General features: G+C 62.0%; 44 protein-coding genes and 1 pseudogene (1 of these 45 running past the window's edge). 17 read left to right on the forward strand and 28 right to left on the reverse strand.

Annotation, left to right across the window (positions count from 1 at the left end):
* The 5 genes from F4Z81_11840 to F4Z81_11860 form a co-directional block, all read left to right on the forward strand.
* On the forward strand, window positions 1–322 hold a 322-nt coding region (locus tag F4Z81_11840; GenBank protein MXW05747.1), incomplete at its 5' end, for a DM13 domain-containing protein.
* A 19-nt stretch (window positions 323–341) separates the two neighbouring features.
* Window positions 342–1,154, forward strand: coding sequence for a hypothetical protein (locus tag F4Z81_11845; protein ID MXW05748.1), 813 nt, complete (start codon window positions 342–344; stop codon window positions 1,152–1,154).
* A gap of 60 nt (window positions 1,155–1,214) precedes the next feature.
* On the forward strand, window positions 1,215–1,664 hold the full coding sequence (locus F4Z81_11850) for a DUF3830 family protein (protein ID MXW05749.1): 450 nt from the start codon (window positions 1,215–1,217) through the stop codon (window positions 1,662–1,664).
* Window positions 1,665–1,856: 192 nt separating this feature from the next.
* Window positions 1,857–2,993, forward strand: coding sequence for a c-type cytochrome (locus F4Z81_11855; GenBank protein MXW05750.1), 1,137 nt, complete (start codon window positions 1,857–1,859; stop codon window positions 2,991–2,993).
* A complete protein-coding gene (locus tag F4Z81_11860; protein MXW05751.1) occupies window positions 2,983–4,674 on the forward strand; it encodes a hypothetical protein in 1,692 nt (563 codons plus the stop codon). Before F4Z81_11855 ends, F4Z81_11860 begins: the two co-directional genes overlap by 11 nt.
* Window positions 4,675–4,677: 3 nt before the next feature.
* Here the strand turns inward: F4Z81_11860 and F4Z81_11865 are convergent, their stop codons facing one another.
* Complete coding sequence (locus F4Z81_11865) at window positions 4,678–5,631, reverse strand: hypothetical protein (protein MXW05752.1); 954 nt, start codon at window positions 5,629–5,631, stop codon at window positions 4,678–4,680.
* Window positions 5,632–5,722: 91 nt separating this feature from the next.
* Window positions 5,723–7,183, reverse strand: coding sequence for a hypothetical protein (locus F4Z81_11870; protein ID MXW05753.1), 1,461 nt, complete (start codon window positions 7,181–7,183; stop codon window positions 5,723–5,725).
* A 340-nt stretch (window positions 7,184–7,523) separates the two neighbouring features.
* Here F4Z81_11870 and F4Z81_11875 point away from each other — a divergent pair, with 340 nt between their 5' ends.
* Window positions 7,524–9,008 (forward strand): hypothetical protein, encoded by a 1,485-nt coding sequence (locus F4Z81_11875; protein MXW05754.1) that lies wholly within the window; start codon window positions 7,524–7,526, stop codon window positions 9,006–9,008.
* Window positions 9,009–9,039: 31 nt separating this feature from the next.
* Here the strand turns inward: F4Z81_11875 and F4Z81_11880 are convergent, their stop codons facing one another.
* On the reverse strand, window positions 9,040–9,246 hold the full coding sequence (locus F4Z81_11880) for a hypothetical protein (GenBank protein MXW05755.1): 207 nt from the start codon (window positions 9,244–9,246) through the stop codon (window positions 9,040–9,042).
* Window positions 9,247–9,507: 261 nt separating this feature from the next.
* Here F4Z81_11880 and F4Z81_11885 point away from each other — a divergent pair, with 261 nt between their 5' ends.
* The 5 genes from F4Z81_11885 to F4Z81_11905 all read left to right on the forward strand — a co-directional run bounded on the left by F4Z81_11885 (window position 9,508) and on the right by F4Z81_11905 (window position 15,525).
* Window positions 9,508–10,797, forward strand: coding sequence for a serine hydroxymethyltransferase (locus tag F4Z81_11885; GenBank protein ID MXW05756.1), 1,290 nt, complete (start codon window positions 9,508–9,510; stop codon window positions 10,795–10,797).
* A gap of 134 nt (window positions 10,798–10,931) precedes the next feature.
* Complete coding sequence (msrB, locus tag F4Z81_11890) at window positions 10,932–11,450, forward strand: peptide-methionine (R)-S-oxide reductase MsrB (protein MXW05757.1); 519 nt, start codon at window positions 10,932–10,934, stop codon at window positions 11,448–11,450.
* Between the two features lie 81 nt (window positions 11,451–11,531).
* Window positions 11,532–12,665: a galactonate dehydratase gene (dgoD, locus tag F4Z81_11895; protein MXW05758.1), complete on the forward strand. Its 1,134-nt coding sequence runs from the start codon at window positions 11,532–11,534 to the stop codon at window positions 12,663–12,665.
* 91 nt (window positions 12,666–12,756) lie between these two features.
* A complete protein-coding gene (locus tag F4Z81_11900; GenBank protein MXW05759.1) occupies window positions 12,757–14,070 on the forward strand; it encodes an N-acetylmuramoyl-L-alanine amidase in 1,314 nt (437 codons plus the stop codon).
* Window positions 14,071–14,157: 87 nt separating this feature from the next.
* On the forward strand, window positions 14,158–15,525 hold the full coding sequence (locus tag F4Z81_11905; GenBank protein MXW05760.1) for an alanine:cation symporter family protein: 1,368 nt from the start codon (window positions 14,158–14,160) through the stop codon (window positions 15,523–15,525).
* A gap of 384 nt (window positions 15,526–15,909) precedes the next feature.
* On the opposite strand, the gene F4Z81_11910 is transcribed toward F4Z81_11905, so the two are convergent.
* Entirely contained in the window at window positions 15,910–16,239 is a 330-nt protein-coding gene (locus F4Z81_11910; GenBank protein MXW05761.1) for a hypothetical protein, read from the reverse strand.
* 266 nt (window positions 16,240–16,505) lie between these two features.
* On the opposite strand from F4Z81_11910, the pseudogene F4Z81_11915 reads away from it, so the two are divergent.
* Window positions 16,506–18,220: pseudogene (locus F4Z81_11915) on the forward strand (hypothetical protein).
* A gap of 4 nt (window positions 18,221–18,224) precedes the next feature.
* Here F4Z81_11915 and F4Z81_11920 read toward each other — a convergent pair.
* From F4Z81_11920 to F4Z81_11945, 6 genes are all read right to left on the reverse strand, one after another.
* Window positions 18,225–20,678, reverse strand: coding sequence for a tetratricopeptide repeat protein (locus F4Z81_11920; GenBank protein MXW05762.1), 2,454 nt, complete (start codon window positions 20,676–20,678; stop codon window positions 18,225–18,227).
* A 149-nt stretch (window positions 20,679–20,827) separates the two neighbouring features.
* The gene (locus F4Z81_11925) at window positions 20,828–21,502 is read right to left on the reverse strand and encodes an ABC transporter ATP-binding protein (GenBank protein MXW05763.1); all 675 of its coding nucleotides are present in this window, start codon (window positions 21,500–21,502) and stop codon (window positions 20,828–20,830) included.
* 40 nt (window positions 21,503–21,542) lie between these two features.
* Window positions 21,543–23,924, reverse strand: coding sequence for an FtsX-like permease family protein (locus F4Z81_11930; GenBank protein MXW05764.1), 2,382 nt, complete (start codon window positions 23,922–23,924; stop codon window positions 21,543–21,545).
* A gap of 269 nt (window positions 23,925–24,193) precedes the next feature.
* Complete coding sequence (locus F4Z81_11935) at window positions 24,194–24,847, reverse strand: response regulator transcription factor (protein MXW05765.1); 654 nt, start codon at window positions 24,845–24,847, stop codon at window positions 24,194–24,196.
* A complete protein-coding gene (locus F4Z81_11940; GenBank protein MXW05766.1) occupies window positions 24,844–27,507 on the reverse strand; it encodes a PDZ domain-containing protein in 2,664 nt (887 codons plus the stop codon). The genes F4Z81_11935 and F4Z81_11940 overlap by 4 nt, the downstream gene beginning before the upstream one ends.
* 272 nt (window positions 27,508–27,779) lie before the next feature.
* A complete protein-coding gene (locus F4Z81_11945) occupies window positions 27,780–30,440 on the reverse strand; it encodes a hypothetical protein (GenBank protein ID MXW05767.1) in 2,661 nt (886 codons plus the stop codon).
* Between the two features lie 137 nt (window positions 30,441–30,577).
* Here F4Z81_11945 and F4Z81_11950 point away from each other — a divergent pair, with 137 nt between their 5' ends.
* Complete coding sequence (locus tag F4Z81_11950; protein ID MXW05768.1) at window positions 30,578–31,477, forward strand: succinylglutamate desuccinylase; 900 nt, start codon at window positions 30,578–30,580, stop codon at window positions 31,475–31,477.
* A gap of 53 nt (window positions 31,478–31,530) precedes the next feature.
* On the opposite strand, the gene F4Z81_11955 is transcribed toward F4Z81_11950, so the two are convergent.
* From F4Z81_11955 to F4Z81_11965, 3 genes are all read right to left on the reverse strand, one after another.
* Window positions 31,531–31,767 (reverse strand): hypothetical protein, encoded by a 237-nt coding sequence (locus F4Z81_11955; protein MXW05769.1) that lies wholly within the window; start codon window positions 31,765–31,767, stop codon window positions 31,531–31,533.
* 147 nt (window positions 31,768–31,914) lie between these two features.
* A complete protein-coding gene (locus tag F4Z81_11960) occupies window positions 31,915–32,202 on the reverse strand; it encodes a HigA family addiction module antidote protein (GenBank protein ID MXW05770.1) in 288 nt (95 codons plus the stop codon).
* A gap of 16 nt (window positions 32,203–32,218) precedes the next feature.
* Entirely contained in the window at window positions 32,219–32,497 is a 279-nt protein-coding gene (locus F4Z81_11965; GenBank protein MXW05771.1) for a hypothetical protein, read from the reverse strand.
* Window positions 32,498–32,718: 221 nt separating this feature from the next.
* Here F4Z81_11965 and F4Z81_11970 point away from each other — a divergent pair, with 221 nt between their 5' ends.
* Window positions 32,719–34,071 (forward strand): FAD-binding oxidoreductase, encoded by a 1,353-nt coding sequence (locus F4Z81_11970; GenBank protein ID MXW05772.1) that lies wholly within the window; start codon window positions 32,719–32,721, stop codon window positions 34,069–34,071.
* A 52-nt stretch (window positions 34,072–34,123) separates the two neighbouring features.
* Here the strand turns inward: F4Z81_11970 and F4Z81_11975 are convergent, their stop codons facing one another.
* The 13 genes from F4Z81_11975 to F4Z81_12035 all read right to left on the reverse strand — a co-directional run bounded on the left by F4Z81_11975 (window position 34,124) and on the right by F4Z81_12035 (window position 49,402).
* Entirely contained in the window at window positions 34,124–35,023 is a 900-nt protein-coding gene (locus tag F4Z81_11975; GenBank protein ID MXW05773.1) for an amino acid ABC transporter permease, read from the reverse strand.
* Complete coding sequence (locus F4Z81_11980; GenBank protein ID MXW05774.1) at window positions 35,023–35,727, reverse strand: amino acid ABC transporter permease; 705 nt, start codon at window positions 35,725–35,727, stop codon at window positions 35,023–35,025. The genes F4Z81_11975 and F4Z81_11980 overlap by 1 nt, the downstream gene beginning before the upstream one ends.
* Before the next feature lie 89 nt (window positions 35,728–35,816).
* Complete coding sequence (locus F4Z81_11985; GenBank protein MXW05775.1) at window positions 35,817–36,557, reverse strand: amino acid ABC transporter ATP-binding protein; 741 nt, start codon at window positions 36,555–36,557, stop codon at window positions 35,817–35,819.
* 24 nt (window positions 36,558–36,581) lie between these two features.
* Complete coding sequence (locus F4Z81_11990) at window positions 36,582–37,331, reverse strand: creatininase family protein (protein MXW05776.1); 750 nt, start codon at window positions 37,329–37,331, stop codon at window positions 36,582–36,584.
* 76 nt (window positions 37,332–37,407) lie between these two features.
* Window positions 37,408–37,731 (reverse strand): cupin domain-containing protein, encoded by a 324-nt coding sequence (locus tag F4Z81_11995; protein MXW05777.1) that lies wholly within the window; start codon window positions 37,729–37,731, stop codon window positions 37,408–37,410.
* Between the two features lie 74 nt (window positions 37,732–37,805).
* On the reverse strand, window positions 37,806–38,948 hold the full coding sequence (locus tag F4Z81_12000) for an alanine--glyoxylate aminotransferase family protein (protein MXW05778.1): 1,143 nt from the start codon (window positions 38,946–38,948) through the stop codon (window positions 37,806–37,808).
* A gap of 73 nt (window positions 38,949–39,021) precedes the next feature.
* Window positions 39,022–39,534 carry an SPOR domain-containing protein gene (locus F4Z81_12005; GenBank protein MXW05779.1) on the reverse strand — a complete coding sequence of 171 codons (513 nt, stop codon included), beginning with the start codon at window positions 39,532–39,534 and terminating at the stop codon, window positions 39,022–39,024.
* 149 nt (window positions 39,535–39,683) lie between these two features.
* Window positions 39,684–40,883 (reverse strand): tetratricopeptide repeat protein, encoded by a 1,200-nt coding sequence (locus tag F4Z81_12010; protein MXW05780.1) that lies wholly within the window; start codon window positions 40,881–40,883, stop codon window positions 39,684–39,686.
* Window positions 40,884–41,013: 130 nt separating this feature from the next.
* Window positions 41,014–42,351, reverse strand: a complete 1,338-nt coding sequence (locus tag F4Z81_12015; protein ID MXW05781.1) for a dihydroorotase — start codon at window positions 42,349–42,351, stop codon at window positions 41,014–41,016.
* Window positions 42,341–43,297, reverse strand: a complete 957-nt coding sequence (locus F4Z81_12020) for an aspartate carbamoyltransferase catalytic subunit (GenBank protein MXW05782.1) — start codon at window positions 43,295–43,297, stop codon at window positions 42,341–42,343. The genes F4Z81_12015 and F4Z81_12020 overlap by 11 nt, the downstream gene beginning before the upstream one ends.
* Window positions 43,297–43,830 (reverse strand): bifunctional pyr operon transcriptional regulator/uracil phosphoribosyltransferase PyrR, encoded by a 534-nt coding sequence (pyrR, locus tag F4Z81_12025; GenBank protein MXW05783.1) that lies wholly within the window; start codon window positions 43,828–43,830, stop codon window positions 43,297–43,299. Before pyrR ends, F4Z81_12020 begins: the two co-directional genes overlap by 1 nt.
* Window positions 43,827–44,960 carry a sugar phosphate isomerase/epimerase gene (locus F4Z81_12030; protein MXW05784.1) on the reverse strand — a complete coding sequence of 378 codons (1,134 nt, stop codon included), beginning with the start codon at window positions 44,958–44,960 and terminating at the stop codon, window positions 43,827–43,829. Before F4Z81_12030 ends, pyrR begins: the two co-directional genes overlap by 4 nt.
* Window positions 44,774–49,402, reverse strand: coding sequence for an FtsX-like permease family protein (locus F4Z81_12035; protein MXW05785.1), 4,629 nt, complete (start codon window positions 49,400–49,402; stop codon window positions 44,774–44,776). The genes F4Z81_12030 and F4Z81_12035 overlap by 187 nt, the downstream gene beginning before the upstream one ends.
* Before the next feature lie 496 nt (window positions 49,403–49,898).
* Between F4Z81_12035 and F4Z81_12040 the strand changes: the two genes are divergently transcribed.
* On the forward strand, window positions 49,899–51,887 hold the full coding sequence (locus F4Z81_12040) for a hypothetical protein (GenBank protein MXW05786.1): 1,989 nt from the start codon (window positions 49,899–49,901) through the stop codon (window positions 51,885–51,887).
* A gap of 72 nt (window positions 51,888–51,959) precedes the next feature.
* Here F4Z81_12040 and F4Z81_12045 read toward each other — a convergent pair whose 3' ends face one another.
* Window positions 51,960–52,871 carry a dihydrodipicolinate synthase family protein gene (locus F4Z81_12045; protein ID MXW05787.1) on the reverse strand — a complete coding sequence of 304 codons (912 nt, stop codon included), beginning with the start codon at window positions 52,869–52,871 and terminating at the stop codon, window positions 51,960–51,962.
* 280 nt (window positions 52,872–53,151) lie between these two features.
* Between F4Z81_12045 and aceE the strand changes: the two genes are divergently transcribed.
* Entirely contained in the window at window positions 53,152–55,824 is a 2,673-nt protein-coding gene (gene aceE, locus F4Z81_12050; protein ID MXW05788.1) for a pyruvate dehydrogenase (acetyl-transferring), homodimeric type, read from the forward strand.
* An 86-nt stretch (window positions 55,825–55,910) separates the two neighbouring features.
* Complete coding sequence (locus F4Z81_12055; GenBank protein ID MXW05789.1) at window positions 55,911–57,323, forward strand: branched-chain alpha-keto acid dehydrogenase subunit E2; 1,413 nt, start codon at window positions 55,911–55,913, stop codon at window positions 57,321–57,323.
* Window positions 57,324–57,508: 185 nt separating this feature from the next.
* On the opposite strand, the gene F4Z81_12060 is transcribed toward F4Z81_12055, so the two are convergent.
* On the reverse strand, window positions 57,509–57,671 hold the final stretch of the coding sequence (locus tag F4Z81_12060) for a hypothetical protein (GenBank protein MXW05790.1). The gene runs 179 nt beyond the window's last position; 163 of the gene's 342 nt are visible here — the last part of the coding sequence; the start codon falls outside the window, past its right edge; its stop codon occupies window positions 57,509–57,511.

The raw sequence follows: 57,671 nt of genomic DNA on the forward strand, positions 1-57,671 counted from the left end.
AAACGGGTACAGTTCTGGTGGATCGGTAACGCTAAGTGAAACCTCCGACGGCAAGCTCCGACTCAGCATTACAGGACTGTCAACGCCGGGCGGAGCGCCGGATGTTTATGTGGCCCTTTACACAAGTAGCAACATCAACTGGCCTAATGGTGGTTCTTTACCTTCCGGTGCCAAAGGATTTGGCGAAGTGTCACGGCAGTCGGGGAATAAATCCTGGACCTTTACTCCTGCCAGCGGAAAGAACATCAATTCATGGAGCCATCTGATCCTACACTGCAGACTGATCAACCGTGAAGTCGGAAGTGCATCTTTGGGCAACTGAATTGCGAAGGAGCAGTAGCGTGAACAGGTTCGTATCAGCCACATTGTTGGTTGCCGCTTTGATCTGCCATACTGCCACCGCCCACGCCGGTGGATGGACCCATCCCAGGGGGAAAGGCTACTTCAAGCTGAACGAGCAGTTGGTTAAGAGCGGTATGTATTTTCAGCCGTCCGGTCGCAAGGTAGACATCACGGACCTTAGCCGTTATACCACCAGCCTGTATGGTGAATACGGACTTGTAGACCGGTTGACGCTCGTTGGTTACATTCCCTTCTACCAGCGTATCAGCGAAGACCGGCACGGCTCCGAAACCAAGTCGGGAACGGGGGACTGGGAGCTTGGCGCCAGGATCGGGTTGCACGCCAACGGCCCAACGGTCCTGAGCATTCAAGTCATGGCCGGACTGCCGCTGGGAGATTCCTATACCGACCAGGAAGTCGGACTGTTTACGGGGGACGGTGAATTCAACCAATTGTTTATGCTCCAGGTCGGCCATTCCCTGTGGCCGACTCCGGGTTATCTTAAAGCCGAAATCGGCTTCAACAATCGTGAAAGCGATTACTCCGACGAATTGAGGTACGCCCTCGAAGCGGGTTTCATGGCCGGAGAGCGGGTCGGGTTCTCTGCCTGGGTTCGCGGAGTGAAAGCCCTCGGAAAAGCGGATGATGATGAATGGACCCGGAACGACCAGCAGTACGTGTCCTTCGGTCCTGAAATCAACTTATACATCACGGCCAACGCGGGGATCACCGCGGGCGTGACGAAATACACGAGCGCCCGCAATCTGCTGGACGCGCCTGCCTGGGACATCGGTGTTTTCTTCAAGTTGTAGTTCAGCTTGGAGTTTATAAGCCTTTGCCGTTACAGAACCAGCACAGGAAAGGACGTTACCGTGCCACGTACGATTCGCCTGACCTTTGTCGACGAAGACGTTTCCGTCGATGCCGAATTGCTCGAGGACGAAGCCCCGAGGACCTGCCAGGCGGTGTGGGACGCCCTGCCCCTGGAAGAGGAGGGCATCCACGCCGTGTATTCGGGCAGCGAGATCGCCTACTTCCTGTCCGAGGACATCGTCATCCCGCCCGAAAACCTGACGAGCCGTACATTGCCCGGTGATATCTGCTATTTCCGCCTGGAACCGGGCCTGATGCACGGTTGGATGGACGGCATCACCGAACTGTGCTGGTTCTACGGAAGGGACGGCCGCCCCAACATGCCGGGCGGCCCCGTCTCGGTAAACCTCTTTGCCCGGATGGTCGGGGACACCAGTGATTTCTACGCGGTGTGTTACCGGATTCGCCGGGAAGGGGCGAAACGCGTACGGATCGAACGTGTTGTTTGAATTCGAATCGCAAGAAACCGATCCCAAATCGGTCTAATATAACACACAGTCTGACATCATAAGCGTCTAACGGCTGGCGGAAATCCCTTCCGTCTGTCCGGCTCGCTGCGTGATTTGCGTCTTCCTGCCGGATCGGCAACTGCGGCCAGTCCGGCCAGCTCGTCCGACACTACCACGGAATCTTACACCGATATGCCAATACATTACAGATATCTGGCACTGCCGCTCTGTCTCATCGGTCTTATTCTGGCGCGTCCTGCCTTCGCCGACCAGGTAGACGGAACCACCCCTGTTGACGGGGCCGGATCATTAGACGGGGCCAAACTCTATGAACAGGCCTGCGCGGCCTGTCATGGATCGGATGGAAGGGGACGGCCGCTCGAGGAACGCGGTTTTGTCCTGGAGCTTCCGGACTTTACGGACTGTGAATTCGCTTCCCGCGAACCCGATCCCGACTGGCACGCCGTGATCCATGAAGGCGGGCCGGTGCGGGCCTTCGACCGCATGATGCCTGCCTTCGGGGATGCCCTGACGGACGAAGAGATCTATGCCATCCTCGGCCACGTCCGCACTTTTTGCACCAACGATAACTGGCCCCGCGGCGAATTCAACGTGCCTAAGCCCCTGTTTACCGAGAAGGCGTTTCCTGAAGACGAGACCGTATTCAACGTGAGGCTGGACACGGACGACAGCAAGGCCGTGGTCATCGAGCCCTTGTACGAGAAGCGATTCGGCCCCCGCGGCATGATCGAAGCGAAAGTGCCTTTCGGCCGGCGCCAGACCGGGGGAGACGACGGGGCGGAGATCGGCTTCGGCGACCTTACCGTGGGCTACCGGTATGCGCTCTACCACAATCTGGATCGTGGGAACGCCTTCAGCATCGGCGGCGAGGTCGTCCTGCCCACCGGCGATGAGGACGACGGTTTCGGTGCCGGCTCGACAAAGCTGGAGCCCCATGTTTCCTTCGTCCAGTTATTGCCCGGCGACGCATTTTTCCAGTCCCAGGTGCAGATGGACTTCGCCGTAACGGGGTCCGCACCGGACAAGGGTATTGTCCGCACCGCGATCGGCAGGACCTTCACGGAAGGCGAGTTCGGCCGGGCCTGGAGTCCCATGGTCGAGCTGCTCGCCTCACGCGAAACGGTTTCCGAAGCCGTCGTCACGCTCGACCTGGTACCTCAAATGCAGGTGGCTTTGAATACGCGTCAGCATATCCTCCTCAACGTAGGCGTGCGGGTACCGGTCGCCAACAGGCAGGACCGCAAGTCGCAGATCGTCATGTACCTGCTGTGGGACTGGTTCGACGGAGGATTCCGCGATGGCTGGTAGCACAGCGGGCAGGTTGTGGATGCGGCCGCGGGCGTACAGCGCGCAGATGCCACTCGGTCTCGCCTGGCTGGCGTTCGTCGGGTTGGCGTTCGTCGGGTTGGCGTGTGCATCCGTTGACGCACAATCAGTCGACACGCAATCGGTGGACCACAGCACCTTCGCCACTTCGGACCAGTGCATCGCCTGCCACAGCAATATCGTCGACGCGGACGGGCAGAACGTGTCCATCGGTCACGTCTGGCGCGGGTCCATGATGGCGCAATCCGCCCGGGACCCGTACTGGCAGGCATCCGTGCGGCGGGAGGTCACCGACCATCCGGGCGCGCGGGCCGAGATCGAGGACACCTGCTCGACCTGCCACATGCCCATGGCACGTGTGGTGGCGCGGGAGAACGGCGGACTCGGTGAGGTGTTCGCGCACCTCGAAGCCGCCCGGCGGGGCGAGGAAAGTGCGCTGCTCGCCATGGACGGGGTGTCCTGCACGACCTGCCACCAGATACGGCCCGATAATCTCGGCGAGGAATCGAGCTTCGACGGAAACTTCCTGATTCGGACGGAAGCCGGCGTCGACCCGCAGATATTTGGACCGTTTGAAGTGGACGACGGACTGACCCGGGTCATGCAGTCGGCCACGGGTTTCGTACCGGACAGTTCCACCCACGTCCAGCAGTCCGAGTTCTGCGCCACGTGCCACACCCTGTTTACGACGAGCCTGGACGCCGAGGGACGGGAAGTGGCCCGTTTCCCGGAACAGACGCCCTACCTGGAGTGGAGGCACAGCGCCTTCGCGGAGTCGGAAAGCTGCCAGTCCTGCCATATGCCGGAGTCCGCATCGGCTCCCATCTCGTCGGTACTTGGGGAGTACCGGGAGGGGGTCTCACAGCACGTGTTCCGTGGCGGCAACGCGTTCATGCTGCGTCTGCTGGACAAGTATCGCGATGAACTGCTCATAACCGCGCCGCCTGGCGATCTGCAGCGCGCCGCCGAGGCGACGCTGGAAAACCTGGAGACGGCGACCGCCCGGATGGAGGTGCTGGCCGTGTCCCGCGAAGAGGACCACGTCTCGATCGACATCGAAGTGACGAACCTGGCGGGCCACAAGCTGCCGACGGCCTACCCGTCGCGAAGGGCCTGGATCTACCTTACGGTACACAATGGGGCCGGCGAGCTGCTGTACGAATCCGGCGCCATGAATCCCGATGGGAGCATCGAGGGCAACGACAACGACGCGGACGCGTCCCGCTACGAACCGCACTACCAGGTGATCGACGATCCGGGCCAGGTACAGATCTATGAACCGATTATCGCGGATGGGTCGGGAAGGGTCACCACGGGCCTGCTTACGGCCGTCACCTACGCCAAGGACAACCGGTTGCTCCCCGAGGGTTTTGACCGGGAGACGGCCGACACCGCCATCATGGTGCACGGCCAGGCAGGGGAAGACACGGATTTCCGGGCCGGTAGCGACAGGATCCGGTACCGGGTCGAGGTCCCGGCCAGCGTACAACGCGTCGACGTCCGGGCGCGGCTCATGTTCCAGACGATCGGCTTCCGGTGGGCGCAGAACCTCGCCCCCTACGACGCCCATGAAACGAAGCGCTTCGTCTCCTACTACAACGAAAACGCCTCGACCTCGGCCGTCGTGCTCGCCGAGGCCATCCACCGCCAGGACCTGCCGTAGTTTCTACCGCCCTGCGTTCTCCAGATCCATCGGGTTCGACCACGCTTTCGTGCCGTCTGGCGCGATGATTTCAAATCTCACCCAGCGTGCGTTAGGCCGTAGGGTAAACGTGGCCTCTTCGAAGGTACTGCCGTCCTTTGGCCGGTGCTCCGTCCCGTAGGAATCGAACACGGCAATGATGCGCTGTGCCTCGGAGCAACGGATGCTCGCCTCAACGACGCGATTCCCGTCTCCCCGATCGTCGACCCGGCGAAGCCGGATATCCCGGATCTCGGGTCCCGAGCTTGCGTAGGCGCAGCCCCGTTCCAGCGCGTCGATGATGGCTTCCGCCGAACGTTCCCTGACCTTCACCATGTTCCAGCCCCCGTAGGTGTCCTTGTTATCCGATTCGAGGGCGTGGGAGTCGTCGTTGGACAGGGCCGGTATCGTGCGGCCGAGGAGGTCCATCCAGTCGTCCCAGTGCACGGAGGACTCCCCCCGTCCGGCGCAGCGGCAGGTGGTATTGAAAACTTCAATTCCGGCCAGGCCGTCCAGGGGAAGGGTATCCCGGAGGATGTTGACCGAGCTCCAGTGGGGGTGGGCGAGCCAGATCGAGCCGCCCTGCCGCCTGACTTCATTGATCACGTGCTGCGGCGGCATGCGCTTCGAGTCCATGTCTTCGTCGATGTTGTAGGCCAGGAAATGGTGGGTCTGGCCTCCGAAGGGGTTTTCCGGATGGATCTCAGCGCCCTGCACCAGCACGAAATCGTCCGGCGCGCTTACCGTATCGATCCGGGTGATCTTGTAGTGATCGGAGATACAGAGGAAGTCGTATCCCTGGTTGACGTAACCGTCCAGCCGCTCCTGGGGGGACGGTTTACCGTCGGAATTGGTGGTATGGGAATGGAGGTTGCCCTTGAGCCAGAAGTATCCGTCGTCATCGATGTCGAAGGGGCTGATCAGCCCGTCGCTCGCCATGGTGCTCTCCCGTGGTCTGGCGGTGATATGGTGTCGTTACGTCGTGAATGGAAACGCTGCTCATAACCTGGCCACGCGCGTCAGGCTGGCCTCAGCCCAGTTCTTCTGTGTACGTCCTGCCGAAGCGGTCCGTCGCCTCGACTACCACCTTCCCTGTGTCGGGTGACACGGGCGCGTAGAACAGGTGATTCGTGGGGACCGGATCCACCCAGGGACGGCGTTCGGGCAGGTCTGGCCCGCGGTGGATGGACTCCGACAGGGGATCGGTGCCCGGACGGCGGGCCATGGCGCCTCTCCGCATGCCGTCTTCGTACCATACGACCTGCCAATCAGGTTCCCAGTCCCAGATGTTCGCCACGATCTCGTCCGGCGCCCCCGGATCGGCGCCGCGGAGATAGACCCGCATCTGGTGGTCTTCACCCAGCCCCGTGGACTTGTATCGCCATCGGATATCCGAACCGTCGACCTCGTAGACGCCGTACCCGCTGGGCGTCCCGTCCCAGCAGATAGGCCCGCTCCACCAGGCGCCGCAGACCGTGCCCTGGACGATCTCGTGCACCCCGCCTTCGAAGATGTGCTCGTGTTCGTGCACGTGCCCGGAAAACACGTGGGCCCGGTAGGGCTCGAGCAGTTGGTACATGCGCTCGCGGTTCACGGTCGTGGACGAAATGGACGGACTGCTGTCGCCGGTCCGGATGTGGCGCGTGGTGTACTGGGGGATGTGGTTGAACACCGCCACGGTGCGGCCGGATTCCACCAGCGCAAGGTCCTGGGCGAGCCAGTTGAGCTGGTCGTCGGTCACGTAACCAATGTAGCCCTGGCCGTGCCAGAACACGTTGTCCAGCACGACGTAGTGGACTTCCCCCCGGTCGAAGGAATAGTAGTTGGGGCCGAAATGGCGGCAAAAGGTGCGGACGGATCCGTCGTCGGTCGGACCGAAGTCCAGGTCGTGGTTGCCGACAACCTGGAAGAAGGGCATGTCCATAAGGCCCACGCCCCGTTCATACTCGGGGTACAGGGTCAGGTCGTCGAACATGATATCCCCGCAACCCACGCCGAACAATCGGCGATCGGAGAGCGCGGCGGCGGTCTCCCGCACGTCGGGGACCGTCTCCGCGTGGAAGAGACCCATCTCGTAGGCGTCCTGGGTCTGGGGGTCGGAGAGGACCAGGAACCCGTGGCGTTCATCCGATCCGTCCAGGGCCGCGAGATCGAAGCGCGCGGCCATCTCCCCCGCCCCGTCCGCCGTGATCGGTCGGTAGAAGGAGGCCGTGCCGCTTGGGTTCTGCGCTATGGCGTATCCGTCGGGCGTGGAGATCGAAACGAAAGACTGTAGCGTATTGGAAACGAGTTCGAAGCGTCCGTCCGCGTCTGTTGACGTGACCGTCAACCCGTCCGTGACCGCGACCCCGGCCAGACTCGCGCGGCCGGCAGTGACCCGTCCGGAGACACGGACCGGGCGGACCGGACTGACTGGCTGCGTGCCGGCCGCCGCGTTGCTCCCGGTCTGCGGCGCGTAGGGGTCCGCCAGTACGGGAAAGGGCGCCGCCATCACCGCGGCCACGAAGGCCGCCTGCTTGAGGAAGGCGCGCCGGGTCAGGGCTTCCCGGTCTTTGGAACGGTTCGATGACTTGCCTGCTTCATCTAAAATTGCTTTAAGGCTGGGGTCCATCGGATAGCTTCCTTTCTGTCCGCAGGATCACAATCCATAAAACGCGCGGATGGCCGGTGGACCATCCACATCGTGAGTTAGGGAAGGTATGGGTTGATTATACAAAGTCGACACATGTTGAAACAGGATTTTGTGAACGAAATTCGCAGGTTGTGCCTGCGCTGCTGTTCCGGTATTAATGCTTGATGGGACGGCTTCGTGATCATATCATTTCAGTTCCATGAACGAAGCCGCGAAAGGTCCCGATTCCTCCGAATTCCTGTCCATCCCCGAACCTGCCGGAGTCTACGCGGAACCGTGGACCTGGAGGAAGTTCAGGCGCATGCTCGGTTTCTTCGGGCCCGCCGCGCTGGTGGCGTCCATGGCCGTGGGCGCGGGAGAGACCATTCTGGTCACGGGCGTAGGCGCCTGGGCGGAATACGGCCTGCTCTGGCTCATCCTGCTGAGCGTGCTGGTCAAGGGCGTCGCGGTGACGTACCTGCTGGGCCGTTTCACGGCGGTGAGCGGCCAGCCCTTCGGCCGGATGCTGGCCAAGTTGCCGGGTCCCCGCGGCTGGTTCATCATGACGCTGCTGACCATCGAGCTGCTCGCCTTGAGCATCGCCCTGACGGCGGTCGCCAAGCCCTGCGGCAATCTCGTCGTACACATTTTCTCGGATTCGCTGCCGGCCGGACCGACCGATACGTTCTGGGCGAACCTGGTCACGACCGGATTCCTGGGCCTGGCCATCGGGTTGAGCCTGCTGACGTCCTACGAGTTCCTGGAAAAACAGCAGATCATCATCTGCGGCGTCCTGGTCTCGGGTACCATCCTGGCCACGGTGATCGTCTGGCCCAGTCTGGGCGGTGTCCTCATCGGAACGCTGTCGATCGGAAACCTGCTCGCCGCCCCCGACTGGGCGCCAATCGCGGCCAGGAACGACTACTTCCTGAACCTGGTCACCGTTTTCGGCTACGTGGGAGGCACGTTGAGTACCTACCTGGCCTATTCCGGCTGGGTGGCGCAAAGGGGTTGGGGCCTGACGACTCATGCCGGGATGGAGCGGCTCGGCAGCCGGATCGACCACACACTGAAAATCAACTATCTGAAGGAGGACCCGTCGGAGACGCGGCGCATGCGCGTGCTGCTTACGCCGCTCAAGTGGGACGTGTCCATGGGCGCGATCGTACTCTTCATCGTCACCGCCGCCTTCATGATCGCCGGCGCGGTCGTGCTCTACCCGCGGCAGACGGTCCTCCCCGGCAACGCGTGGGACCTGCTCACGCGGCAGTCCTCCATCTGGGCGCAGATCCACGCCGCCCTCATCCCCGTGTACTACGTGGCCATCCTCGCGGCCCTGTGGGGAACCCTGGCCACCATACCGGAGGCCCTGACCCGGTTCGCCCATGAATTCCTGACGGCCGTCTGGCCCCGGTTCAAGTCCTATTCCTACCGCAGGCTGCAGACCTGGATCGTGATCTGGTTCTTCGTCTCTTCCGCCGCGGCGATCTGGAGCGACATCACCTTCGACCTGATCACGCAGATCGTGGCGCTTCTGGCGACCAACCTGGGAGTAGGTATCGTCTGCTGCGCGGCCGTCTACCTGAATTTCAAACTGCCCCCCGCATACCGCACCCGACCCGCCATGCTCGTCCTGGGCGTGCTCTCCACCGTGGTGCTCCTCTCGGCCTTCGTCGTCAGCGCCGCGGGCATGCTGCAGAAGTAGTGAGGCGCAAGACGATCGGCCTCCCGGACCATCAGGGCTTGAGGTAGTTCAGCAGATTGATGATCAATCCCGTCAGCACGACGATGGTCGTCAGTCCCGTACCGACCACCCACATTTTCGTTGCGACGTGTTTCTGGGCATCTTCGAGGGCGGACAGGCGATTGTCGATCTTGTTCAGGCGTTCTACGAGGAAATCCCAACGGGATGCCGGTACGTCAAATTGATCTTCCCCTGACATTTCAGCTCCTTCGCGGACTGCGTCTAGTGATCGTCGAAAGACTGGATGTAAAGGTTATAGTGCGGGATTACCTTAGACTCCTCGTAAAAACGTTGAAATACGGACAGAAATCCATGCCTCGATGTACCACGACATCGCGTCCCGACAGCGGTGCCGCACGGTGTTGGACGCATCCCTTTTCGCTTGCGACTCACGGCCGATTTGCTTAGTATAAACCCGTGAGTCGTGGGTTTTTTCGAAGGCCCGGGACAGGGAGTGAACATGCAGGACTTTACCGCGGTACAGCAACGAGACGAAGAACTGTACGGCCTGCTGGTGGCCGAGCGCGAACGCCAGCGGGACGGGATCGAACTCATCCCTTCGGAGAACTACGTCTCGCCGGCCATCCTGGAAGCCATGGGGTCCGTCCTGACCAACAAGTACTCTGAAGGATACCCGGGCAAGCGGTACTACGGCGGACAGCAGTACATCGACAAGATCGAGAACCTGGCGCGCCGGCGGGCGAAGGAACTCTTCGGCGCCGAGCACGTCAACGTCCAGTGTTACTCGGGCAGCCCGGCCAATACCGCGGTCATGTTCGGCCTGCTGGACTACGGCGACACGATCATGGGCATGAAGCTCGACCAGGGCGGCCACCTGACCCACGGGCTCCATGTCAACTACTCCGGCAAGTCCTATAACGTGGTCTCCTACGGGGTGCAACGGGAAACAGGCCGCATCGACATGGACGAGGTCCGCGACCTGGCCCTCGAGCACCGGCCGAAGCTGATCATCTCCGGGGCCACGGCCTACCCGCGGCAGTTCGACTTCGAGGCGTTCAAGGCCATCTCCGACGAGGTCGGGGCCGTGCCCATGGCCGATATCTCCCATATCTCCGGTCTCATCGTGGGGGGCGTCCATCCGAGTCCACTGCCCTTCACGGACGTCGTCACCACGACCACCCACAAGACGCTGCGGGGTCCGCGCAGCGCGATCATCATGTGTCACAAGAAATACGCGAAGGACATCGACCGGGCCGTGTTCCCCGGTCTGCAGGGCGGTCCCCACGATCACATCACGGCGGCCAAGGCGCTGACCTTCAAGGAGGCCATGAGGCCGGAGTTCAGGGACTATGCCCGACAGATCGTCGCCAACGCGAAGGCCCTGGCCGAGGCGCTGCTCGGGCACGGATTCGATCTCGTTTCCGGCGGGACCGACAACCACCTCGTATTGGTGGATCTGACCAACAAGGGCATCATCGGCAAAGACGCCGAAACCGCCCTCGACAAGGCCGGGCTGACCGTGAACAAGAACACGGTGCCCTTCGACACGCGGTCGCCCTTCAGCCCGAGCGGGATCCGCATCGGCACGCCCGCGGCCACGACGCGCGGGATGAAGGAACCTGAGATGAAGCAGCTCGCCGGATGGATCGACACGGCGATCGAGCACCACGGAGACGGCGAAAGACTCTCGTCGATCCATGACGAGGTCAGGGAACTCTGTGCCGGTTTCCCCGTCCCCGGGATTTCCACCTCCGGGGCGGCGCTCATGCAGGAGATCGGCACCGGCTAGCGCCCGGTTGGCAACAGCTGGCGCCCAGCTAGCCGAGGCCGACTGCAATCAGATCGTGACGGGGAGGTGGCGTCATGTACCGAATGATCGTAGCCGTAGCCGCTTTTGCCTTCGTAGCCGCATGCGATTCGGGCATGCCGAGACAGGACGAGGCGGTGGCCCAGGACAAGTCCGGCGACGTTGAGAAGGTGACCATTGTCGAGGTCGCTTCCGACGGAACGACGAAAGGAGCCGTTACGGTGGATAAAGTGGTCAGGACCAAAGAAGAATGGAAAGAGCGACTCACCGACGAGCAGTACTACGTCACCCGGGAGAAGGGCACGGAACGGGCCTTTACGGGCAAATACAACAAGCACTATGAAGACGGTGTCTACAAGTGCATCGGTTGCGGTACGCCGCTCTTCGCGTCCGGTACCAAGTACGAGTCCGGCACGGGCTGGCCCAGTTTCTACGAACCGGTCGCCGAAGAGAACATCGACGAGAAGATGGACCTCAGCTACGGCATGATCCGCACCGAGGTGTTGTGTAAGCGATGCGACGCCCACCTGGGCCACGTGTTTACCGACGGCCCGCAGCCAACAGGCCTGAGGTACTGCATGAACTCCGCTTCCCTGGACTTCGAGCCCGAGAAGAAGGCCCCGTCCGAGAAGTAGATCGCGGCCAGGAAACGAAATACAGGATCCCGGTCTCCCGGCCTCCGCTCTCACGGCAAGGAGCAGGAGCCTGCGTTACCCATGCGCATTTCCGATGTCAAAGTCTTCCCGGTCTGGGATGGCAACCGGAACTATCTCTTCGTCAAGGTAGAGACAGACGAGGGTATCTACGGGATCGGCGAAAGCGGCCTGACGTGGAGTGAACAGGCCGTCAAGGAGATCGTCCACGCCCTCCGCGACCGGATCGTCGGCCAGGATCCGGTGCGCAGGGAGCACCTCTGGCAGGTGATGTTCCGCGGCGGTTTCTTCCCCGGTGCCCACGCCCTTTCCGCCGCGGTCAGCGCCATCGATATCGCCCTCTGGGATATACACGGCAAATCACTCGGTGTGCCCGTCTACGAGTTGCTCGGCGGCCTGTGCCGGGACAAGGTAGTCTGCTATACCCACTGCGGCGGCGACGGTCCGTCCGGGGCACTGGTCGACCAGGCGCGGAGCAGGATGGAAGAGGGCTGGAAGTACATCCGGTGGGGGTTGCCCCACGAAGGCAGTGTACTGGAGCCCACCCGGGCGGTACGAACGGGCATCGCGCAGTTCCAGGCCCTCAGGGAAGCCCTGGGCGACGACGTCGAATTGATTTGCGATGTGCATACCCGTCTCGACCCGCCCGACGCGATCGCCTTCTGCCGCGCTGCCGAACCCTACCGTCCCTTTTTCATCGAAGATCCCCTGCGTTCCGAGAACAAGTCGTCCTACCGCATGCTCCGGCAGCACGTCGCCGTGCCCCTCGGCGTCGGCGAACACTTCACCAGTAAATGGGAATTCCGGGAACTGATCGAGGAAGATCTGATCAACTACGCCCGCACAGACCTCTGCCTGGTAGGCGGGCTGACCGAGGCGCGTAAAGTCGCGGGCTGGTGCGAGACCCACTACATCGACCTGGCGCCGCACAATCCCCTCGGCCCCGTGTCCACGGCGGCCTGCCTGCATCTGAGCCTGGCGACGTCGAACTTCGCCGTGCAGGAACTGCCCCGTCTGCCGGGCATGCTCCCGGAGGTCTTCCCCGTCCAGGTGGAGTGGAAAGAAGGCTACCTGCTGCCGCCTGTCCGGCCCGGCCTGGGGGTGGAGTTCGACGAAGAGGCCGCCGAACGACATCCGTATCGCCCGGCCCGGGGTCATATGCTGCAGCGCGAAGACGGATCTTTCACGAACTGGTAGTGTATTTCCTGAAAAAGCGGTACTAAACAAAACATATGTTTATTATCTTGCCTTCACGATGGCCCTGATCCCAAGGAAATACAGATCCCTCGTGCTGGTCCGCACGCCGGTCTGGCTCATCTGCCTGACCTTGCTCTGGTCCGTTTCTCCCGAATCGGAAGTCCTCGAGGCGGCCCCGGCGGCTTCAACGGGTCCAGCGTCCCCGGCGGTCCCGGCGAATCCGACGCCTTCGGCAGTCCTGACAGCCCCGCCTGCCCCGGTGACCCCGAAAATCGTCGACATTCAAAATCGCCTGCCCCGGTCCTTCAAGAAACGTCTCCGCAAATCCAGTCGTTTCATCGTAATTCACAGCACGGAATCGGGCTTGAGAAGTGCATTGAACACCGTTTCGCGCAGGGGGTATTCCAACTATCTCGTTGCCCGGAACGGGACTATTTACCGGATCCTGGACAAGAAGTACCGTTCGCACCACGCGGGCCTGAGCATGTGGAACGGGCTGAGGGACATCAGCAGCCATTCCATCGGCATCGAACTGGTGGGATACCACAACGACCCCTTTAGCGCGTCCCAGTACGATTCCCTGAAGTGGTTGATCGAAGTATTGCAGCGGGTGTACAAGATTCCCGACCACCACGTGCTGGAACACTACCGCGTCGCCTACGGCAGGCCGAACAGGTGGGTAAAACGGCTCCACCGCGGACGCAAGAAGGATCCCGGCGTTTTCAATTTCAGCCGGGACCGGGCCGGCCTGAACTCGAAAGATCCGCGCAACAGCATACTCTATGACCCGGACGTAAGGGCGGGCAGACTGATACCCGATCCTGACATCGATATTGCCAGAGTCCGCCTCGTAGACCGCGGGCGGTACGACATAGAAGTCGCCCAGTTGTCTGAAAACGTCATTACCCGGCACAACACGGCATGGCGCATCGCCCGCGGGCACTATGACGAGGCCTCGACGGTGTACCACTTCCCCAACGGGACCGTCATGCGGGGGAACCAGATCAGGAACTGGGACCGGATCCCGGTCGGGACGAAGGTCTATCTCAACCGTGATCGCACCGAAGATGTCCAGGCGGTCACCGCCGCCGTGCCCGTCATCGCCCAGGGAACCACGGCCTTCGACATCGCCGGCACCTCCTACCGGCGCACGGACACCTACTACATCTTTCCAACGGGCACGATAAAACACGGCAGGCAGGTCCGCCGATGGGACCGCATTCCGCCGGGGACGCGGGTGCTCGTCCGTTACAACGCGCCGGTCTCATTGACCAGTGCCGGCCGCCAGGCCGTACGACGGAACGATACCGTGTTCCTGGTGCCCCGCAGCGAAGTACTGGTCGCCGCCAACGTGCCGGATGCCTCCCGGCTTGCGGCCGGCACCCTGGTCTTCACCAGGAAATAGGTTCGACAGACCGCAGCGATTCATAAGACCGCCGCGATTCGACAAATTGCCGCAGTTCATCGCGACGCGCCACGGAGGAGGGGATTCATGGAAATGGTGGAACGGGGTATCGTCTTTTTCGCCGATACCGCCTGGTCGTACCTGCTGTACCTGCTGATCGGCGGCGGCCTTTTTCTCCTGCTATATTCCCGCTTCCTGCCGCTTAGACATTTCAAGCACTCCATTGAAATCATCCGAGGGAAATACGACGACCCGAACGAACCCGGCGACATCACGCATTTCCAGGCGCTGGTCAGCGCCCTCGCGGCCACCATCGGCATGGGCAACATCTCCGGCGTGGCCGTCGCCATCGCGGTCGGCGGGCCGGGCGCCATGTTCTGGATGTGGGTCAGCGCCCTCGTGGGCATCGCGACCAAGTTCTTCACCTGCTCCCTGGCCATCATGTACCGGGGCACGGACAGCGCCGGCAAGACGCAGGGCGGGCCGATGTACGTCGTCCAGGAGGGACTGGGCAGGACCTGGAAGCCCCTGGCCGTTTTCTTCGCCGTGGTCGCGGTGATCGGATGTCTGCCGTTGTTCCAGGTCAACCAGCTGGTGCAGATCATGCGCGACGTGATCTTCACACCCATGGGCGTGGTCGGCGAAGATCATTTCTGGTTCGACCTCACGGCCGGCGTCGTGCTGGTGTTGCTCGTTGGCACCGTCATATTCGGCGGCATCACCCGGATCGCAGACGTCGCCTCCCGCGTCGTCCCGGCCATGGTCATCCTGTACATGTTTTGCGCCCTGTGGATCATCGCGGCGAACTTTACGGATGTTCCGCGGTACCTCATGCTGATTGTCACCGACGCCTTCACGGGAGAAGCCGCGGCGGGCGGTGCCGTGGGCGCGGTCATCATGACCGGCGTGCGTCGCGCCGCCTTCTCGAACGAAGCGGGCATCGGCACCGAATCCCTCGTCCACGGCGCGACGAAGACTCGGGAACCGACGCGCGAGGGCCTGGTGGCCATGCTGGAGCCCGTCATCGACACCATGATCGTGTGTACCTGCACGGCCCTCGTGATCATGATGACCGGGGTATGGCAGACGACTTCCGACAACGGCGTGACGCTGACGGCCAACGCCTTCGAATCCGCCATGCCGGGTTTCGGCTCCTACATGCTGATCGTGTGCGTGCTCTTCTTCAGCACCAGTACGATATTCACCTATTCCTACTATGGAACGAAGTGCCTCGGCTTCCTGATCGGGGCCCGGTGGCAGTTTCTGTACAACTACTTTTACGTAGGCTGCATCATCGCCGCCTCGGTGGCTTCGCTGGATACCGCCATCAGCATGATCGACGGCACGTTCGCCCTGATGGCCATCCCCACCATGCTCTCGGCCCTGCTCCTGTCGCCCAAAGTGATGGCGGCGATGCGGGACTACCGCCGGCGACATCAGCTGGGCTCGGGGTAGCCGGCGACTATTCAGACTCACCCAACCGTACGTTCAGAAGGGACGAACACCCATGACGTGGCCCGTTCTACATCACTACGACCAGGATCATCTCGCGCGCATCGCCCTGCCCCTGGGCGGCATCGGCACCGGTACGGTTTCCCTAGGCGGTCGGGGCGATCTCCGGGACTGGGAGCTGATGAATCGCCCGGCCAAGGGGTTCATACCCGGCCGGGACAATCGGTGTCCGCCTTCGTTCGTACTGTATGCACGGCCAGACGGCGGGACCGAGGTGACCCGCCTGCTCGAAGGCCCCCTGGAATACTTCGAATACGAAGGCGCGAGCGGGAGCCCCACGGCCAATCACGGCCTGCCTCGCTTCTCCCGGTGTACCTTCGACGCTGCCTACCCCTTCGGCCGGGTCCATCTGTCCGACGATGACGTGCCGGTCGACGTGCGGCTTGAGGCGTTCAATCCCCTCATCCCCTGCGACGCCGACCGCAGCGGACTGCCCGTGGCGGTCCTCCGGTACGTGCTGGCCAACCAGACCGACGTTCCCGTTTCGGCGGCCGTGTGCGGCTCGATTCCCAATTTCATCGGCATGGACGGCACGGACGGGGCCTGCCGCGAAAACCGGAACCGTTTCCGCGCGGGCGACGGGTACCGCGGGTTGTTCATGGCCTCGAAGGGCGTGGATCGGGAGGCCGCGCAGTGGGGCACAATGGCGCTGGCCACTACGGCGGAGACGGTCAGCTACCGCACTGCCTGGCGGGAGGCCGGCTGGGGCACGCCGCTGCTCGACTTCTGGGACGAATTCAGCGCCGGCGGTGTGCTAACTGATAGGGAAGCCGGCAACAACGACCGCCCCATGGCCTCATTATCAGCCCGCATCGACCTGGCGCCGGGCGAAACATCCAGCGTGACCTTCGTGCTGGCCTGGCACTTCCCCAACCGCTATACCTGGACGCCCGCGACGAAGGAGGACCTGACGGTGGGCGGCGATACGGAGACCGCCGAAGAAGACACCTGCTGCGAGGAAGGTGAGGGATGTTGCGAGGACAGCGAGGACTGTTGCGACGGCGGCGGCAACAGCAGTGGTGATTGCTGCGACGACGGAAGTGCCTGCTGCGACACGGGCGACCGGATCGGAAACTACTATTCGACGCGGTTCGAGGACGCCTGGGAAGTGGTGGAGCAGGTCGTGCCCGATCTGGACATCCTGGAAGCGGACACGCTCCGGTTCGTCGAGGCGTTCAGCGGCTCGGACCTGCCGAAGGTCGTCAAGGAAGCGGCCCTGTTCAACCTGAGCACCCTGCGCAGCCAGACCTGTTTCCGCACGCCCGACGGCCGGTTCTACGGCTGGGAGGGCTGCCACGACGCGGCGGGGTGCTGCCTGGGCTCCTGCACCCACGTCTGGAACTACGAACAGTCCACAGCCTTCCTCTTCGGCGATCTGGCACAGACCATGCGCGAAGTGGAATTCGCCCACGCCACCGGCGAAAACGGGCTGATGAGCTTCCGCGTCTGGCTGCCCCTGGCGCGGGCCCGAAGTTTCAATCGCGCGGCGGCGGACGGCCAGATGGGCTGCGTCATGAAGATGTACCGCGAGTGGCAACTTTCGGGCGACGACGAGCGGCTGCGGGCGCTGTGGCCCGATGTGAAGAAGTCGCTGGCCTTCTGCTGGTTACCGGGCGGATGGGACGCCGACCGCGACGGTGTCATGGAAGGCTGCCAGCACAACACCATGGACGTGGAGTACTTCGGGCCCAATCCCCAGATGGAGTTCTGGTACCTGGGCGCACTGCGCGCCGCGGAAGAGATGGCCCGCTACCTGGGGGACGACGACTTCGCCGGGGAATGCCGGGACCTGTACGAGCGCGGCAGCAAGTGGACCGACGCGCATCTCTTCAACGGCGACTACTACGAACACGAGATCCGGACGCCGCGAAGCGCGGAGGATATCGCGGAAGGACTGACCGTCGGCATGGGGCCGAAGGACCTGTCGAACCCGGACTACCAGCTCGGTCCGGGCTGCCTGGTGGACCAGCTCGTCGGCCAGTACATGGCCCATGTCTGCGGCCTGGGATACCTGGCGGATTCCGGCAAGATCCGCAGGTCCCACGAGAGCATCCTGGCGTACAACAGGCTGGAGGGCTTCCAGCGCCACACCAACGTCATGCGGTCCTATGTCCTTGGCGACGAGTCGGCGCTGCTCATGGCGTCCTACCCGAAGGACCGCCCCGACAACCCCTTCTCCTACTTCACCGAGGTCATGACCGGATTCGAGTACACCGCGGCCATCGGCATGATCTACGAGGGCATGGTCGATGAAGGCCTGGCCTGCATCCAGGATATCCGCAACCGGTACGACGGCCGGCGGCGCAATCCCTTCGACGAGGCCGAGTGCGGACATCACTACGCCCGGGCCATGGCCGCCTGGGCCGCCCACCTCGCCCTGACCGGCTTTCATTACTCGGCAGTTACGAAGACCATGACTCTGACCGACCAGCCGGGCCGGTATTTCTGGTCGACCGGATATGCGTGGGGTATGTGCGCGGTGTCGCGGAACGGTGAAGGACTAACGGCCGAACTGAGCGTCCTCCACGGTGCGCTCAGGCTGTCACGGCTGCGACTGGGGGATTCGGGCGAGGCGGCGTTCGATCCGATGCTTGAATTGGCGGCGGGTGAAGAGCAGGCCGTCCTGATCCAGTGTTAGCGGCCTACGGCTCCACCACCATGAAGTTGACGGATTTGGAGACGGAAGCGTCTCCGTAGCGGTCCGTCAGCGTTACGGTGAGCACGTACTCCCCGGCTTCAAGGTCCGTGGTGTCCAGGGTCGTGTATTCCGCCTCTTCCTCCGAACTACCTTCTCCTTCGAAGAACGAGATGACCGTCTGCATGTCTCCGGGACTTCTCGCCCTCCGGTTTCGAAGGGCGGGCATGCCCTTCGGCGTGATCTCGTACAGCGTCTCGTAGGAAGTCCGTCTGCCCTCGTCCATCTTCAGGTTGTACACCTCGTAGTACACGTATACCAGGTGTCCTTGTGGGTACAGTCGCCCCGGATTGGGCACGGCGTTCAGTCCCCTGCGCACGAAGGGACCGGGACCTGTTGCGGGCGTAATCTCAGTGGAAAGCTTGAGATCGCTGATGAGCAGGCCGCCGCCGCTGTAGTCCGAGAAAGACACCGGCTTCTTGTAAACCCCGACACGCTTCGTGGCTTCGTCGCGCATTTCCACGGCGGCCGTGAACACGCCCGATGGCGTCGTCAGATTCGCGGCCAGTGTAAAGGCTGCTCCCTGAAGCTCCCGGTTGCCCGCCTGCCGTTCGGGCCGGTCTATGGGTCCGAATCTGTACGCGCGGGAAAGGGCCGGCGTCTGCAACGAATCGCGCAGGGCGACCAGATTGTTCAGCCAGGTCCGGTCTCCTTTTTCGTCGGTGATGTCGCCGAACTGCCAGACCGGAATGCTGTAGGTGAGATCCACTTCGGTTGATCCGCCTTCGCCACGGAAGGACACCGCGTCGAAGGCAAACTCCAGGAGTTCACCACCGAAGTCATGGGTGTAGACCTCGGGACTGCGGGCGATCAGTTCGGTTGCGCGTTGACGGGGGTGGAACCGGTCCTGTCGGACCATATCACTTGTGAAATTGCTGACGGTCTTGAGCGGATAGTCGAATTTCCCATCCTTCAACATGTCCACGAAGAACAGTTCCAGGTCGTGCGGGACATATACCCAGCTTTCCACCACGTAGCCGGGCTGGGTCTCCATCTCGCTTCGCGCGACGAGCCAGGCCGCTTCCACGCGGTTCACCGACCGTTCCATCATGGGCAGTGGCGACTCGCTGTCATGAAGCTGCAGCCTGTAGCCGGTCAGGAGGTTCTTTTCGCGAATCGCGTCTACGGCCGGGTTTCCGGTAAGCATGTGGGGGATGTCCGGATCTTCATAATGGCGAAACACGAAGCGCCGCCGGTCGTCAGGCGCGCCGTAGCGGATGTACATCTCACCGCGGCGGTCATAGGGTTGCTGCCCCTCGGAGAAATGAACCCTGGCGTACATGACGCGGCGGTAGTGCTCGACCAGGCGTTCGTTCTCTGCCGTAGCCGGGTTCGAGTCCCGCTCGTTCCAGAAGGCGCGCCACAGGGATTCGCGTTCTGGTCCGGTCGCCGACTCCCAGGCCTGCAGTTCCTCTTGCGGTGCGACGTGGCGCAGGTCCCTGTATACCGCCCGTTCATCCGCGTCCAGCATGGCGACATAGTCTTCCAGGGCCTCGTACAGTTGCCCGGACTGTGCTTCGGCTCCAAGGGACAGCACTTCGAATTGCGCCAGCATGGTACGGATTCTGGTCGGCACGTCCTCACCCAGTTGCAATATCAGCCCTCTCAGTTGCTTTACCCCGTAATCGTATCGTTCGGAACGATGATTCACGTCGGCGAAACGCAGCAGTGATTCGTTGTGATCCGGATTGACGCGGTATTGATACATATACGCGGCGATCGCTTTTTCGTGTTCCGGCTCGGGCGGACTGTCATAGCAGCGGCCGAGCTGGAAGTAGGCGTCAGGATGGGAGGGGTTCAGTTCCACGGTTTTCTGGAAAAACCTTCTCCCGTCCTTATCGCTGCCGATCAACCTGCTCGTCCGGACCTGGTCCATGTAGGTCATGCCCAGGTAGTAGAGAATATCCGCGTTATCGGGCTCTGCCTCGAGGGCTTTCCGCAGGGCTTTGCGGGCGTCGAGCCGCCGATTGGACAAGCGCATGAATACCATGGCCATGCCGACGTGACCGGGCGCCCAATTCTTGTCCAGCTGGGTGGCCCGCCTGAACGCTTTCAACGCTTCGTCATCGTTCCCGAGGGCCAACCAGGCCATGCCGAGCCAGGAACGAGCCGGCGCCGATCTTCCCTCGTCACGCACCGCCTGTTGGAGGAGGGGCAGGGCTTCGTCGAATCGACCCTGTTGGTAAAGGGATTTGCCGGTTTCCAGGGGGGATTCCAGGGGGGAAGTGCTTTCAACGGCTGCGGACTGGCCGGCATCGGGCTGTGATGCAGCTTCCAGCGTCATCACACCCGCGGCAATCATCAGCAGTAAGTGACGAGCAATCAATTTCGTACCTCCTTCAGAATGGGTACGAGTGCGCCGTTTGTAATTTAAGTTAACGCAGGACGGACCGAACATCAATAGGGTGATACCCTACTTTACTCAAGTAGGGCATCCTGAAGTCAACAACGATGCCGGGGAGGCGAATTGAATATCCAGGAGAGTAGGACGCTGCCGGGGGATGCTGAGAAGGCGCTCGATTCATTTCGGGCGCCTTTTCTATTTGGGGCCTACGCCGCGGCTTCCTGCACGATGCGCCCGTCGAAGAGACGGATGATCCGGTGGGCGTGGTTGGCCAGCGTCTGGTCGTGGGTCACCATGATGATGGTCGTGCCCGCCTCGTTGAGGCCGCTTAGCAGTTCCATCACCTCGGCGCCGTTGGCCGAGTCCAGGTTACCCGTCGGCTCATCGGCCAGGATCAGCTTCGGATTGCCGATGACCGCCCGCGCCACGGCCACGCGCTGCTGCTGGCCGCCGGAGAGCTGCTGCGGGAAGTGGTTCCGGCGGTGGGGGATCTGCATGTGCTCCATGGCCGCGTCCACCCGCTCCTTGCGTGCCTGCTTGGACGTGCCCAGGTAGATCAGCGGCAGCTCGATGTTCTCGTAGACCGTGAGTTCGTCGATCAGGTTGAAGCTCTGGAAGACGAAGCCGATGTTGGCCTTGCGCAGGTTGGCCCGCTGCCGCTCGGAGTGGCCGGATACTTCCTGGTCCAGGAAATAGTACTCCCCGCCCGAGGGGTTGTCGAGGAGTCCGAGGATGTTGAGCAGAGTGGACTTTCCGCAGCCCGACGGTCCCATGACCGCCACGAACTCGCCCTGGTCCACGGCCATGGTCACGTCGTTCAGCGCCGTCGTCTCCACCTCTTCCGTCGTGTAGAGCTTATTGAGGTTGCTGGTCGTTATCATCATATGCCCCTTTGCGATTCAGATCGGTACTCACCGCTTCTCAATCGTTCATCAACGACTCCACCAGCGGACTCGCGTTTTTCCTCCAAACCTGAAAGGCCACCGTGCCCAGCACGAGTACCAGGGCCGCGGAACCAGCCAGTACGAACTCACCGACGCCCAATGCGGCATTGAACTGGTACATCCCTAGCCAGAAACTCAGCAGCAGATAGGCGGGCGGGCAAGCCAGCAGGACCGCGATCGCCAGGGGCAGCACGAACTGCCTGCCGATCAGCGCCGTCGTGTTGGACGTAGATGCGCCCAGCACCCTTCGGATACCGATTTCCTTCGTTCTCCTGTTGATGTTCAACAGGCTCAGGCTGTAAACGCCCAGCAGGGCGACTGACAGCGTGATAATGGAGATGTAAAACGCTATGTCTCCCAGCAACCGTTCTCTTTGATAGAACCGGCCGATATCGTCTTCCAGGTAGTAGTACTCAAAGGGCAATCCCCCGGAGTATTGCTCCCAGACCGATTTGACGGTCGACAGGGTCTGCGGCAATCCCTCCGGCCGCGTTCTGATCAGGAGAAACCGGATCCTGTCGGGCGCAAGACGCAGAACCACCGGCTCCAGTTCGTATTGCAACGACCGGTAATGGTAATCCTCCATCACGCCGATCACGCGGGCATCGTCAACGGGAATAGCCTCTCCGATCGGATCTTCCCACCCCATTTCCCTTACCAGCGCTTCATTGACGATTACGCCTTCGGTCTCATCCATGGCGTGTGTTCTTGAAAAGTCGCGTCCTTCCGCCAACGCTATGCCCAAGGTGGACAGATAGTCATAATCCACGAGGTACTCGTAGGCCGAAAACTGCTTGCCAGACCTGTCGGTATGACCTATCTGCCCCAACCCTCTCATCGGTCCGAATGAGCTCGACGCCGCCGAGATATGGGTGATCTGGGGGTAGTCGTCCAGCGCCTCTCTCATGGGCCCGAGCATCCCGGAATCGGGCATGCTTACGACAAGCACATTGGTCGCGTCGAAGCCGAGATCCTGGTCGGCGAAGTATTGAAGCTGACGAAGTATGGTAAGCAGGCAGATCATCAGGAAGATCGAAAGCGTGAACTGCATGGTGATAAGCACTCTGCTCAAGATCGTCAATGTTCCGGCCTTTACATGATGCGCCAGGATGGAGGTGGGATCGAGGCGGGACATGTAGAGCGCGGGATAGCTTCCGGATATGAGGACGACCAGACCCGTAAGGCCGATCAGCGCCAGGAGCGTCGAAGCATTGTCGAAGTAATCGATTTTGAGATCTTTGGCGAACAGGCCGTTGAATCCTGGAAGGAGCAGATGGGCTAACGACAAGCCCAGTAGCAGCGCGGCCACACCCACCAGCAACGCCTCCCCCCAGAACTGGCCGATAAGCTGAGCGCGGGTTCCGCCCAGCGTCTTGCGCACGCCGACTTCCTTTCCGCGAAGCGCCGACCTGCCCAGCGTCACGTTGATGAAGTTGATACACGCGATGAACAGAAGGAGGAAGCCGAGCGTTCCCAGCACATACGAAACCACAATATCGCTCTTTGGAAAGAGGTCGAACAGTATCGAAGAATCCAGATAGATGCCGGCCAACGGCTGAAGTCGCATTACGCTGGCATCTATCCCACGAAACCTGGGGAGGTGCTTTTCAACGAAGTCCGGAAACTGGGTCTCCAGGGTCCCGGCGACTTCCGGGCTGGTCAATTCGACTAAGGTAGCAGCAATAGACTGACTCCAGTTCCGATTCCAGTTGCCGTCGGCCCCCGTCAGGATCTTCATTGAAATTAGAAAATCGAACTGAAAAATGGTATTGGCAGGAACGCGAACCACGCCGGCCACCAGGTGTTTCCGGTCGTCCATGGTCAGCCATTTTCCTACGGGGTCAGCGTCTCCGAAGTACTTCTCTGCGGATTTCTCATTCAGTACCACCTGGGATCTGCTTTCGAGGGCGCCTTCGAGATAGCCGGCAACGGCCTGAAAGGTGAGTATTTCGAAAAACCCGGGGTCGGCATAAAAAACCGTTTCTTCGCGGATGGTCACGTTTTCGTAACTCACCAGAACCGGTCCGGTATTGGCATATCGGACGGATCGGACGATGCCCGCATATGCGTCTTCCAACGCCGGCGCGAGGGGAACGGCCGTAATCCCGATCGTCCGATACTCCCCCATGAAGGCCGTTTGGGTGACACGAAAGACGTTGGCGCCATTTTCATGGAAACCGTCATAACTCAGTTCCTGCCGGACGAGCAGGAAGATCAGGATGCACAAGGCCATGGCTACGGACAGTCCGAATATATTGATGATGCTGTGCCCTTTACTCCGCATGATGTTTCGTAGGGCTGTTTTCAAGTAGTTTCCGATCATCGTTCCGCTCCTTCGTTCCGCTCCTTCCAGTTCCATTCAGGTCGCTATCAAAAGGAAAGCCGGTGATCTGCGGTCATTCAGCCGCCCCCGAGCGTACCTGCGATCGTGTCTTCTACCTTCCAAACAATAGGAAGATCAGACCAAATGCCTATAGGGTGAACACCTGATTCGGCGTGGGATTTTCCCTTAAATCTCAAGAAAACCCGGATATGTCGGAAATAACGGGAGGTTAAGCGGGGTGCGGCAGTGCGAGGTGTCGGAACCTGCTCGTACTAAGGAAGATTGATGGTCAGGGAGACTCAGATCTACTTGTCGAGGAAAGTCAGACGGTATTTAAGGGCAATTCGGACGAGGTCCGGCAGATTTCGAGCTTCCAGCTTTTTCGTCAGATTCGTCCGATGTGTTTCGACTGTTTTGGCGCTGATGTTCAGGAGGTGAGCCGTGGCCTGATTTGTATGGCCTTCGGCGATCAATTGCAGAACCTCTCTTTCACGCGATGAAAGTCTATCAACGGGGCTAAGGGTCCGGTCGTCTGTTTCATTCTGCAGGTATCCTGTCAATACGGATCGAGCAACCGAGGGAGACAGATATACTTCGTCTTTGCTGGCAGACCGGATAGCGAGAAGAAGCTCTTCAACTAAAGATCGTTTAAGAAGATATCCTTTCGCACCATTCTTAAGTGCCTGGCGCACCATATCTTCATCGGAATACATGGACAGGATGACGACGCGTGTCCCCACATCCAATGACTGTATTCGGTATGTGGTTTCTATGCCGTTCAATAAGGGCATGGCTATGTCCACCAAGGCTACGTCCGGCCTTTTCCGCTGAATCAATTTCAGTGTTTCCTGGCCATCCGACGCTTCGCCGACGACTTCGATATCATCCGTCGTTTCAAGTAATGATTTGATGCTTTCGCGGAACAGATGATGATCGTCGGCAATGACGACTTTAATCATGTTTCCTCCAGGGGTATTGAAGCGATCAACCGTGTACCGGTACCTGTATCTGAATGGATATCCAGAACGCCCCCAAACGGTTCCAGGCGTTCCTTCATGTCGATTAAACCGATACCCGGGGCAACCTGGTCCTCGGGTGTCGAATCAGGATCGAATCCTCGGCCGTTATCGAGAATCGACAGTTGTATGTTCCGGTCTGTCTGTTTCAATCCCACTTCGACGTGGGTGGCGTGACCATGTTTAGCGCAATTCGCAAGCCCTTCCTGCAAAATACGATACAGGCAGATATCAATTGTGTTGGAGAACCTGGGACAATCCATGCCATTATACACAACCGTGATACGGGTCCGATGAGCGAAGCTCTTGCACAATCCGTCCAGCGCCGCGTTCAATCCGACCGTATCGAGAATCGGCGGGCGCAGATCGTGGGCGATTGTTCGCAGTTTTTCCAGGGTTTCGTCGGTCATCGTTACCACATCTCGAAGTCGTTCCCGCGTATCTTCGGAAACACCGGCCAGATCTCTCTGCGTAAGTTCCAGACTTGTCTTTAATGCCAAAAGATCCTGACCGGTATCGTCATGCAGGTCTCGTGCTATGCGACGGCGTTCGGATTCCTGTGCGTCGACGAGTCGACGTGAAAGCGCCCTCATTCTATCGGCCTGCACCTTCAGCGATGCGCCCATTTCCAGGTTTTCCATTGCCAGTTCCAGCTCCCCAGCCAGGACAAGCAACTGTTCTTTCTCGTCGTTGCTAAACGGTTCTTCCGACCGCTTTGCTCCCAGTGCCAATGCCCCTTTGTAGCCGGACTCGCCACCCAGTAAGATGATCAGCTCGAAGGGCGGTTCGCCGGGTATCCCACTGGAAACGATATCTCCATATTCGATTGGGGATCTATCGGCAGCCGTAGTCTTTAAGAGGTGCTCGACCGTACCGGTGGACTCGATGAAAAAGGATCTGTTGCGGGCTGTGTTTTGCTCGGAACCCTCCTCAACGCCGTACCACGAAAGCGACAGTGGTTTTTCCGAATTTGCTTTGAGATAAATTGCCATACAGGACAGGTCCAGCCCCTCCAGTAGTTCCCGTCCGGTTTTTTCAAGCAGGGAATCCGAATCCTGACACCTCGACAGGGCTCGTCCCAGTTCTAGCAGTCGCTGCCGATTCAGAAGTTCATTTCGTAGGAAGTATCGGTCCATTGCCTGGATGACCGGCGTCTTCACCCAGTTCCACCCTCCCATGAGTATCAAAATGAGCCCTGCGACGGCACTCGCTACAACGAGGTCGGAGGCTCTGACAACGAACTCTTCTGATGAAATCATGTAATAGAGTATGACAAACATCGCAATGCTCAGTATGAGAAACACACCCTGATTGGTGATCAGGTACCTGATGCTCTTTCCGAAGACGAATCTCAGGCCGAACACCCGATGTGCAAGAATCGCGTAGGCAAATGCGAGCGCCAACAGACACTGCATCCCCGCCGGGATAATCCGGTCAATGAACCATACGATCAACGGCAGCATCTGACCGTGGTCGGGAATCAGCCCCCATGAAGCCAGCATTCTGCCGGGTTGTGCGATCAACCAGGACGGTGCGAGTATCAGGGCCAGGAAGAATCCGGCTTCAATAATGTGCAGCCGTGTTCGTTGTTGCCGGCGTGCGACGTAATGTTGTGCGATCAGAAGGCATCCAGCCATCGCCATTAAGACAATAGCCGGAACGGGTGCGGGTACCAGTTGCGCAATGCTGTCAACTACTCCAACCCAATCGTGAGCCCAGTCATAGATCAAACCCAAAAAACTGATGAGCCCCATTACCCCAAAGACAAACATGGGAATGAGGATGAACCAGATCCTCCTTCGGATCCATGATCCGATCTTTGTGGTGGTGGGATAGACGGTTAAAATCAACAGGATCAGGATGGACTGCAGATAACCTGCCGCAAATACAACGCCCAGACTAAGTGGGATCGTCCAGGCCGGCCATGCGGCAATCAGATAGAAGACAGCCGGCGATACCATAGCCATCGTGAGGACAAGCAACGCGCACTGGAATGCCACCGTATTCTTCATGCCGTGGTATCCCAACCAGGTGCCAAAGCCCAGAAGGACAATCGAGAAGATCAGGAACGGGCCACGCTGAAGCCAACTCATTAGCTCGCTGCTGATCACTATATCTTGTTGATCACTCCCGCGGGTGTCACGTGCGTAGTCATTCGGCTCGAGTGTGAGGAATGCCTCGTGTACCTGGTTATCGCGAACCCATGTGAGATTGAGGCGGTCTCCGGGTCTGTTCTCCGAGTGCGCCTGAAAGTAGGATGAAGGATTCGACTCCAGGTCCATGCTGTCGATGGACAAAAGTCTATCGCCTGCCCGCAGGCCCGCCTGGTCGGCCGGGCTGTCGGGCGTAACGCGTTCAACGATAAAACCTCCTGCCCACTTTATGAACATGAGTTGTAACCAGGTGCCTTCGTGAAGACGGCTGACCGCACCTCTCGACGATCCTCCCGTAGGAATCGTCTCACTTCCCCAAAGCTGGATACCGGACGACCAGCGGTCGATCTTGGCCAGTCGAATCGTCGACCAGGTAACCATGCCGATGTGTAAACACAACAACATGATCAGCGTACTCAGTATCAGATAACGGTAGATAAGCGATTTCAAACAAAGCCATCCCGAGATATGATCTCTGAATAAAACCGGTCAGGTGATCGTCAGTCGAAATAAAGGATATAAATGTATACCGGGCAGGGTGGGGTTTTACCAAAAAAGTGCCGCTGAATCGCAGGCGTCAAGGAGAGTTCCGTCCATGCGAGTTCAAGAAAACCGGTGGGTCTTGCAGACACAGTCACAGGCCGAACCGTCACAGTTCAGTCCTCACGCTGGTTCGGGATCCCTGTTCGGGCGAGTTGTCAATGGGGTGCCGACCCGGCCAATCACGATTCGGTTCGCGTCCGCAGTGCCGCCAGCAGGCCCGGCACCCCGAAGAACAGCAGGCTGAGGGTCGAGGGGTTCATGTCGATGGATCCGCGCTTGCGGGGATCTTCGCTCCAGTCCTGCGCGTCGATGAGCTGTTCCAGGATCTTCAGGCCGGTCTCCAGGTAGCGGTGGTCGCCCGTCATGCGATGGGCATAGCCCAGGTGCCGGCAGAGGATGCCGCCGTAATGTTCCTTGAGCGGCCGGTCGGACGCGAAAGTGTCCGGAAAGCCGCAGAACCAGTCCACAGCCCGGCGGTAAGTCTCGGCAACGTCCTCCCTGCCGGTCATCCGGTGCATCAACTCCAGGCCGATCATCAGGTAATGGGCCTGGTAACCCTTCTGTTCCTCGTAGGGCAGGTCGCGGATCATGCGGGAGAACGGGCCGCCGAGCCCCCTGAACTCGTCGTCGGTAAAGGGGTCGGCCGTCCCTGTTTCAACGGCCAGCGTCGTGCCTTCCGTGGCCATGCCGTAGGGTAGTTGTTTCGGCAGCCGGTCTGGTGTCGCGACCTGGAATCGCTTGTGCCAGCTCCCGTCCTCGTTCTGGCCCCGGGCGACGATGGCGTACACATCCTCGGCGCGACGCAGGAAGCGGTCCTCGCCGGTCGCTTCGTATACGTGAAGCAGTCCGCGCAACACATTGGCGATGGACCGCAGGCTGAAGCTGAAGGCCGGGTCTTCGGTCCACCGGTAACGCAGGAAGAACGCGCCGGCCTCGCGCAGGACTTCAAGGGTCCTGCCGTCTCCGGTCAGATAGTAGTGGTCGATCCAGTTGTCGACGAAGGTATGGGAAGCGCAAGGCTCATCACCGAAATGATCGACGCCGTGGCGGTAGCAGCCGCCGACCATGTACGGCCGGAAGGGATGCCAGTGGCACGTATCCACGTCCATCGAATGGCGGGTCATGGCTTCGGCCAGCGCGAAGTAACGCGGATCAGCCGTGCGCTGGTACTGGATCCAGACCGCATGACGGGGGTCCCACTCGCTGTTGCACCAGCCCCAGCGGCCCTGGTGCTTCCAGTCGTCCTCGGCCTCGTCCCACGTGGCCCGGACATCGCCGTAGTCCAGGTAACCGTACCAGCGTCCGAGTCGGACGTTGCGCGCCAGCCAGTCCGCGAAACCCGTCAGCATGCGATCCGCGGCACGGAACATCTCCGCCGGTATCCCCTGCCTGCCGGCGTCAACCAAAGTGGAAGCTGCGAAGCCTCCCGCGGCCCCGCATCGGTCCATCCACTCGGGCGAGACCGATACGTGGGGCTGCGACAGGGCGCATCGAAGCGTTACGACCGCCACCTCGCGGCGATCTTCCTCGAAGTACAGGACGTAGCTCTCGGTGGTTTTCGCGATACCGGTCCCGTCGGCGTACACCCCCTCTCCCTCGTGCCAGGCGACTTCTTCGGCGTACCGTGCCAGGGAAAGGCGGCCACCGTCCGGGTCGTGGCGCGCGTACACGGTCAACCGTCCGTCACCGGTCAATTCGATGGCGCGTGGGTATTCCTCGGCCAGGTGCAGGCATGCGACGCCGACGCCGGACTTCCCGTCACTGAGTGTCGCCCACCCTTCGCACGCTTCATCTTCGGCGATGATGCTTTCGATCCCCGGCCGTCCGTGCATCACCTGCACCTGGCTGTCCTTCTTCTGCGCGACGCGCAGACGCTCACCCTGATCCAGCGTTCCCGTAACGATCCCGTTCAGTCCAAAGTCGTAGCCCGGGCTGTATCCCGTGAACGGGGTGGGGACGTCCAGGGCGAGGTCTTCGATTTCCACTTCACGCGGATTGCAGGTGATGACGTGGGTCTGGAGTATCCGCAGAAACGCCTGCCCGGCATAGGCGTGGATCCGGGTTATACACCGTACCGGCCGGTAGCCGCCGTAATGATGCATGGGGATGTCGGCTTCCAGCGCGCTCTCCAGCCGGATCACGGTGCGCAGCGGACCCCGTTCCTCGACGGCTACTGAATAGGAGTCACCGGCCAGCGATGCCCTGCACAGGCCGCCCGGACCGTACAGCCGGCGTTTCAGTTCCCCGTCGGAAGCGCCCTCACTGATCCGTGCCCAGGCATCGCCTGCCCGGTCCCGGCCGCATTCCGCATGGACCGGCTCGCTGTGCTGCGCATCGCCTAGTTGCGTATCGCCGCTCCGCGCATCGCCGCTCCGCGCATCGCCGCGCTGCGTATCGCCGAGCGCGACGGCATGGTAGAGGCCGTATCGATGGCGGTCGACCCTGAATCGCAGGACGCCCGTGTCCACGTGGAGATCGTTTTCGGTTTCTTCGACGCGTACTGAAGGATATGTGTTGGGATTGCCAGTAGTGGTTTGCCTGGTTGCCGAAGCTTCATCGCCCGTATCATCCGTAAGTTGATAGGTCGCCCTCCCGGTTGAGCCGGCACTCGCCTGGAAATCAACGAGCACCCACTTCACCGATCCGTCCGCCCAGCGACCGAGTACCCGGAACTGGACCGGGACGCGATCGCCATCGGGATTCACGACGGCCAGACCTTCCGTCCCGCGCAGCATGCCCTCGGGAATGGGCACACCTCGCGTAACCGGCCATTGCGCCGGGTGACGTTCCGGGTCATGGGAATACGTAAGGGGAATCGATATCATGCCGTTTGTGGGCATCGCTTGATCAAGACCTGCCTCATCCCTATATTCTGGCGCACCGAGACGCACCGAGACGCACCGAGACGCACTGAATACGGGAAGCCGTCGCGGTCAGTAAACCGGGTTACACTCGAATATAATCCAAGGAGAACGCCATGTCAGGCCCCGTCAAGTTGAAGTCCGTTGCCATATCCGGGAAGGCGCCCGGCCCGAAACTCCTCATACTCGGGGGCATACACGGCGACGAATTCGAATCCATGTGGGCCATACGGCGGCTGAGGGAGGCCCTGGATCCCGGTGAACTCCGCGGCACGGTCTCCCTGGTCCCCGTCGTCAACGAGGCGGCCTACTGGCGCGGCCAGCGTACCGCGGAGGACGGCCTGGACCTGGCCCGGACCTGCCCCGGCCGGGAAGACGGCACCATCACCGAACGGATCGCACACGCGGTCAGCGCGATGATCCGCGAGTCCGACTTCCTTATCGACCTGCACAGCGGCGGGCTGATCTCGAGGTTCTACCCGACGGTGGGTTACATGCTGCACGCGGACGCCGACGTCCTGGCGCGGCAGCGGGAGATGGCCCGGGCTTTCAACATGCCGGTCGTCTGGGGCACCTACGCGGGTCACGACGGCCGTACGCTCTCCATCGCCCGGGACGCCGGCATTCCCGCGATTTACTCGGAATGGATGGGTGCGGGCGACTGCGACCCCGAGGGCGTCGACGGTTATTACGAGGGTTGCCTGAACGTCATGGGTGTGCTGGGCATGATCGAACGCGACCAGCCGCCGTCGATCTTACAGCACACGGTAGAAGACGACCGGGAAGGCGCGGGACACATACAGCTGAACTACCCGGCGCCCTTTTCAGGCTTCTTCGAACCCTGGGTCGAACTGATGGACCGCATCGAACCCGGTGATGGATTCGGGGTGGTAACCGACCTGCTCGGGGACCGGCGGGAAGAGATCGTATCCACGCAATCCGGCCACGTGCTGGTCCTGCGCACCTTCAACCGCGTCCACGAGGGTGAGACGATCGCGGCGGTGCTGGAGGTCTGAGCGATCAGATCGGGCGTTCTTTCCTTCCAACGGCGATTACGAGGAAGATTGAGTCAGACAGTCATCAATAACTCAGCAAGGTTGCCTCCTATGGTCGGGGGAGGCAATTCCTTGTTCTCTTGCTGTGCGATCTCAAGCCATTCGTCGACGATTTGGCAAAGTTGGCGGTAAACTTCGGTCTCTTCGTCGCCGTGACAACAGGGACCGATGATTCTCGGGCAATAGCCGATGAAACACTCATCCTCATTCGACCACTCGACGATTTTGATGTAGCGTGCGCTCTTAGTTATTTGAGCGACTCCCGGGTTGTGCCAACTTCAAACCATCCCGGGCAATTGGAGGTCTTGTTTGATCTGAAAAGCCAGAATGTCTCAGACTGCGACAAAGTGTTCGTCCACAAGAATCGGCCGTTTTTTACCAGGGATCTTGAGAAAATCCTACCGCGGCTTATAGCGTTCAACCCTGATCTGGTCTTCGTTCTTGCGGGCCTGTGCCAGATTGAAGTTGGCCTGTCGACGAAGCCAGAATTCGGCATTCGACCATCCTGCCTTTTCCAGGCGAATGGCCATCTCGGCTGTTACAGCTGAATGGCCATTCAACAGCCGTGAAAGCGTGTGACGTGAGACATCCAGAATTCGTGCCGCCTCGGTGATGTTCAGGCCAAATGGGTCCAGGCAGTTCTGTCTGATGCTGTGACCAGGATGCGACGGATTATTCATGGCCATATGGCCTGCCCCCTTTCTAGTGGTAGTCGACCAGATCGACATCGTAGACGTTCTCCTTTTCAAATCGAAAAATGATCCTCCAGTTTGCAGAAACAGATACATTCCAGAAATCCTTCAAACTGCCCTTCAGTGGATGTAGTCGATAACCTGGTAGATCGAGATCGGATGGTTTGTTGGCAGCATCAAGGTCAGACAGAATGTGTGTAATCTTTCTCACAAGGTCGGTTCGGATTCCTCTTGCAGATCCGTAATCATATAACCGTTTGAGACCACGATTTCGAAACGATATAATCACTGGAAACGTAGTGGAGTTAGATGTACTGTGTCAATGCCAAACCTAACAGAATGAACAGACCCGTCGATATCCGTGTTCCTTGACGCAGCAGTTATCTACGCCTTATCCTGTAACGGTCGAAGTTCGCTCCTGAAACCTCGTCTATTTTCCGGCGGAGTTTCCTTGCAGCTATCTTTAGTTATCTTTCCCTGAAGCGGTTGTCGTGACACAGAATCCTCCCCATGATCCGTGACTCCTACTGGCTGGACATGCCCTACACACCCTCCGATCCCCTGTCCGGAGACCTGGACGTGGACGTCGTCGTGATCGGCGGCGGCGTGACGGGGATAACCGGCGCCCTTTTCCTGGCGGAGGGCGGTGCGCGCGTGGCGGTACTGGAGCGGCGCGAGATCGCCTCGGGCGCGACGGGTCGCAACGGGGGGTTCATGCTGGCCGGTACCCACGAGTACTACGCCGAGGCCGTGGAGGAACTGACGGACCTGTACGGCCCGGACGGCAGGAGGCTGGCCCGGGAGTCGTGGACGATCGCCCTCGAGAACCACGATCTCATGGCCGGTCTCATGAAGAAGTACGCCATACATTGCGACTACTACCGGCACGGCAGCTACGTGATCGCGATGAAGCGGCCGGACCGCGGTTCTCACAAGAATCCGCTGGAACGCATCGTCCAGTCGTACAACCTTCTCCAGGAGGATGGGTTCGAGGTGGCCTACCTGGACGAGGAGGAACTCTACGAGATCAAGCGTAGTCCGCTCCTGGCGGGCGCCTTGCGGAACAAGTTCGACGGCGAACTTCACCCGGTCAAATACGTGCGTGGTCTAGCGGCCGCCACGCGGGGGCTGGGTGTCCAGTTCTTCGAAAACACGGCGGTCACCGGGGTCGAGCGGAAAGACCGCGGGCTGCTCGTCCAGACGCCCGGTGGAAGGATCCGGACACAGCAGGTGCTCCTCGGGATGAACGCGTATACGCCGCAACTCGATGCTCGGTACGAGCGGCGCATCATCCCTCACCGGGGGCAGGTCTTCACGACGGAACCCGTTTCCGAGCGGCTGTTCAACGGCGTCTTCTACGCCAACGATGGCTGGGAATTCTGGCGGCAGCTGCACGACGGGCCCGGGGAGGGCGGCAGACTGCTGTTCGGCGGGGGCCGGAATCACCACATCCGCGCCGAGCGGGGATTCCACTTCCTGAGGCGCCGTAGCCGGCCGGGCCGCCCGGTCCGGACGTACCGGGGGTACAAGGAGCGTCCCACGCGGGCGGTGCAGCGGACGAACGACCGGGCGTTCAATGGTGCCTTCCCTTACCTGGCCACCCTCGGCCGCTCCCACCGCTGGGGCGGCGTCATGGGCTTCTCCTACGACAGCAGCCCCTTCGTCGGCGAGACGGAAACGCCGGGCGTCCACATCGTCGCCGGATTCACGGGCCGGGGCAACGCCTATGCCACGGTGGCGGCGCGCATGCTCAGCGACCGGCTGCTGGGCAGGCCCCCCACCCTGGAACGCCAGTTCGAGACGGTGAAGCGGGTTTTCGATCCATTGCGGGGAGGGATCGACGCGGAAAACCGGCGCCGGTAAGCCCCGGCCGGGCACCAGCGTAAGCCCCGGCCGGGCACCAGCGTATGCCCGCCTACGCGAACTGGTGAAAATGCCGGGTCATGCGCCGTTCCACCTGTCTGAGCAGGATGGAGAGGGACAGGCAGAGCAGGAAGTACACGAAGGCCACCAGCAGCCATACCTCAAAGAGCAGCCCGCTCGAATTGGCGATTTCCGAGCCGACGAAGGTCAGTTCCTGGACGGAGATGAGGGAGACGATGGACGAATCCTTCACCAGGGAGATGTACTGGCCCGTCAGCGGCGGCGCGATGCGGGCCAGTGCCTGGGGAAAGATGACGTACCGGTAGCGGTCCAGGACCGGAATGCCCAGGCTTTCCCCGGCCTCCCACTGGCCGCGGGGTATGGCGGCCAGGCCGGCGCGGACGACTTCGGCGATGTACGCGGCGCTGATGAAAGATATGCACAGCACGCCGGAGACCAGGTTCTCCCAGAGGGCCGGGGGGCCGAAGAGGAAGCGCTGCCATCCCGAAGCTTCCTCCGCGGGCCGGTTGAACAGGGCATCCAGGCCCAGGAGGGGCATCAGCTGGCTGCTGATGAAGAAGTAGAAGATGAAGATGAACACCAGGGGCGGGATGTTGCGCAGGATCTGGATGTAGGTCCCGCAGAACATGCGCAGTGTGCGTCCCCCGGCGTACCTGCCCACACCGATCAGCACACCCAGCATGCTGGCCAGCACCGCCCCCCACAGGCTGAGCCGCAGGGTCGCGTAGATCCCCGTCAGGAAAAAGGGCGTTTCGCCGGCGTCGCCGGCGGCAAAGACGGTCGAAAGCGCCTGGGGCCAGTCCCAGCGGTACGCCACGCCGATGGCCGAACGGTACCACATCCAGCCGGCCGCCGCGACCAATCCTACCAGCAGTATCCCGTCCAGCCGGGTGGGCCGGAACCGGCCCGTCCTTTGACGGATCGTCGACATCAGGCACCCGCCCTTCGCCGTTCGGCCATGGCCGCCGCGGTGGAAAGGGCCAGGGTCACGGCCAGGTAGATCGCGGCCACGGTCAGCCAGATCTCGAAAGTCAGGAAGGTGTCCGCGATGAGGTTCCGGCCCTGCGTGGTGAGGTCGAAGATGGCGATGACGCTGACGATCGAGGAATTCTTCACGAGCGATACCGCCTCGTTGGTGAGCGGGGGCAGCATGTTCCGGAGCACCTGCGGCAGGATGACGTACCGGTAGTTGTCGAGGCGCTTCAGGCCCAGGCTCTCCCCCGCCTCGACCTGCCCCCGGGGGATGGCCCGCAGGCCGGCCCGGAAGATCTCCGACGTATAGGCGCCCTGAAACGCGGCGAGACACGCGATCGCCGTCGTGGTCTGTCCCCAGCCGAGGATCGGGCCGAGAACGAAGTACATCACGTAGAGCTGGATCAACAGGGGGGTGTTGCGGATCAGTTCCAGGTACCCGCGGGCGAGTCCGCGCCCGACCATGGAGGAAGACAGCCGCAGGAGCGCGGTCGCGAGCCCGATGACGAGGGTCAGGAATAGGCTGAGGACGGATATTTCGAGGGTGACGAAGAGGCCCTGGATCAGCGGGCCGGCGGCCCAGGCGCCGTTTTCGGACGTGAACAGGAAGTCGTCCACCCGGTACCACTGCCACCGGTAGTTGATGTTCTCGGCGCCGCGCATGACCGCGAAGACGAGGATGCCGGCGATGGCCGCCGGCTGGATCCAGTTCGACAGCGCACGCCTGACCCAAGGCCTGCGGAAAAGCCCGATCACGCCGAAGCCTCGTAGTGGAGGATCTGGTTGAGGAAGGCCCGGGTCCGTTCTTCCCTGGGCGCGTCGAAGAAGGCGTCCGGCGCGGCGCTCTCGACGATCTCGCCGTGGTCCATGAAGACGACCCGGTCGGAAACCTTGCGGGCGAAACCCATTTCGTGGGTCACGCAGACCATGGTGATGCCGCTGTCCGTGAGTTCGAAGATCACGTCGAGGACCTCACGGATCATTTCCGGGTCGAGCGACGACGTGGGTTCGTCGAAGAGCAGGATATCGGGCCGCATGCACAGCGCCCGGGCGATCGCCACGCGTTGCTGCTGCCCGCCGGAGAGCTGGTCGGGGTACTTTTCGGCCTGGTCCCCGATGTGCACGCGCTCAAGATAGGACAGGGCGGTTTCTTCCGCCTTCTCCTTATCCATCCCGAGATTGCGCATGGGGGCGAGGGCCAGGTTCCGCAGGACGGTCATGTGGGGGAACAGGTTGAAGCTCTGGAACACCATGCCGATCTTCCCGCGCAGTTCGCGGGGAAGCCGCTCGCCCGGTCCCAGCGGGACGCCGTGGACCCGGACCACGCCCCGGTCGTGGGTTTCCAGCCGGTTGATGCAGCGGATCAGCGTGGACTTGCCCGAACCGGACGGACCACAGACGACGACGCACTCGCCTTCGCCGATGCTCAGGTCCACGTCCCGGAGCACCTGGAACGTCCCGAACCACTTGCTTACGTCTTCAAACGCGATAATGGATGGGGTATCGTCAGACACGGATCAGGTGCCCTCGATCATCGCCTTCATCCTGGCCGCGACCCAGTCGACCGCCACGTCGATCATACCCTGTCCCTTCACGGCGTCGGCGAGTTTGGCCTCGTGGTGGAATTCCCGGTCCTGGGCCGCCCGGTCGGCCTGGGAAATGGTCAGCCTGGCCGCGTCGTAGTCGACGCCTTCCCAGTGTACGTGCCGGGGGAAGGCCGCGTAGGCGAAGGAGGTCTCGAACTCGCTGGCGTGGCCGGGACAGTTGTTGGAGTCCATGTACTTTTGGACGATTTCCGGGGTATAGGCTTCCCAGTAGCTGCAGAAGGCGAAATCGACGCCCAGGCGGGAACGGATGTCCTCCAGCGCGGCGTTGACGGGACCGGCGTTCCCGGCGTGGCCGTTGACGGCCAGGATATGGTTGATCCCGCCCCTCTTCATGCTGTCGGCCACGTCGTAGAGGAGTTCCGTGAAGATCTCGGGCCGGGTCGTCAGCGTACCCTTGTGGTCCATCCAGTGCTCCGACACGCCGATGGCCAGCGGCGTAGTGACCACGACCTCGGGATAGAGTGACTGCGCGGCGCGTTCGGACACGTGGACGGCGCTGGCGGTGTCGTGGGACATCTCCAGGTGCTCGTTGTGCTGTTCCGTACTGCCCGTGGGAATGATCGCTCCCTTGAGGTTGCCGTCGTAGATCCCCTCTCGGAACTGCCTGCGGGTCATTTTCCAGAGCTGTACGGGCCGGTCATGGGGTAGGGCGTCGGACATGGAAGACTCCTGACTGGTTAGATATTGGCCGCGGCGGGTCTCGCCGGTTGATCGGCGCGGACGCGGTCTTTCTCGTTTACGCGTAATCCTCCCGGGGCGGGCTGAATATATCCAGGGCGACGGATCGGGTCATGACCTCGGTCACGCCGTGCTGGACCCCGCCGGGAATCACGTACTTGTCGCCCGTCCGAATGGTCCGGCTTTCCCCGCCGATGACCATGACGAATTCACCTTCCAGCACCACGCCCAGCTGTTCGTGAGGATGGTCGTGCATGGGCACCTGCGATCCCGGCGTGAGCGTAACGAAGGACATCTGGGCCCGGTCGCCTCCGGCCACGGCGATGCTCACGCCCGGGGCGATGGACTTTTGGGACATGTTTTCTTCTTCGACGAAATACATATGCTCCTCCGGCTATGGGCGGGATGCCCGGTGAAAACGGTCGTGCACGAACCGGTCGGATCGGGCCGTCCCGGCTAGGCTGTCCCGGCGTCGGCGTATACGGCACTCGCCGCCGCCACACCGCTCCCGGCGACTGCGTGGCCTTCCGCGCGCAGAGCCTGTTCGAGGGCGCCCAGGCACAGGATGACGTGATCGCGCTGGGAGGACTGGCCCATGAGCCCCACGCGCCAGGCCTTGCCCTTCAACGCGCCGAGGCCGCCGCCGAGTTCGAGACCGTAATCCTTCAGCAGCCGGCTCCGTACGGCGGCCTCGTCGATCCCGTCCGGGGCCAGGACGGGGTTGATGGTCGGGGCGCGGTGCGGCGGGTCGACGAAGAACGCGAGCCCCATGGCGTCGATCCCCGCCCTGAACGCTTCGTAGTTCGCGGCATGCCGCCGATGGCCGTTCGCCAGCCCTTCCTCGTGGATGATCACGAGGGCTTCCCGCAAGGCGTAGAACAGGTTCACCGGCGCGGTATGGTGATAGGTCCGGTCGCCGTCCCAGTACGCGTTGATCAGGGAGAGATCCATATACCAGTTGTCGACCGGTGTTTTGCGTGCGGCGATGGCCTCGACCGCGCGATCGTTGAGCGTAAGGGGCGCCAGGCCCGGCGGGGCGCTCAGGCATTTCTGGCTGCCGGTATAGCAGACGTCGATGCCCCAGGCGTCGACCTCGACCGGCGTCCCGCCCAGGGAGGCCACGGTGTCGACGAGGACGAGGGCGCCGTGCTCGTGGATGACGGGGATGATCTCCTCGAGGGGTTGCAGCACGCCCGTGGACGTCTCCGCGTGCACGAGGCCCACGACCCTGGGACGGCATCCATCCAGCGCCTGGCGGACCTGTTCCGGCGTGAACGGCCGCCCCGGTTCGCCTTCGAGACGTATCAACCTCCCGCCGTGGCGCTCGGCCATCTGGGCCATGCGGTCTCCGAAGACGCCGCCTACGCAGATGAGTACCTCGTCACCCGGCTCCACGAGATTGCATATGCAGGTCTCCATGCCGGCGGAACCCGTGGCGGAGATGGCCAGCGTCATGGCGTTTTCGGTCTGGAACACGTACCGCAGCAATGCCTTGGTGTCGTCCATGACTCCGATGAAATACGGGTCCAGGTGTCCGGTCAGCGGAGCCCCCATGGCCTGGTAGACCCTGGGATGCATGTCGCTCGGTCCGGGCCCCATGAGGACGCGCCGGCCGGGGTCCAGGGGGGCGAATGTATCATGCTGCGGGGGCATGCGGTGTTGTTCCCTTCGGTCAGCGTGTCTGAATCAAGGTCTCGGCCGTCCAGGCATCGACAAAACCCCTGGTTCTCAGCCAGTCGCGCAAGATGTCGGCATCGGCCTTTTCCTTGAAGTCGCCCACGCGCACCTTGAAGCTGTTGGATTCCTCTTCCACGTAGATTCGATACGACCATTCCGCCAGCGTTCGCTCCACCTGCTGCAACGCGGCTTCGGCCGCTTCTCGCCTCGTAAACGAATAAAGCTGGACTCTGTATCCCGGGGTGGGTTCTGCAACCGTGGCGGGGACGGGGGGTTCAGATGCCGGTTCGGCCGGATCACCGATCAACGACTCATCGGACCGTGACGCGTCGTCAGCCGGCGCCGGAGCTTCGGGCGCCGGAGCTTCGGGTTGAGGCGCTTTCGGCGCCGCGGCGGGTGCCCGCTTCCCGAGCAGCCACGTGCAACCCGCCAGATTCATGGCGAACAGAAGACACAGCACCATCATCGCAACCCGGAACGGCGTTTTTAACGGATAACCATATCGCATGATCGGCACCCATATTGGCAACGGTGCCAGGCGGAAGACATGGGTCAGGACAGCGGTAACAAAAGAGGATTCCGAAAAATCCCGGAATCCTCTTCATAACCACTTGCATTTCTCTTCGGCCGACCACCGTCAGGAACCATCCCCGGAACCTACATGCCTGCTCCCGAGGTGATCAGTTCCATCTTCTTCTTCTGGAGTTCGTCTCCCTTGGTAAACAACTCCATCTTCCTGGCATCGTCCGTTTCGATACTGGCCAGTCCGACGTAGGTATCGCCGAGTATATCGTGGCCTTCGATACTGTTCGGCTCTAAAGCCAGCAGCTTGTTCATGCTCTCGACAGCGCCATTGAACGCCGCCGAGGCCGCTTCCACGTTTCCGGCATCCCTGTCGGACAGACCCTTGTTGTAGTAGTAAGTTCCCAGGTATCGCAGCAGATCCTGGTCCTCCGGGAGGGCGGCGTGTCCCTTTTCCAACGCTTCGATCGCCATACCCAGGTTATCCCTGGAGGCCTGGATGGAACTGAGGTCGCGGTACAGCACCTTTTCAGCCGGAAACGCTTCGATCGCCCGCTCGTACGTGGTGATCACGCCGGCCGTGTCGGCGACTTCGGAGTACGCCTGGCGCATGATGAGGTAGGTGTTGAGATCGACCTCTTCCGACAGTTCGATGATCCTGTCGCAGGCCATGATCGCCTTGTCCCAGGCCTGGGTGTAGTAGTACACGTTGACCAGGCCGTCCCAGGCTTCGAATCTGTCCGGATCCGCTTCGATGAGCGTCTCGAGGGCCATCCTGGAATTTTCATAATCTTCCGAGTTCAGGGCGGCGTAACCCCAGTACAGGTACCCCTGCTGCTTGGCGGCTTCCAATTCGTCCGCCTCCCTGGCCTCGTTCTTCTTGCCGATGGAGCGCAGTATGTCCTGGAGCAACGAGGTCGCGTTGACGGAGCGGTCGTAGAATTGGGCGGCGTCCGCGTACTTCTCTTGTTCATAGCTTTGCTGGCCCCTCTGGTAGTTCTGACGGATCATGGAGCCCAGGGTGTTCCTGAACTGTTCCTTGTCCTTCTTGTCCAGGTCATTGAAGGTAACCGCTTCCCAGTTCTGGAACATCAGGTCGAAGTTGCCCTTGCGGTAATGAATGAGCCCGAGGAGATAGTGGGCGTCGTTGTTGCCCGGGTCCTTCTCCAGGGCGGTCTCGAGCAGCGCCATGGCCTTGTCGGTCTGAGGCGGGATTTCGCGGATGTAGATCTTCGCGGAACGAAGCTCGATTTTCTGCGCGTCTGCGGCGACCGGTATCAACAGGGCGAAGCCGAGGGCAAACAATACGCAGACGGCAACCTTTCTTAAAAACATTACGGACTCCTTTCGACAGGTACGCCGATGACACTTATTCGCGGCCTGCCATGGGTTTGCATCTTCATGATCGCGTCCGGTGAATCCGATGTTGACAGTCTTCTGAAACTAAGTGATACGCACCGGTCCGTCAAGGTGATTCGGGCGTGTCGCGCCGGTAACTGACCCGGCCGCCGGCGATGGTCATGGTAACGCACCCTTCCAGCGTGCGGCCGGTGAAAGGCGAGTTTACGGATCTTGACCTGAAGGACGCGGGATCCACGGTCCAGGTTCCGTCCGGATCGAAGAGCAGGAGGTCGGCAGGACCGCCGGCAGCCAGGCTGCCACCTTCTATCCCCAGAATGCCCGCAGGGGATGCGGACAGGACCTTTACGGCGTCGCCCAGGGATAGCAGGCCGGGCCTGACCAGCTCGGTATACACGACGGCCAGCATGGTTTCGAGACCCGTTGCGCCGGGCAGCGCTTCCTGGAACTCCGTGTTCTTCTCGTCCACGGACCGCGGCGTGTGATCCGAAGCGACGGCGTCGATCGTTCCGTCCGCCAGGCCCGCGCAAAGCGCCTCCACGTCGGCTTTGCTGCGCAGGGGCGGATTGGTCTTCAGGTGCGTATCGTAGGTTGAAAGGGATTCGTCGGTCAACACCAGGTGGTGGGGACTGGCATCGGCGGTTACCCGCACGCCCCGCTGCTTCGCCGACCGGATGAGATCCACCGTCACGGCCGTGCTGGCGTGGGTGACGTGGATCCGTCCGCCCGTCCACTCGGCCAGCATGAGGTCCCGGGCGGCGACGGTTTCTTCCGCGATGGAGGGTATGCCCTTCAGGCCCAACCGGGTGGCGTGGCTTCCTTCGTGCATGTGTCCGCCGGCAGAGAGCGACGGGTCTTCGCAGTGCACGAAAATGGGCAGGTCGAACATCCGGCTGTATTCGAGGGCCCGGCGCAGGATGGCCGGATTCCGGATGGACCGGCCGGCATCGGACAGCGCCACGGCACCGGCCTCGGCCAGTTCGCCGGCCTCGGTCAGACGTTCGCCCCGGCGTCCCGCGGTGACTGCGGCGATGGGGTGGATCTTCGCCGCCGCGCCGGTCGCCCTTTCCCGTACAAATTCCACCGTGGGCGCGTCGTCGATGACCGGGTCGGTGTCCGGCATGCACGCCACGGCGGTGACACCGCCCGCGGCGGCGGCGAGTGCGCCACTCTCCAGGGTCTCCCTGTACTCGAATCCGGGTTCGCAGAGATGGGCGTGCAGATCGACCAGGCCCGGCAGGACGAACAGACCGGCCGCATCGATGACCGCGGCGCCTTTCGCCTCGTCGTCCGTCGGCCGGTCGACAATTCTGCCGTCGCGCATCCAGAGATCTCCTTGCTCGTCGCGACCGGAAGCGGGGTCGACGATGTGTCCGTTGCGGACCACCGCAAGCCCGGCGACTCCAGTTGCGCCGCCGATAGTATCCGGTCCGTCAGGCCGCATCGCGCTCACCTCCGCCGTTGAGGAGATAGAGGACCGCCATGCGCACCGCGACGCCGTTGGTCACCTGGTCCAGAATGACCGATCTCCCGCTGTCCGCCACGCGGCTGTCGAGTTCCACGCCGCGGTTGATGGGGCCGGGGTGCATGACGATGGCTTCGGGTTTGGCGAGTTCCAGCCGTTCGGGGTCGATGCCGAACAGGCGCGTGTACTCGCGCTGGGACGGGAAGAAGGCTTCCTGTTGCCGTTCGAGCTGTATCCGCAGGGCGTAGATTACGTCGGCGTCGCGGAGGGCGTCGCCGATCCGGTAGCTGACCTCCACGCCCATCTCCTCGATGTCGACGGGAATCAGCGTGGGCGGCCCGCATACGACCACGTCGGCGCCCATTTTCCGGAGTCCCCAGATATTGGAGCGCGCCACCCGGCTGTGGGCGATATCGCCGATAAGCGCCACCTTCAGGCCCTCCAGCCGGCCCAGGGCGTCCCGCATGGTCAGGAGGTCCAGCAACCCCTGCGTGGGATGTTCGTGGGCGCCGTCGCCCGCGTTGATGACGACCGCGCTCGACAGGCACTGCGAGAGGAAGAGGGGCGCGCCGGCGGCGGCATGGCGCACCACCACGCAGTCCACCTGCATGGCTTCGATGTTCCGCGCCGTGTCGCTCAGGGATTCTCCCTTGGACACGCTGCTGCCGGTGGACGCGAAGTTCAGGGTGTCTGCGGAGAGTTGCTTCTCGGCGAGTTCGAAGGAAAGCCGCGTGCGGGTGCTCGATTCGAAGAAGAGGTTTACGACGTTCTTCCCGCGGAGGGCGGGGACCTTGCGGATGGGCCGCCGGATCACTTCCTTGAAGGAGTCCGCCGTATCCAGGATCAGTCCGATCTCCTCGCGGGCGTAGTCCTCGAGGCCGATCAGGTGTCGGTGGCGCAGCGTTCGGAGCCGGTTCTTCGCCATCAGGCCACCTCCTCCACCGCGACGTTGTCGTCCCGGTCCAGCTCATGGACGTGGACGACGACGGTCCGGCCGGGGCCCACTTCGATGGTCTCCCCGATGTAATCCGCCTGGATGGGCAGTTCCCTTCCCTCCCGGTCGATCAGGACGGCGAGTTCGATCCGCCTTGCCCGGCCGAAATCCTTAAGCTCGTCCAGCGCCGCGCGGATCGTACGGCCCGTGTACAGGACGTCGTCCACCAGGATGACGGTGCGCCCCTCGATGTCGAAGGGGATGTCGGTCGTGCGGACGACGGGGTAGTCCGCGCGGACCTGGAGGTCGTCGCGGTACAGATTGATGTCCAGCACGCCCACGGGTACGGCCGTGTCTTCCGCCTCCCGTATGGCCTCGGCCAGCCGCCGCGCCAGCCAGTCGCCCCGCCGCTGGATACCCACGATGGCGATGCCGGAAGCGCCCTGGTTGCGTTCCAGGATCTGGCGGGCGATACGGGACAGCGCCCGGGCGATGCCTTCCCTGTCGAGGACCTGCTCGCTCATCCGGCCGCCCTTCCCTCCGCCGAGTCCGGCGCTGTTTCGGCCGCCCCCTCGCGCGGAGCGTCCGCCGCGTCCTGTGCCGTTCCGGCCGCTCCCTCGCGCGCGGCACTCGGCGTCCCGTCGCCCGTCGCGCCCGCCGCCGACCAGGCCGCCTTCAGCGTCTCCAGGCTCTTCCGGGCGATGTGCTCCGCGCCGTATGAATAGTCGAACACCTCCACCGAACCGTATCCGTCGTAGCCGGTTTCCCGGAGCGCTCGCAGTATGGGGACGAAATCGGTATCTCCGAACCCAGGTCCGTTGCCGCTGGCGTCGTTGAAATGGATGTACGCAGTGATATCCCGGTGTTCGTGGATGGCCGCCGCGACGTCCAGCCCCTGGCACAGGGTCGCCCGGACGTCGATGATCAGGCGGAAATTGGGATGGTCGATCTCACGGACCATCCGCGCGGCTTCGGCCGGAGTGTTGATGAAGTTGGTCTGGGCGGCGTCCAGGGGCTCGAGGCAGATAGTGACCCCGTATTCCTCCGCCGTGGGCAGGCACTCCAGGTACGCCTGGCGGGTCCGGTCCCAGGTCGCCTCGTAGGTCTGCTCCGGCAGCACGTTGCGTTGCTTCGGCGAACCGGCCACCATGACCCGTCCGCCGATGTCGCCGCAGAACCGGATCAGGTCGCAGAGGTACAAGCGGGTGCAGTACCGGATACCGTCGTCGGGGTGGTTGAGGTAGAGGCCTTCCGGGCTGAGGAGGAGCCAGTGCAGCCCGGTGATTTCGAGGCCGTATTCCGCCGCGTCGTCGCGTATCGCCTTCCGGGCGTCCTGACCGACCTCGTTCACCGACCGCGCCACCGTGAAGGGCGCGATCTCCACGCCGTCATATCCGATCTCAGCGGCGGTGCTGAAGATCCGCCGGAGGGGAACGTCCCGGAACATCTCGTTGCAGAAGGCGAACTTCATACGGGTTGTCCCGCCTCTTCCATCCTTTCCGTCATTTCCCGGCCGGTCGCGGCGTATTGGTTCTTGAGATCCTGCGGGAGGGTGCGCCAGACCAGGAAGCGCTTGCGCAGCACGCTCAGGAAGCGCCGGTTGATGCGCTGCCAGGACGCCACGTCGCCGCTCTCGCGGTGGATGTCCACCCATACGGCGTAGAGATCTCTTTCATTCTCCGCCGGCGCGGCGCTGAGCGAGACCTTCTGGCTGATGCCCAGGTCGTAGGGGGCGAGCCAGGTCATCATCGAGATATGGTACATGGGCTGGTCCGTCGCGCCTTCCACGGCCGTCAGCTGGACGTTCTCCGTGACGAAGGCGCCCAGGGAACCCTCCTCGTAGGATTCGAAGACCCGCGTGAGATAGGCGTACATGCCCAGCACCTCGACGCTGCCGATGGTGAAGGGGAAATCGAAGCTCCAGTCGTCCCCGTCGGGCTCGGGGAACTTCCACTCCCGGCCCACGTCGGGCACGGCCATGTCCGCCGCCTTCTTGGCCGGGTAGGCCGTCGACAGGAACACCGTGGCCATGACCACGACCACAGACCAGACAGCCGACAGGGAGGAATAGTTCAGCGACAGGCCGGCGAGGATGTCGTAATTCGACAGCACGAGGGTGATGGTCTGTCCCCCCAGGTAGCCCAGCACGGCGCCCACCGTGGCGAATACGGAGGACTCGGCCAGGAACAGCGCCGCGATGTGGCTCGGCGCCAGGCCGACCGAACTGTAGACGCCGATTTCCCGGAAGCGCTCGTGGACCGCGCCCATCATCGTGTTCAGCACGATCATGGCGGCGACGAGGATGGGAATGAGGAAGTTGCCGAGACCCCCGATGGAGGTGGAACCGATGGAACTGTAGACGTTGACCGTGCCGTCCTTCCCCACGAACATGGTCATGGCGACCCTGGACAGGAAGTCCTCGATATCGCGGTCGAAGTCGGGGTTCGGCTGTCCGCTTTCGTCCACGAAGTCCGTGATGGCGACCGAATACATCTTCCCGTCGAGGTCCATGACCGTCTCGTACGGCAGGATCATGACGTTGTTGGACTCGAGATGGATGAAGGCCTCCGGCGGCGACTCGGCCTGCAGCCGCGGGTCCTCGCCGATGCGCTGGGCGATCTTGCCCTTTTCCTGGACCAGGTCGACCGGCGTGAGCTTCTCGTCGTCCAGGTCCTTGAGCTGGTTGAACCTCCTGGAATCGATCACACCGACGACCTGCAGCTTCATGCCGAACATGTCGATGTAGGCGGAACCGGCGTCTTCGGGTCTGATGCCCACCACCGCGGCCACGTCGTCGGGAAGGATGGCCGCGTCCCGTTCACCGGGCTCGAACCACCTGCCGCCGAGGAGGTATTCGTCGAGGCGGGTCGCCCTGGGCTCGTCCGGCGTCAAGCCCAGAATACTGTTCACGTAGCTTTCGTGGGACGACCGGGGCGAGGAGAAGGAGAAGAATCCCTTTTCGCCCTTGACCTGGGACATGTACCAGGCCCGCGGAATCAGCGTGGCCTTATCCTCGAAGGTGCTCTTGAGATAGTCGTAGACGGAGGGCTGCAGCCCTTTCCAGTTACGGTCCCGGACCAGCGTCCCCTCGTAGGCCGGTTCGTTGTACCGCTCCAGCTTGTAGTACCTTAAGGACGTGGTGATGGAAGTAAAGGACAGCACGGTGAAGGTCAGCAGCGTGATGGTCGCCGCCGTGAGGGCCGTGCGGATCTTCCGCTTGCGCAGGTTGGATACCCCCAGCGACAGGGCGACGGCCGTGGCGCTCAACCGGCCGATGTCGGCCTCGTGCATGCCGGTCTGCGCCCGCTTGATCTTCTGGACTTCCTGGTTGAACTTGGACAGGACGATGATGAGCACGGTCGTCCCCAGCGCGAAGATGACGAAGGCCAGGAAGATCACGTAGGGCGAGGTGCTGAGCTTGAAGGCGGGATGCACCTGCTGCAGCACGAGGAAGACCGCGATGAAGAAGGCGGCGAAACCGAAGATCCGCTTGTTGATCGTCGGAAACCCGAAGACCAGGCGCTCCATGAAGAAGGAAAAGGGGATGAGCAATATGAAATAGAAGATCACGCCCTTGACCGTGTCGTCCGCCGTGGACTTGACCTCCGGATAGCCTCGGGCTTCGAGCCCCCAGGCTTCCCGAGACTTGGAAATGAAAGCGTCGTATTCCCGGTTTGCCAGGTGCTCCTCCGCCTCGAGGAGCGTGACGCGCGCCTGTTCGTGCAGCTGCTCGATGCGCTGGTTCTCCACGCCGAAGCGCGCGAGTTGCTTGAGCCTCACGTCATCCACGACCCACATGTCCCGTGTGCCCTGGTAGGACGGATTCACGATGAGGCCCATATCGACCGGGTAGCCCTGGCCCTGGGCCTCTTCCAGCAGTTCCAGGGTCACCTCGTTCGGCTCGACGGGGTCCTTCAGGAAGGTATCCGGCGCATTGGTCAGCAGGTATTTGACGCCGAAGAGACTGGTGCTCATGAGCAGTTTGACGTGCTGGCCCGGCTTGGCGAAGACGACGGCCGCGGGCACGGTTCGGCCCTCCGATCCGCTTTGCTTTTCTATGTAACTGTGGCCGTACCACTGGGGTTCGGCATCGTTCTGCGCCAGGACGGTCAGCTGGTCCAGCGCCGTGAGGTAACGGGAGTCGATGATCTCGTACACGTCGAGGGCCTGGGCCCGGAACACGATCTGCAGGGTGGTATTCTCATTCGCGCCGCTCGCGGCGTCCAGCGGGAAGGTCTTGTCGCCCTCCTGGCCCAGGTCGGGCGCGTAGATGATCTCGCCGTCCTCGTCCAGCGCGTACGTCCGCAACTTGATCGGCCCCTTCTGCTGTTTCAGCGGACGGAATTCGAAGCGTCCCAGGGAATCGGCCTTGGTGATGAGGATGCCGCGCACGCCTGTATTGGTCAGCCCCTTGTAATAGGTGACCAGCGCGCCGGGGATGGGCTTCTTGGGCACGAAGAAATTGACGTCCCGGTCGAACTCGTAGACCGTGCCCGACAAGTCGTGTGCCGTGTCCTGGATCTTGAGCTTGGTCTCTTCGAAGAGCTCGCCGTCGGTGGTGGCCCGGGCGAGCATGACCGCGAGCGACCGCGCCTGCTCGGTGACATTGGCGATGTTGACCGATTCGAAGCGGTCGTTGGGCGTGTCCACCAGGCCCCGCGTCCCGTTCGGCGTGACGAAGGACATGCCCTTCTTGCCCATGTAGGTGACGGCCTCGCTGTCCAGCCCGATCTTGACGGGCATGAAGTCCTTCCAGGTCCGCTGCGGCGGCACGATGGCGTTGACATACCGGGCCGAATCGGCGCCGGCGCCGAAGGCTTCCTGGATATAGCTTGCGAATTTCCGCGAATAGGGGGCGAAGATGTTTTTGATGTAGTGGTTGGTCGCCCAGGCGGCGTTGTCGAAGGTGCCGAAGGCGAAGCTGCCGACGCGGGACTCGTGGCTGGAGAGGTCGATGCCGAAGAACATGTCGAAATCGATCTTTTCCGCCTCGGGGATCCTCGACATGAAGTAACCACTCGCCCGGCCGTGCCGGTACAGCCAGTTGTGCGCGCCTTCCAGGCCGATGAAGTGGGCGGAAGTGGCCAGGATGACCACGGAGTACTTCGGGTTATAGCGCTTGACCGCCTGGGCGACCTCGAGCAGCGCGGCGACGCCCGTGGCGCTTTCGGCACCGGGCGCGACGCCCGGGACTACCGACATGGCGTCGTAGAAGGACGAAATGACGATCGTGTAGTCTTTCCACTTCGTGCGGGTCTCGTCCCTGGCGTTCGGCATTTCCTCGTCGAGGCCGGGTATCCACCCGAAGATGTTCTTCCCTTCCACCACCTCCCAGTCCATGCGGGCCTGGACGTTCACCTGGTTCGTACCCGGTTCGGCCAGGGCCATCAGGCCGGGCGCGTGCGCCTTATCGACCCAGTAACGGGGCACATTGAGCGGAAGCCCCATGAATTTGAGTTCCGCCTCACTCCGGGTCACCCGCCCGTTGTCGAAGAAGATAACCGCGCTGGCGCCGAGCATCCGTGCATTGATGAAACGGTCCTGGGAGTCGAAGTCCATGAGCACGACACTGCCCTGCATCTCGTACCCGTTGAAGTCGGCGAATTCCCCCTTGCCGCCGTAGACGATCGGACCGGAAATACCCTCGCCGGGCGTGGTGGGCGTGCGCACGTGGTTGGGCCAGAGGGCATGGAGGGGAATCTCCTCGCCCGTCTCCATCACCGTCAGTTTCGATCCCTTGTCGATGGGTACCGTGACCGGGAACGTCTCGGTCCGGATGTCCTGCAGGCCGATCTCTTCGAACTGATCCCGTACGTACGCGTAGGCCGAATCGGCGCCGGCGTAGCCCACCACCCGGGAAGGATGGGAGGACAGGGTACGCACCGTGTTTTCGATCGACTCCGCGCTGACCGACTCCAGGGCTTCCTCGAGGTCGCGGTCGTGGCCCAGGAAAGGCTGAACCTCCTGAGGTTCCGGCAGCGAGATCAGCTTCATCAGGATATTTTCGGTAATATCCTCGGGATGGAAGATGGTGACCGAGGACAGCATCAGCACCGCGATGGTGATGCCTATGCCCGTTTTTATCTTCGACCACATGTGCGTTTATCCCTGATTTGCGGCCGCGCAGTCCTGCCGCGCCGCAGTTCTTCCGCCCCTGCCGCAGTCCGAACGCGGAATGCGGTCCGAATGCGGAAGCGGTGGTTTCGTACGTGGAAGCCGCGCAGAACCGCGGCCTCCGCGTCAGTCATTGCCGGGGAACATGGGTATGCCCGGGACTGCCGAGAGGCCCTTCCAGTCGCATTCATCCCGAGCGTAGTGAGTTGTCGCATACTTGAACAAAGCAATATAAAAAAGATGATACGACGGTTCAAGCAAAAACCTGACGGCTCCCTGACGGCCCCAGGGTCGCGCGCTTGGGACGCAATACGCGTGCACGAACCGGTCCGCGACCCTGCATGGTTACAGGATGGTAACACGACAGTTAAAACTAGGGTTGTGCCACCCGACGGAGACCGGATATATTGATTGGCGTACAGTATCCGGATCTTTTTCCCCCTCTAAAACCTGTTTTCCTGTTTCGGCGCACCGAATCATGACATCCCTTACGCGAATCGGTATACCGCGGCCCGGCATATTGCGATCGGCCGGCATATCCCGCCGCGCCGTCGTCCTGGGGCTGGCCCTCGCCGTCCTGATCAACATCTGGGTGCCCTTCGGCTCTTTCATCCTGCAGTCCTCCCGCATGACGGTAGGGCACCTGCCGATCTCGGTCCTCATACCGTTCTTCTTCCTGCTCTTCATCGTCAACCCCGCCCTGCGCACGTGGCGGCCGACCTGGGTGCTGACCGGAAACGAACTGGCCCTGGTCTTCGTGATGATGTTCGTTTCCTCCCTCGTGCCGGGCAAGGTACTGGTCGCCTATCTCATGGGGGTCATCGCGACGCCGTACTATTTCGCGCGCCCCGAGAACCAGTGGGCGGTCACCTTTTTCCAGTACCTGCCCGACTGGCTGCTCGTAAGCGGCCAGGGCAATACGCTGGTGTGGTTCTACGAAGGGATCCCGGAGGGGGCCGGCGACGTCATCTGGGGACCCTGGCTGCCGCCCCTCTTCTGGTGGCTGACCTTCTTCGTTATGCTCTTCTTTATGGGCGCCTGCATGTCCACCATCATGCGGAGGACGTGGGTGGCCCACGAAAGACTGTCCTTTCCGCTCGTCCGGATGGCCGTCGACCTGATCCGCCACGACGACCGGACGGAACGGACGTTCCCCGGTTTCGTGTACGACCGCATGTTCCAGGTGGGCTTCGGCGTCACGCTGGCCCTCATGATCTGGAACATCTCCGCGTTCTGGGGCGCTATTTCGCCCATACCCATCGGGGCGCTCTACCACACTAACCTTAACTTCCTGGAGGGCTTCACTGCCATCCGGGTCAGCGTCAACATATATGCCCTGTGCTTCGCCTTCCTGGCACCGCTCGAGATTACCTTCAGCCTGTGGTTCTTCGCCCTGTGCGGCGTATTGGAAGGCGGCCTGCTCGACCGCGTCGGACTCCAGTATTCCGGCAGCCCGGTGGGCGTGAACGCCGTGGTGAAGGCCCAGTTCTTCGGCGGGTTCATCGTATTCGTCATCTGGCACCTGTGGACGGCCCGCGAGCAGATCGCCGACGTTTTCCGGCGAGCCATGCGCAGCGGTGAGCAAGCGCCCACGGAGCTAATGTCCTACCGCGTGGCCGTGCTCGGACTGGCGGGCAGCGTGGTGTACCTGGTGGCCTGGCTGGTGGGATCGGGCCTTTCGTGGCATGTGGTGCCCATATATCTGTTCTTCCTCTTCGTCCTGTACCTGGGCACGGCGCGGATCATCGCCCAGACGGGCCTGGCGTTTCTGGACCTGCCGGTCAATGCCCACCATTTCACCATCCTGACTATGGGATCGGGGAACATCGACCCCCAGAGCCTGACCACCCTCGGCCTGGGATCCGCCTACGCCCGGAACTGGCGGGGCATGGGCATCGGCACCATCGCCCAGTCCGACAAGGTGATGTCCGATCTGCAGCAGGACAAGCGGGGGATCCTCGCCCTCATGATCGCCACCTTCGTCATCAGCCTGCTGACGTCCGTCCTGTATACGGTCTACATCGGCAATACGACCGTCGGCGCGTACAACTTCGGCGAGCGTGACGCCTTCGGCGGCAAAATCAACGAGTCGTACTACGACGACATCGTACGGTGGATACGGAATGCTGACCAGCTGCAGCCGCCCGAGTTCCTCTTTATGGCCCTCGGCGGCGTCGCCATGCTCGTCATGACGGCCCTGTCCTACCGGTTTCCCGGCTGGCCTCTCGCACCGGTGGGGTTCACCGTGGCCTTCGCCGACGTGACCCGGCTCCTCATGTTCTCGCTGTTCCTGGCCTGGCTGATCAAGATGCTTCTACTGCGGATCGGCGGGGTGACGTTCTACCGCCGGGCCCAGCCCTTTGCCTGGGGCGTGCTCGTGGGGTACACTACGGGGGTTTTTCTCGGGTTCGTCGTGGACTGGATCTGGTTCCCGGGGCAGGGGCACTCTCTGCATGAATGGACATAGCCTTGCGCGGGCTCCCGGTCAGGGGCACGCCCTGCACGTATGGACGTAGCCGGGGCCGACTGCGGTCAGTGATTACCGGTGTATATACAATGGCTCCACGTCCCGCAGGAGCCGGTCGATCTCGGCGAGGTCGTGCCGGTCCAGCCTCCCCGGCGCCCGCGTGTAGGTCGACGCGATCAGTCCCCGCCGTTTCAGGATCTCCTTGCAGAAGATCACGCCTTGCAGGCTTTCGATATTAATGAGCGGTAATAGCCGGGTGTGGATCTCCCGCGCACCTTCCACGTCGCCGGACCGGTAGAGCTCGTAGAGGCGGACCAGCACGTCGGTGAACTCGCAGGCCGGCATGGTGCCGCTCGCGCCGCGGTTCAGCTCGTCGATGAACCAGCGTCCGCCGAACCCGGTGAAGACGCCGTGCAGCTCGTCCCCGCAGGTCTCCAGCAGCGCCGTTACCGAATGGCCCGGAGGCATCATCTCTTCCTTGATGTATTTCACGTGCGGAATGTCCAGCAGCAATTCACGGATGACGGCCGGTGGGAGGCTGGAACCCAGCGGCGGATCGAAGTTCTGGATGAAGACGGGTTTCCCCATGGCTTCCGCGACCCGGCGGTAGTAGTCGACCAGGCCGTCGAGTCCGGGCTTGAGCACGTAGGGCGGCAGGGCGATGGCGCCGTCGGCGCCGGCCTCCCGCGCATGGCGGCTGAACATCACGGCGACCTCGGTACTCACCCCGGCCACGCCCGCGATCATGGGGATGCGCCCGTCCACCTGCTCCACGGCCACGTCCACGACCCGTTTCCGCTCGTCGTCCGAGAGCAGCCAGAACTCGCTCACCATGACGGGATAGACGATACCGTGGGTGCCGGTATCCACGCAGAAATCGATCTGCCTCCGCAGTCCCTCCTCGTCCAGCGCGCCGTCGTCGGTAAAGGGCGTTTGCGGTATGGTGAATATGCCGTGCCAGCCCTGCCTGCCGTCGCTTTTCATGCCAACCTCCCTTGATCGGAACTAAGGTTTAATCCGTGATTGTGCGGCGCTTCCGGGGGCAGCCCAGGCACCACTCCGGCGGTATCCCGGGCACCGCTCCAGGGGCAGCCCGGACGCGCTTCCCGAAGGAGTCCGGACGCCTTTGCGGAAGGGGTCCGGGACGCGCCCGTAAACCAATATAATGATTGACAGAAGGGGTGCCACGCCCCTATTTTGTGTCGTTGTTTTTGAATGGATAAAAGGCGTGCAGCCGACGTGCAGAATACCCCGGGGAAGCTTGATGACAACGGACGTGGAACCCGATGTAGCATCGCTGGAACTTCACGAATGGCTCGAATCGATTGAGTACGTCATATCGCAGGGCGACCCGGAGCGGACCCGCCGCATCCTCGCGGCGCTGGAGTCCCGGGCCGCCGAGTCCGGTGTACGCCTGCCCTTCTCCGCCAACACGCCCTACGTCAACACCTTTCCCGTCGAACTGCAGGAACCCTATCCCGGCGACCGCGACCTGGAACGGCGCATCAAGAACATCGTGCGCTGGAACGCGCTCGCCATGGTGGTCCGGGCCAACCGGGCCGACGCCTCCATAGGCGGGCACATCTCCACCTACGCGTCGTCCGCGACGCTCTACGAGGTGGGGTTCAACCACTTCTTCCGCAACCGGAACGGAAGCCACGAGGGCGACCTCCTCTTCGTCCAGGGCCACGCCGCGCCCGGCATCTACGCGCGGGCCTATCTCGAAGGCCGTATCTCCGAAGAGCAGCTCAAACACTTCCGCCACGAGGTGAATTCGCCCGGGCTGTCGTCCTACCCCCATCCCTGGCTGATGCCGGATTTCTGGGAATTCCCCACGGTGTCCATGGGCCTCGGCGCCATCACCGGTATCTACCAGGCCCGTTTCATGAAATACCTGGAGAACCGGGGGATCAAGAAGCCGAGCGATTCCAAGGTGTGGGTCATGATGGGCGACGGGGAGATGGACGAGCCCGAGTCCCTCGGCGCTATCACCGTGCCGGTCGTCGAAAACCTCGACAACCTCATCTTCGTAATCAACTGCAACCTGCAGCGGCTCGACGGCCCCGTCCGGGGCAATCACAAGATCATCCAGGAACTCGAGGCCATCTTCCGAGGCGCGGGATGGAACGTCATCAAGTGCATCTGGGGCAGCGACTGGGACCCCCTCCTGGAAAAGGACGGCGACGGACTCCTCGTGAACCGCATGCACGAGACGGTGGACGGCCAGTACCAGAAGTACAGCATGGCGTCCGGCGAATACATCCGGAACAAGTTCTTCGGCGTCCATCCGGATTTGAAGAAGATGGTGGAACACCTGTCCGATTCACAGCTGCAGCACCTGCGGCGGGGCGGCCACGATCCGCTCAAGGTCTACCACGCCTACAAGGCCGCCGTGGAGAACGAGGGTTCGCCGACGGTCATCCTGATGAAGACGATCAAGGGATACGGACTGGGCGACAGCGGGCAGGGCGCCAACAGCACCCACCAGATCAAGAAGATGGAGGACAGCGACCTGCTGGCCTTCCGGGACCGGTTCCGGATACCGATTTCCGACGAGGACGTAGCCGAAGTGCCTTTCTACAAGCCGCCCGAGGACAGCGAGGAGATCCAGTATCTGCACGAGCGGCGCAGGGCCCTCGGCGGCTACGTGCCCTCCCGGCGGACGACCTTCACGCCGCTGCACGCGCCGAAGCAGGACAAGTACCGCAAGTACTACGAGGGGACGGACCGTCAGGTGTCGACGACCATGGCCTTCGTCAATATCCTGTCGGACCTGATGCGCGACAAGGAAATCGGCAACCTGATCGTGCCCATCGTACCCGACGAGGCCCGGACCTTCGGCATGGAGGCCCTGTTCCGGCAGTCCGGCATCTACTCCCCGGTGGGGCAGCTCTACGACCCGGTGGACAGCGAAACGCTCCTCTATTACCGCGAATCGAAAGACGGCCAGCTGCTGGAAGAGGGCATTTCGGAAGCGGGCGCCATGTCGTCCTTCATCGCCGCCGGTACGGCCTACGCCACCTACGACATCAATACCATCCCTTTCTTCATCTACTATTCCATGTTCGGCCTGCAGCGCGTCGGCGACCTGGTCTGGTCCGCGGGCGACATGAAATGCAAGGGCTTCCTGGTGGGCGCCACGTCGGGGCGGACCACGCTGGCGGGCGAAGGACTCCAGCACCAGGACGGTAACAGCCACCTGCTGGCTTACCCCGTGCCGAACCTGCTGGCCTACGACCCGGCCTACGGCTACGAACTGGCGGTGATCATCGAAGAAGGCATCCGGCGCATGTACGAGGAGCAGGAGGACGTGTTCTACTACCTGACCGTGCACAACGAGAACTACGCCATGCCGCCCATGCCCGGCGACCCCGAGGCGACCCGGGAGGGCATCCTCAAGGGGATGTACCTGTTCCGCAAGTCGGAGAAAAAAGACGGCGACCTGCGCGTCCAGCTCTTCGGAAGCGGCGCCATCCTGAACGAGGTGCTCAAGGCGGGACGGATCCTGGAGGAACAGTACGGCGTGGCCGCGGACGTCTGGAGCATCACCAGCTACAAGGCGCTGCACAACGAAGCGGTGGACGTGGAGCGGTGGAACATCATGCATCCCGAGGAAACGCCGCGCGTACCCTACGTGACTTCCTGTGTGGCCGACGTCCCGGGGCCCTACGTGGCGGCCTGCGACTACGTGAAAGCGCTGCCGGACACGGTATCCGCCTGGTTCCCGGGCCACCTGATCACGCTCGGGGCCGATGGATTCGGACGCAGCGACAGCCGCGCCGCCCTGCGGGATTTTTTCGAAGTGGACGCCCGCTATATCGCGCTGTCCGCGCTCTACGGCCTGATGCGCGACGGCAAACTGCCGGCTTCCACGCTGAAGCAGGCGATGGCCGACCTGGAGATCGACGCCGACAAGCCGAATCCGCTCATGCTGTGACGGGCCGAAGCAGGCGATGGCCGTTCCGGAGATCGACGCCGACAAGCCGACTCCACACAAACTAATGGCAGAGGGACGCAAGACCTATGGCAACGCCATTCAATCTTCCGGCGCTGGGTGAGAACGTCGACGCGGGCACCGTGGTAGGTATCCTGGTGGCCGTCGGGGATCAAGTCGAAGAAAACCAGCCCGTCCTGGAGATCGAGACCGACAAGGCCAACCTCGAGGTGCCGTCGGGATTCAGCGGAGTGGTGACTGAAATCCTCGTGGAGAACGGCGCGACGGCCGAGGTAGGCGCGCCCGTGCTCATGTATGAAGAAGGGGCGGGAGAGGGTGCGACTGGCGGCGAGGCCGCCAGCGAGGCCCCCGCAGCGGAAGCGGACGGAAAGGCGGAGGCTGAAGCGCCTGGTGCCGACGGGCCTGCCGATGATGGTTCGGCGTCCACTATCGAAGTGCCTGCCGAGGAAACCACGGTTGCCGATGCTCCGGAGTCCGGTGTCAGCGAGCCACCCGCCGTGGAAACTGGGTCCTCAGAGAATACCACACCGCCTACACCACCGGCCCCGGTCGTTCCTGCAGCCGCTTCCACTTCAGGCGCGCCGGTACCGGCGGCACCTTCCGTACGACGCTTCGCCCGGGAGATCGGGCTCGACATCGGCCAGGTACCGGGAACCGGTCCCGACGGCCGCATATCCGTCGAGGACGTCAAGTCTCATTCCAGGCAGTTGAGCGCCGGCCAAGGGGCTGCCGGTCCCTGGCCATCCGCTCCGGCTTCGCTGCCGGACTTCGCGAAATGGGGTCCGGTGGAGACCGAGCCCATGAGCAACCTGCGCCGCGCCGCCGCGGAACACCTGTCCGCAGCGTGGTCGAACATCCCCCACGTCACCTATGCCGACAAGGCCGACGTCACCGACATGGAAGCCCTGCGCAAGCAGTTCGGCCCCGCGGCCGAAGCCGCCGGCGGCAAGCTGACCATGACGGCCATCGCACTGAAGATCGTGGCCGCGGCGCTCAAGCGATTTCCTCTCTTCAACGCCAGCGTCGACATGGCCGGGCAGGAGATCATCCACAAGAAGTACTACCACGTGGGCGTGGCGGTCGACACGGACCGGGGCCTGGTCGTGCCGGTCATCCGGGACGTGGACCGGAAGAACATGGTCGAGTTGTCTGTCGAACTATCCGAGGTCGCCGCCCGGGCGCGGGACAGGAAGCTCTCGCCGGACGATATGCAGGGGAACACCTTCACGATCTCAAATCTGGGCGGGTTCGGCGGGACCTTCTTCGCGCCGATCATCAATGCGCCCGACGTGGCCATCCTGGGGCTGGCGCGAAGCCGCATGGAACAGATATACGTGGATGGCGCGTTCCAGCCGCGTCTCATGCTGCCGCTGATGATCTCCTACGACCACCGGCTCATCGACGGCGCGGACGGCGCCCGCTTCATGCAGTGGCTGGTCCAGGCCTTCGAGGAACCCTTCCTGCTCAGCCTGGAGGGTTGACGTACCGGACCAGACTTGCCGGATCGTACCTGCCGAATCCCCCAGTCCGGACTGAAGCCTGACGTGCCAGCCAGACCACATCCCAATAAAAAAACGAGGCGGTCCTTGTCGAACCGCCCCGTCCAATTGATCTTCGTCGTACTGTAGTTGAACCCTGAATTCCAGGGTGCTCCGCTACCGGGAGATCAGTCCACGGTCTCCATCGTCGTTGCCACCGATTTCAAGAGCCTGTCTTTCATATTCCACACCGTGTAACCGGTGTCGATCAGCCCGGTAGGCGCGTCCTTCCACTCGGCATCCTTGCCGTAGAGGAAATAGGCGTCCCAGACCATGGGGTCCTTGTGTTCC

Source organism: Gemmatimonadota bacterium (assembly GCA_009835325.1).
Classification (GTDB): domain Bacteria; phylum JAAXHH01; class JAAXHH01; order JAAXHH01; family JAAXHH01; genus JAAXHH01.

Excerpts from the sequence above, each read along its gene's own strand:
- F4Z81_11855 (MXW05750.1), top strand. The coding sequence starts at position 1,857 with ATGCCAATACATTACAGATATCTGGCACTGCCGCTCTGTCTCATCGGT.
- F4Z81_11860 (MXW05751.1), top strand. The coding sequence starts at position 2,983 with ATGGCTGGTAGCACAGCGGGCAGGTTGTGGATGCGGCCGCGGGCGTAC.
- F4Z81_11865 (MXW05752.1), bottom strand. The coding sequence starts at position 5,631 with ATGGCGAGCGACGGGCTGATCAGCCCCTTCGACATCGATGACGACGGA.
- F4Z81_11870 (MXW05753.1), bottom strand. The coding sequence starts at position 7,183 with ATGGCGGCGCCCTTTCCCGTACTGGCGGACCCCTACGCGCCGCAGACC.
- F4Z81_11875 (MXW05754.1), top strand. The coding sequence starts at position 7,524 with ATGAACGAAGCCGCGAAAGGTCCCGATTCCTCCGAATTCCTGTCCATC.
- F4Z81_11880 (MXW05755.1), bottom strand. The coding sequence starts at position 9,246 with ATGTCAGGGGAAGATCAATTTGACGTACCGGCATCCCGTTGGGATTTC.
- F4Z81_11885 (MXW05756.1), top strand. The coding sequence starts at position 9,508 with ATGCAGGACTTTACCGCGGTACAGCAACGAGACGAAGAACTGTACGGC.
- msrB (MXW05757.1), top strand. The coding sequence starts at position 10,932 with ATGCCGAGACAGGACGAGGCGGTGGCCCAGGACAAGTCCGGCGACGTT.
- dgoD (MXW05758.1), top strand. The coding sequence starts at position 11,532 with ATGCGCATTTCCGATGTCAAAGTCTTCCCGGTCTGGGATGGCAACCGG.
- F4Z81_11905 (MXW05760.1), top strand. The coding sequence starts at position 14,158 with ATGGAAATGGTGGAACGGGGTATCGTCTTTTTCGCCGATACCGCCTGG.
- F4Z81_11925 (MXW05763.1), bottom strand. The coding sequence starts at position 21,502 with ATGATAACGACCAGCAACCTCAATAAGCTCTACACGACGGAAGAGGTG.
- F4Z81_11930 (MXW05764.1), bottom strand. The coding sequence starts at position 23,924 with ATGGAACTGGAAGGAGCGGAACGAAGGAGCGGAACGATGATCGGAAAC.
- F4Z81_11935 (MXW05765.1), bottom strand. The coding sequence starts at position 24,847 with ATGATTAAAGTCGTCATTGCCGACGATCATCATCTGTTCCGCGAAAGC.
- F4Z81_11945 (MXW05767.1), bottom strand. The coding sequence starts at position 30,440 with ATGCCCACAAACGGCATGATATCGATTCCCCTTACGTATTCCCATGAC.
- F4Z81_11950 (MXW05768.1), top strand. The coding sequence starts at position 30,578 with ATGTCAGGCCCCGTCAAGTTGAAGTCCGTTGCCATATCCGGGAAGGCG.
- F4Z81_11960 (MXW05770.1), bottom strand. The coding sequence starts at position 32,202 with ATGGCCATGAATAATCCGTCGCATCCTGGTCACAGCATCAGACAGAAC.
- F4Z81_11970 (MXW05772.1), top strand. The coding sequence starts at position 32,719 with ATGATCCGTGACTCCTACTGGCTGGACATGCCCTACACACCCTCCGAT.
- F4Z81_11975 (MXW05773.1), bottom strand. The coding sequence starts at position 35,023 with ATGTCGACGATCCGTCAAAGGACGGGCCGGTTCCGGCCCACCCGGCTG.
- F4Z81_11980 (MXW05774.1), bottom strand. The coding sequence starts at position 35,727 with ATGCGCGGCGCCGAGAACATCAACTACCGGTGGCAGTGGTACCGGGTG.
- F4Z81_11990 (MXW05776.1), bottom strand. The coding sequence starts at position 37,331 with ATGTCCGACGCCCTACCCCATGACCGGCCCGTACAGCTCTGGAAAATG.
- F4Z81_11995 (MXW05777.1), bottom strand. The coding sequence starts at position 37,731 with ATGTATTTCGTCGAAGAAGAAAACATGTCCCAAAAGTCCATCGCCCCG.
- F4Z81_12000 (MXW05778.1), bottom strand. The coding sequence starts at position 38,948 with ATGGGGCCCGGACCGAGCGACATGCATCCCAGGGTCTACCAGGCCATG.
- F4Z81_12005 (MXW05779.1), bottom strand. The coding sequence starts at position 39,534 with ATGCGATATGGTTATCCGTTAAAAACGCCGTTCCGGGTTGCGATGATG.
- F4Z81_12010 (MXW05780.1), bottom strand. The coding sequence starts at position 40,883 with ATGTTTTTAAGAAAGGTTGCCGTCTGCGTATTGTTTGCCCTCGGCTTC.
- F4Z81_12015 (MXW05781.1), bottom strand. The coding sequence starts at position 42,351 with ATGCGGCCTGACGGACCGGATACTATCGGCGGCGCAACTGGAGTCGCC.
- F4Z81_12020 (MXW05782.1), bottom strand. The coding sequence starts at position 43,297 with ATGGCGAAGAACCGGCTCCGAACGCTGCGCCACCGACACCTGATCGGC.
- pyrR (MXW05783.1), bottom strand. The coding sequence starts at position 43,830 with ATGAGCGAGCAGGTCCTCGACAGGGAAGGCATCGCCCGGGCGCTGTCC.
- F4Z81_12030 (MXW05784.1), bottom strand. The coding sequence starts at position 44,960 with ATGGGTGGACATCCACCGCGAGAGCGGCGACGTGGCGTCCTGGCAGCG.
- F4Z81_12035 (MXW05785.1), bottom strand. The coding sequence starts at position 49,402 with ATGTGGTCGAAGATAAAAACGGGCATAGGCATCACCATCGCGGTGCTG.
- F4Z81_12040 (MXW05786.1), top strand. The coding sequence starts at position 49,899 with ATGACATCCCTTACGCGAATCGGTATACCGCGGCCCGGCATATTGCGA.
- F4Z81_12045 (MXW05787.1), bottom strand. The coding sequence starts at position 52,871 with ATGAAAAGCGACGGCAGGCAGGGCTGGCACGGCATATTCACCATACCG.
- aceE (MXW05788.1), top strand. The coding sequence starts at position 53,152 with ATGACAACGGACGTGGAACCCGATGTAGCATCGCTGGAACTTCACGAA.
- F4Z81_12055 (MXW05789.1), top strand. The coding sequence starts at position 55,911 with ATGGCAACGCCATTCAATCTTCCGGCGCTGGGTGAGAACGTCGACGCG.